54 protein-coding genes, 2 pseudogenes and 1 riboswitch (2 of these 57 only partly in view) are annotated in these 56,378 nt (G+C 71.3%); of the genes and pseudogenes, 22 read left to right on the forward strand and 34 right to left on the reverse strand.

Going from position 1 to position 56,378, the window contains the following annotated elements:
* On the forward strand, positions 1-1,187 hold the 3' portion of the coding sequence (locus H4F70_RS19065) for an NAD(P)/FAD-dependent oxidoreductase (protein WP_182358367.1). 109 nt of this gene lie to the left of the window's left edge; the window shows 1,187 of its 1,296 coding nt (coding positions 110-1,296); its start codon lies beyond the left edge, outside the window; the stop codon is at positions 1,185-1,187.
* A 31-nt stretch (positions 1,188-1,218) separates the two neighbouring features.
* Here the strand turns inward: H4F70_RS19065 and H4F70_RS19070 are convergent, their stop codons facing one another.
* On the reverse strand, positions 1,219-1,722 hold the full coding sequence (locus H4F70_RS19070; protein ID WP_182346248.1) for a MarR family winged helix-turn-helix transcriptional regulator: 504 nt from the start codon (positions 1,720-1,722) through the stop codon (positions 1,219-1,221).
* A gap of 71 nt (positions 1,723-1,793) precedes the next feature.
* On the opposite strand from H4F70_RS19070, the gene H4F70_RS19075 reads away from it, so the two are divergent.
* The 7 genes from H4F70_RS19075 to H4F70_RS19105 all read left to right on the forward strand — a co-directional run bounded on the left by H4F70_RS19075 (position 1,794) and on the right by H4F70_RS19105 (position 9,529).
* Positions 1,794-2,975 (forward strand): FUSC family protein, encoded by a 1,182-nt coding sequence (locus H4F70_RS19075; RefSeq protein ID WP_182358368.1) that lies wholly within the window; start codon positions 1,794-1,796, stop codon positions 2,973-2,975.
* Between the two features lie 301 nt (positions 2,976-3,276).
* A complete protein-coding gene (locus H4F70_RS19080) occupies positions 3,277-4,725 on the forward strand; it encodes an MFS transporter (protein ID WP_182358369.1) in 1,449 nt (482 codons plus the stop codon).
* 276 nt (positions 4,726-5,001) lie between these two features.
* A complete protein-coding gene (locus H4F70_RS19085; protein ID WP_182346609.1) occupies positions 5,002-6,666 on the forward strand; it encodes an MDR family MFS transporter in 1,665 nt (554 codons plus the stop codon).
* A gap of 6 nt (positions 6,667-6,672) precedes the next feature.
* Positions 6,673-7,143 carry a MarR family winged helix-turn-helix transcriptional regulator gene (locus H4F70_RS19090; RefSeq protein WP_182346245.1) on the forward strand — a complete coding sequence of 157 codons (471 nt, stop codon included), beginning with the start codon at positions 6,673-6,675 and terminating at the stop codon, positions 7,141-7,143.
* A gap of 27 nt (positions 7,144-7,170) precedes the next feature.
* A complete protein-coding gene (locus H4F70_RS19095) occupies positions 7,171-8,052 on the forward strand; it encodes a sulfurtransferase (RefSeq protein ID WP_182358370.1) in 882 nt (293 codons plus the stop codon).
* A 134-nt stretch (positions 8,053-8,186) separates the two neighbouring features.
* On the forward strand, positions 8,187-8,669 hold the full coding sequence (locus H4F70_RS19100; protein WP_182358371.1) for a hypothetical protein: 483 nt from the start codon (positions 8,187-8,189) through the stop codon (positions 8,667-8,669).
* A gap of 104 nt (positions 8,670-8,773) precedes the next feature.
* The gene (locus H4F70_RS19105; protein WP_182358372.1) at positions 8,774-9,529 is read left to right on the forward strand and encodes a DUF305 domain-containing protein; all 756 of its coding nucleotides are present in this window, start codon (positions 8,774-8,776) and stop codon (positions 9,527-9,529) included.
* 44 nt (positions 9,530-9,573) lie between these two features.
* On the opposite strand, the gene H4F70_RS19110 is transcribed toward H4F70_RS19105, so the two are convergent.
* Complete coding sequence (locus tag H4F70_RS19110) at positions 9,574-10,614, reverse strand: DUF4185 domain-containing protein (RefSeq protein WP_182358373.1); 1,041 nt, start codon at positions 10,612-10,614, stop codon at positions 9,574-9,576.
* 250 nt (positions 10,615-10,864) lie between these two features.
* Here H4F70_RS19110 and H4F70_RS19115 point away from each other — a divergent pair, with 250 nt between their 5' ends.
* From H4F70_RS19115 to H4F70_RS19150, 8 genes are all read left to right on the forward strand, one after another.
* A complete protein-coding gene (locus H4F70_RS19115; protein ID WP_235681222.1) occupies positions 10,865-11,653 on the forward strand; it encodes an ABC transporter ATP-binding protein in 789 nt (262 codons plus the stop codon).
* The gene (locus H4F70_RS19120; protein WP_182358374.1) at positions 11,650-12,405 is read left to right on the forward strand and encodes an ABC transporter permease; all 756 of its coding nucleotides are present in this window, start codon (positions 11,650-11,652) and stop codon (positions 12,403-12,405) included. Before H4F70_RS19115 ends, H4F70_RS19120 begins: the two co-directional genes overlap by 4 nt.
* Positions 12,366-13,007, forward strand: a complete 642-nt coding sequence (locus tag H4F70_RS19125) for a TetR/AcrR family transcriptional regulator (protein ID WP_235681223.1) — start codon at positions 12,366-12,368, stop codon at positions 13,005-13,007. The genes H4F70_RS19120 and H4F70_RS19125 overlap by 40 nt, the downstream gene beginning before the upstream one ends.
* Before the next feature lie 201 nt (positions 13,008-13,208).
* A complete protein-coding gene (locus tag H4F70_RS19130; protein WP_182358375.1) occupies positions 13,209-13,685 on the forward strand; it encodes a hypothetical protein in 477 nt (158 codons plus the stop codon).
* An 88-nt stretch (positions 13,686-13,773) separates the two neighbouring features.
* Complete coding sequence (locus H4F70_RS19135) at positions 13,774-15,243, forward strand: MFS transporter (RefSeq protein WP_182358376.1); 1,470 nt, start codon at positions 13,774-13,776, stop codon at positions 15,241-15,243.
* 109 nt (positions 15,244-15,352) lie between these two features.
* Positions 15,353-15,928 carry a sugar O-acetyltransferase gene (locus H4F70_RS19140; RefSeq protein WP_182358377.1) on the forward strand — a complete coding sequence of 192 codons (576 nt, stop codon included), beginning with the start codon at positions 15,353-15,355 and terminating at the stop codon, positions 15,926-15,928.
* A gap of 63 nt (positions 15,929-15,991) precedes the next feature.
* Complete coding sequence (locus tag H4F70_RS19145; RefSeq protein ID WP_182358378.1) at positions 15,992-16,465, forward strand: hypothetical protein; 474 nt, start codon at positions 15,992-15,994, stop codon at positions 16,463-16,465.
* A gap of 593 nt (positions 16,466-17,058) precedes the next feature.
* Positions 17,059-17,661 (forward strand): GNAT family N-acetyltransferase, encoded by a 603-nt coding sequence (locus H4F70_RS19150; RefSeq protein ID WP_235681224.1) that lies wholly within the window; start codon positions 17,059-17,061, stop codon positions 17,659-17,661.
* Between the two features lie 9 nt (positions 17,662-17,670).
* On the opposite strand, the gene H4F70_RS19155 is transcribed toward H4F70_RS19150, so the two are convergent.
* From H4F70_RS19155 to H4F70_RS19170, 4 genes are all read right to left on the reverse strand, one after another.
* Positions 17,671-18,177 carry a hypothetical protein gene (locus tag H4F70_RS19155; RefSeq protein WP_182358380.1) on the reverse strand — a complete coding sequence of 169 codons (507 nt, stop codon included), beginning with the start codon at positions 18,175-18,177 and terminating at the stop codon, positions 17,671-17,673.
* Positions 18,178-18,250: 73 nt separating this feature from the next.
* Entirely contained in the window at positions 18,251-19,951 is a 1,701-nt protein-coding gene (locus tag H4F70_RS19160; protein ID WP_372497614.1) for a flavin monoamine oxidase family protein, read from the reverse strand.
* Positions 19,948-20,889: a nitrilase-related carbon-nitrogen hydrolase gene (locus H4F70_RS19165; RefSeq protein WP_182358382.1), complete on the reverse strand. Its 942-nt coding sequence runs from the start codon at positions 20,887-20,889 to the stop codon at positions 19,948-19,950. Before H4F70_RS19165 ends, H4F70_RS19160 begins: the two co-directional genes overlap by 4 nt.
* Before the next feature lie 22 nt (positions 20,890-20,911).
* On the reverse strand, positions 20,912-21,397 hold the full coding sequence (locus H4F70_RS19170) for a hypothetical protein (RefSeq protein WP_235681225.1): 486 nt from the start codon (positions 21,395-21,397) through the stop codon (positions 20,912-20,914).
* 176 nt (positions 21,398-21,573) lie between these two features.
* Here H4F70_RS19170 and H4F70_RS19175 point away from each other — a divergent pair, with 176 nt between their 5' ends.
* Together H4F70_RS19175 and H4F70_RS19180 are read left to right on the forward strand one after the other, a co-directional pair.
* Positions 21,574-21,876, forward strand: a complete 303-nt coding sequence (locus H4F70_RS19175; protein WP_182358383.1) for a nucleotidyltransferase family protein — start codon at positions 21,574-21,576, stop codon at positions 21,874-21,876.
* The gene (locus H4F70_RS19180; protein ID WP_182358384.1) at positions 21,873-22,214 is read left to right on the forward strand and encodes a HepT-like ribonuclease domain-containing protein; all 342 of its coding nucleotides are present in this window, start codon (positions 21,873-21,875) and stop codon (positions 22,212-22,214) included. Before H4F70_RS19175 ends, H4F70_RS19180 begins: the two co-directional genes overlap by 4 nt.
* A gap of 20 nt (positions 22,215-22,234) precedes the next feature.
* On the opposite strand, the gene H4F70_RS19185 is transcribed toward H4F70_RS19180, so the two are convergent.
* From H4F70_RS19185 to H4F70_RS19195, 3 genes are all read right to left on the reverse strand, one after another.
* Complete coding sequence (locus H4F70_RS19185; RefSeq protein WP_182358385.1) at positions 22,235-24,640, reverse strand: ATP-binding cassette domain-containing protein; 2,406 nt, start codon at positions 24,638-24,640, stop codon at positions 22,235-22,237.
* A 146-nt stretch (positions 24,641-24,786) separates the two neighbouring features.
* Positions 24,787-25,128 (reverse strand): type II toxin-antitoxin system PemK/MazF family toxin, encoded by a 342-nt coding sequence (locus H4F70_RS19190; protein WP_182358386.1) that lies wholly within the window; start codon positions 25,126-25,128, stop codon positions 24,787-24,789.
* Positions 25,125-25,328 carry an antitoxin MazE-like protein gene (locus H4F70_RS19195; protein ID WP_182358387.1) on the reverse strand — a complete coding sequence of 68 codons (204 nt, stop codon included), beginning with the start codon at positions 25,326-25,328 and terminating at the stop codon, positions 25,125-25,127. Before H4F70_RS19195 ends, H4F70_RS19190 begins: the two co-directional genes overlap by 4 nt.
* A gap of 271 nt (positions 25,329-25,599) precedes the next feature.
* Between H4F70_RS19195 and speB the strand changes: the two genes are divergently transcribed.
* Positions 25,600-26,514 (forward strand): agmatinase, encoded by a 915-nt coding sequence (gene speB / locus H4F70_RS19200; RefSeq protein WP_235681606.1) that lies wholly within the window; start codon positions 25,600-25,602, stop codon positions 26,512-26,514.
* A 14-nt stretch (positions 26,515-26,528) separates the two neighbouring features.
* Here speB and H4F70_RS19205 read toward each other — a convergent pair whose 3' ends face one another.
* From H4F70_RS19205 to H4F70_RS19215, 3 genes are read right to left on the reverse strand one after another with little or no spacing between them, the layout of a single operon-like run.
* On the reverse strand, positions 26,529-27,287 hold the full coding sequence (locus tag H4F70_RS19205; RefSeq protein ID WP_182358388.1) for an alpha/beta hydrolase family protein: 759 nt from the start codon (positions 27,285-27,287) through the stop codon (positions 26,529-26,531).
* Entirely contained in the window at positions 27,284-27,625 is a 342-nt protein-coding gene (locus H4F70_RS19210; RefSeq protein ID WP_182358389.1) for a type II toxin-antitoxin system PemK/MazF family toxin, read from the reverse strand. The genes H4F70_RS19205 and H4F70_RS19210 overlap by 4 nt, the downstream gene beginning before the upstream one ends.
* Complete coding sequence (locus tag H4F70_RS19215; protein ID WP_182348485.1) at positions 27,619-27,888, reverse strand: ribbon-helix-helix protein, CopG family; 270 nt, start codon at positions 27,886-27,888, stop codon at positions 27,619-27,621. Before H4F70_RS19215 ends, H4F70_RS19210 begins: the two co-directional genes overlap by 7 nt.
* Positions 27,889-28,044: 156 nt before the next feature.
* On the opposite strand from H4F70_RS19215, the gene H4F70_RS19220 reads away from it, so the two are divergent.
* On the forward strand, positions 28,045-30,192 hold the full coding sequence (locus tag H4F70_RS19220; protein ID WP_182358390.1) for an FAD-dependent oxidoreductase: 2,148 nt from the start codon (positions 28,045-28,047) through the stop codon (positions 30,190-30,192).
* Between the two features lie 31 nt (positions 30,193-30,223).
* Positions 30,224-30,547: pseudogene (locus H4F70_RS19225) on the forward strand (transposase); the annotation flags it as partial.
* Between the two features lie 891 nt (positions 30,548-31,438).
* On the opposite strand, the gene H4F70_RS19230 reads toward H4F70_RS19225, so the two are convergent.
* The 6 genes from H4F70_RS19230 to H4F70_RS19255 all read right to left on the reverse strand — a co-directional run bounded on the left by H4F70_RS19230 (position 31,439) and on the right by H4F70_RS19255 (position 38,203).
* Positions 31,439-31,936: a hypothetical protein gene (locus tag H4F70_RS19230; protein WP_182358391.1), complete on the reverse strand. Its 498-nt coding sequence runs from the start codon at positions 31,934-31,936 to the stop codon at positions 31,439-31,441.
* Positions 31,937-32,333: 397 nt separating this feature from the next.
* Positions 32,334-33,368: an NADP-dependent oxidoreductase gene (locus tag H4F70_RS19235; protein WP_182358392.1), complete on the reverse strand. Its 1,035-nt coding sequence runs from the start codon at positions 33,366-33,368 to the stop codon at positions 32,334-32,336.
* Between the two features lie 259 nt (positions 33,369-33,627).
* Positions 33,628-33,861, reverse strand: a complete 234-nt coding sequence (locus H4F70_RS19240) for a YlcI/YnfO family protein (RefSeq protein WP_182358393.1) — start codon at positions 33,859-33,861, stop codon at positions 33,628-33,630.
* On the reverse strand, positions 33,858-34,139 hold the full coding sequence (locus H4F70_RS19245) for a hypothetical protein (protein ID WP_235681226.1): 282 nt from the start codon (positions 34,137-34,139) through the stop codon (positions 33,858-33,860). The genes H4F70_RS19240 and H4F70_RS19245 overlap by 4 nt, the downstream gene beginning before the upstream one ends.
* Before the next feature lie 131 nt (positions 34,140-34,270).
* Positions 34,271-35,878 (reverse strand): carboxylesterase/lipase family protein, encoded by a 1,608-nt coding sequence (locus H4F70_RS19250; RefSeq protein WP_182358395.1) that lies wholly within the window; start codon positions 35,876-35,878, stop codon positions 34,271-34,273.
* A gap of 180 nt (positions 35,879-36,058) precedes the next feature.
* Positions 36,059-38,203, reverse strand: coding sequence for a heavy metal translocating P-type ATPase (locus H4F70_RS19255; RefSeq protein ID WP_182358396.1), 2,145 nt, complete (start codon positions 38,201-38,203; stop codon positions 36,059-36,061).
* Between the two features lie 315 nt (positions 38,204-38,518).
* Here H4F70_RS19255 and H4F70_RS19260 point away from each other — a divergent pair, with 315 nt between their 5' ends.
* Complete coding sequence (locus tag H4F70_RS19260; protein WP_182358397.1) at positions 38,519-39,397, forward strand: DUF559 domain-containing protein; 879 nt, start codon at positions 38,519-38,521, stop codon at positions 39,395-39,397.
* Between the two features lie 82 nt (positions 39,398-39,479).
* Here H4F70_RS19260 and H4F70_RS19265 read toward each other — a convergent pair whose 3' ends face one another.
* From H4F70_RS19265 to H4F70_RS19340, 16 genes and pseudogenes are all read right to left on the reverse strand, one after another.
* Positions 39,480-39,911, reverse strand: coding sequence for a PIN domain-containing protein (locus tag H4F70_RS19265; protein ID WP_276529690.1), 432 nt, complete (start codon positions 39,909-39,911; stop codon positions 39,480-39,482).
* Between the two features lie 3 nt (positions 39,912-39,914).
* Positions 39,915-40,130: a ribbon-helix-helix domain-containing protein gene (locus H4F70_RS19270; RefSeq protein ID WP_182358398.1), complete on the reverse strand. Its 216-nt coding sequence runs from the start codon at positions 40,128-40,130 to the stop codon at positions 39,915-39,917.
* 102 nt (positions 40,131-40,232) lie between these two features.
* Positions 40,233-42,371: a 3-hydroxyacyl-CoA dehydrogenase NAD-binding domain-containing protein gene (locus H4F70_RS19275; RefSeq protein WP_235681227.1), complete on the reverse strand. Its 2,139-nt coding sequence runs from the start codon at positions 42,369-42,371 to the stop codon at positions 40,233-40,235.
* Complete coding sequence (locus H4F70_RS19280; RefSeq protein WP_182360545.1) at positions 42,368-43,366, reverse strand: NADPH:quinone oxidoreductase family protein; 999 nt, start codon at positions 43,364-43,366, stop codon at positions 42,368-42,370. Before H4F70_RS19280 ends, H4F70_RS19275 begins: the two co-directional genes overlap by 4 nt.
* An 82-nt stretch (positions 43,367-43,448) precedes the next feature.
* On the reverse strand, positions 43,449-44,474 hold the full coding sequence (locus H4F70_RS19285) for a phosphotransferase family protein (protein ID WP_182360546.1): 1,026 nt from the start codon (positions 44,472-44,474) through the stop codon (positions 43,449-43,451).
* Between the two features lie 76 nt (positions 44,475-44,550).
* Positions 44,551-45,356: pseudogene (locus tag H4F70_RS19290) on the reverse strand (SDR family oxidoreductase).
* 2 nt (positions 45,357-45,358) lie between these two features.
* The gene (locus H4F70_RS19295; RefSeq protein ID WP_276521009.1) at positions 45,359-46,588 is read right to left on the reverse strand and encodes an acyl-CoA dehydrogenase family protein; all 1,230 of its coding nucleotides are present in this window, start codon (positions 46,586-46,588) and stop codon (positions 45,359-45,361) included.
* Between the two features lie 59 nt (positions 46,589-46,647).
* Positions 46,648-47,592: an enoyl-CoA hydratase-related protein gene (locus tag H4F70_RS19300; RefSeq protein WP_182358399.1), complete on the reverse strand. Its 945-nt coding sequence runs from the start codon at positions 47,590-47,592 to the stop codon at positions 46,648-46,650.
* Positions 47,592-48,413, reverse strand: coding sequence for an SDR family NAD(P)-dependent oxidoreductase (locus H4F70_RS19305; protein ID WP_182348474.1), 822 nt, complete (start codon positions 48,411-48,413; stop codon positions 47,592-47,594). Before H4F70_RS19305 ends, H4F70_RS19300 begins: the two co-directional genes overlap by 1 nt.
* Before the next feature lie 173 nt (positions 48,414-48,586).
* Positions 48,587-49,363, reverse strand: a complete 777-nt coding sequence (locus H4F70_RS19310) for a TetR/AcrR family transcriptional regulator (protein WP_182358400.1) — start codon at positions 49,361-49,363, stop codon at positions 48,587-48,589.
* 73 nt (positions 49,364-49,436) lie between these two features.
* A complete protein-coding gene (locus H4F70_RS19315) occupies positions 49,437-50,198 on the reverse strand; it encodes an SDR family NAD(P)-dependent oxidoreductase (RefSeq protein ID WP_182358401.1) in 762 nt (253 codons plus the stop codon).
* A gap of 130 nt (positions 50,199-50,328) precedes the next feature.
* Entirely contained in the window at positions 50,329-51,132 is an 804-nt protein-coding gene (locus H4F70_RS19320; RefSeq protein WP_182358402.1) for a (2Fe-2S)-binding protein, read from the reverse strand.
* Positions 51,129-51,968, reverse strand: coding sequence for an ABC transporter ATP-binding protein (locus tag H4F70_RS19325; protein ID WP_182358403.1), 840 nt, complete (start codon positions 51,966-51,968; stop codon positions 51,129-51,131). Before H4F70_RS19325 ends, H4F70_RS19320 begins: the two co-directional genes overlap by 4 nt.
* Positions 51,965-53,059, reverse strand: coding sequence for a FecCD family ABC transporter permease (locus H4F70_RS19330; protein WP_372497616.1), 1,095 nt, complete (start codon positions 53,057-53,059; stop codon positions 51,965-51,967). Before H4F70_RS19330 ends, H4F70_RS19325 begins: the two co-directional genes overlap by 4 nt.
* A 67-nt stretch (positions 53,060-53,126) precedes the next feature.
* On the reverse strand, positions 53,127-54,107 hold the full coding sequence (locus tag H4F70_RS19335; protein WP_182358404.1) for an ABC transporter substrate-binding protein: 981 nt from the start codon (positions 54,105-54,107) through the stop codon (positions 53,127-53,129).
* A 221-nt stretch (positions 54,108-54,328) separates the two neighbouring features.
* Positions 54,329-54,442, reverse strand: a riboswitch (cobalamin riboswitch).
* A 135-nt stretch (positions 54,443-54,577) separates the two neighbouring features.
* Positions 54,578-56,378: the 3' portion of an acyl-CoA dehydrogenase gene (locus tag H4F70_RS19340; protein WP_182358405.1), read on the reverse strand. 59 nt of this gene lie beyond the right edge of the window; the window shows 1,801 of its 1,860 coding nt (coding positions 60-1,860); the start codon falls outside the window, past its right edge — the gene reads right to left on this strand; it ends in the stop codon at positions 54,578-54,580.

The following is a 56,378-nucleotide window of genomic DNA, read 5'->3' on the forward strand; positions in this document are numbered from 1 at the left end:
GCCGGGAGGGCGTCGAAGTCCTGCTCATCGACCGCAACAACTACCACCAGTTCAAGCCGCTCAACTACCAGGTGGCCACGTCCCAGCTCGGCATCAGCGAGGTCGGCTATCCGCTGCGCGGGATCTTCCGGCGGCACGACTCGGTGAAGGTCGCCGTGGGCGAGGTGGTGGCGGTCGATCCGGAAGCCCGGTCGGTCACCCTCGCCGACGGCACCGTGTGCACCTCCCGCATCCTGGTGCTGGGGGTGGGCGTGGACGCGAACTTCTTCGGCGTCCCGGGCGCCGAGGAGCACTGCTATCCGATGTACACGCTCGAGGACGCGGAGCGGCTCAGCCGGCGCCTCATCGGCGAGCTCGACCGCGTCGACTCGCCCCTGGGCATCACCTCCGACATCGACGTCGTGATCGTGGGCGGCGGCCCGACGGGCGTCGAGCTGGCCGGCGCCATCGCCGAGAACCTCCGGGTGGTGATCGCCCCGCGCTATGACGGCGGGATCGCCGGCAAGGTGACGGTGCACCTGGTCGACCACGGCGACGCGCTGCTCAAACCGTTCTCCGACGCGTCCCACTCCTATGCACGGCGCGAGCTGGAGCAGTTGGGCGTGCAATTGCACTTCGGCACCTCGGTGACGAGCGTGTCGGCCGACGGCGTGGAACTCGGCGACGGCAGCCGCATCGGCTCGGGCACCGTGGTGTGGGCCGGCGGGCAGCGTCCGCCGAGCCTCATCGCCGATTCGTCCCTGCCCCTGGGGCACGGCGGGCGCATCAGTGTCGACGACGACCTGACGGTGCCCGGGCACGAGGGCGTCTACGCGCTGGGCGACATCGCGCTGATCCCCGACACCCACGGCCGCGGCGGCAAGACCGCGTCGCTACCGCAGCTGGGCTCGGTGGCACAGCAGTCGGGCCGACATGCCGCCCGCAACATCCTGGCGGACCTGGCGGGACGCGACCGCTCCCCATTCAAGTACCGCGACAAGGGGATCATGGCGATGATCGGCCGCGGCGCGGCGGTGGCGGAGCTCGGGCGGGGCCGCCGGCAGATCCAGGGGCACGTCGCGTTCCTCGCCTGGCTGGGTGTGCACGTGATGCTGCTGCCCAGCGCGTGGCAGCGGGTGGCCGCAGTGAGCTCGTGGGTCACCGACTACGGCACGTCGCTGCGGCCGCGGCGCGTCAACGTGGGCTGAGGGCCGCAGCCGCTCGCTCCGCGGCTGCCGCTCACTCCTGCGCCGCGCGCTCCGCGTTCGCCGTCACGCGGCGCAGCAGGTCCAGCAGGACGGCGCGTTCGTCGTCGTCGAGCCCCGCGAGCAGGCGCCGGTCGCGCTCGACGCGCGCGGGGAAGACCTTCCGCACCAGCTCGCGGCCCGCGTCGGTGATCTGCAGCAGCACCACGCGCTTGTCCTGTTCCCACGTGCCGCGCTCGACGAGCCCCTTGCGCACCAGCGCATCGACGTACTTGGTGGTGGCGGCGGGGCTGACCATCGTGGTCGTCGTGACCTCGCCGGGTCGCAGCGGATGGTCGCTGCGCACCAGGGCGCCGAGCAGCTCGTACTCCCCGCGTGAGACCGCCGTGTGCGCCAGTTCGTGCTCGAGCGCGCGGAGACTCAGCGTGCCGATGCGCGCGATGCGGACGATCACCTCGACGGGCGCGAGGCCGACGTCCGGGAACGCGGAATCCCATTCGTCGACGATCCTGTCGACCAGGTCGCCGTCGGAGTGCATGCGCACAGGCTAACGCATCCCGCATCACATTATTTTACTTGTGTTTTACTTGTGTAGTATTCTGATCGACGATGCGCACTCGGCCCCCTGCTCCCCCCTCTCCCGTTCCCACCACCACCGCACCCGGACACACGCCCCTCCGAAGCCACGCACACCGCGCCCGCACGGCTGCCCGGCATTCCGGCGCCCCCGCAACATGGCGCCGCGCATTCTCGCTCAACCCGGCGTCGCCGAGCCTCGTCCCGGCGCTGCGGGTCGGCTTCGCCACCGCCATCGTCCTCGTCGCCGGCGGCGCGCTGGGGCACACGGAGCTCGCCGCCCTCGCAGGCCTGGGCGCGATCACCGCGGCCTTCGCCCGGGGCGAGCCGTATCGGCGCCGCGCGGGCAAGACAGCGATCGCCGGGGCCACGATCATCGCGTCGATCCTGTTGGGGTCCGCCCTCACCGGCACGCCGATGCTGCTGCAGATCGTCGTCCTGTCGCTCGCCGGCGGCGCGGGGGCGTGGCTGCTCGCGTCGCTGCGCATCGTCGGCCCCGGCGCGGTGGTGATCGTGTTCGCCGGCTCGGCGGCGGCCATGACCGGCGACCTGCCCCGCGCCGCCCTCGCGACGGCGCTCGGCGTCGCCGTGGGCTGGCTCGCCGCGATGGCGCCGGTGGCCCGCGTGGCCCAGCACGGCACCGCCGAGGAGCGCCGCTGGGTCCGCTCCGGCGCCGGACGTCTGGCCTCGGGCGAGTTCCTCGGCGCTGGCGCGCGCATCGCCGTCGCGTCCCTGCTGGCCGGAGCGGCCGCGCTGGGCATCGGGCTCGAGCATGCGCTGTGGGCGTCGATGGGCGCCACCGCAGCCCTGCAATCGATCACGTTCGCCAGCACGGTGCAGCGCTCGATCCAGCGCCTCGTCGGCAACGTCACCGGTGCCGCCGTCGCGCTCGCGTTCATCGCGACCGGAATGGGCTTCTGGCCGACGGCCGCGGCCATCGTCGCCCTGCAGGTGATCACCGAGATGACGATCGCGCGCAACTATGCCCTCGCCACCACCGCCATCACACCGATGGCCCTGCTCATGATGGGGCTCAGCGGCGGGCTGACCACGTCCATGGCGCTCAGCCGCGTCGCCGACACCGCGATCGGGGTGATAGTCGGCGTCGCGATCGCGGCCCTGACCATCCACCCCGCGGACACCCAGCACCTCCCCGGGCGCACACAGGCCCCGCCCGGAGCGTCGCCGAAGCCGGATCCGGACGTCCGACAGTGATCCCGATCACGATTGTGCAACGACTCCATCCACGCGCGGAATTCCGGCGTCCGCGCCGGTGAGCCGTGTGAAACACTGCAGGTCCCGATGCACGACACGCACCGCTCCGGCGTTCGCATGATTGGCCACGGCCGATTCACATACGTAACGTCGACCACCCGACGGTGACCGCGGACCCCGCACCGGCACGCACACGACAGGACCCGCCGGTGATCGGCCCAGCCCGCTGGGCGCGGCACCTGCAACGCCGATCGAAGTCGCGCCGCGTACCCGCGCGAACGACATCGGCGGAGGAGGACCCATGCGCACAGACGCAGGCCTGCCGCCCGACGACGCGGACGCGTCCGGCGGCCAAGACGAGGCTGCCGCGACTCCACCGGGCGGCGTCACGGCGACCGGCGACGTCACCGGAACCCCCGACCCTGAGACCCCCGAGGGCCGGCGCCTGCTGCGCAGGGTGATCGCCGCATCCGCGATCGGCAACGCCACCGAGTGGTACGACTACGGCGTCTTCGCCGCCACCGCCACGTACATCGGCGACGCGTTCTTCCCCGGCGACCTCTCGACGCTGTCGACGATGCTCACGTTCGCGATCTCGTTCGTACTCCGGCCGATCGGCGGCATGGTGTGGGGACCCATCGGCGACCGGATCGGCCGCAAGGCCGTGCTGGCCGCGACGATCCTGCTCATGTCCGCGGCGACCTTCCTCATCGCATTCATTCCGTCGCACGCGACCATCGGCGTGGCCGCCCCGATCCTGCTCGTGCTCCTGCGCGTGATCCAGGGCTTCTCCACCGGCGGGGAGTACGGCGGCGCCGCGACCTTCATGGCCGAGTACTCGCCGGACAGGCACCGCGGCAAGTACGGCAGCTTCCTGGAATTCGGCACGCTCGGCGGCTTCGTCATGGGCGCCGCCGTCGTTCTGATCTGCCAGACCGCGATGAGCGAGGCGGCGATGGGCGACTGGGGCTGGCGCATCCCGTTCCTCATCGCCGCGCCGCTGGGCCTGGTGGGCTGGTATCTGCGCTCGAAGATGTCGGACACGCCCGTGTTCACCGAGGCCGAGAGCAGCGAGTCCACCGAGATGGAAGGCTCCGCGTGGCAGCGGATGGTCGATCTGGTGCGCGACTACCGCGGGCCGATCTTCACGATGTTCGGCATGGTGATCGCGCTCAACGTGGTGCAGTACACGCTGCTCACCTACCAGCCGACCTATCTCGAGAACAAGATCGGCATGAGCGAGGATTCGACCACCCTGCTCATCCTCATCGGCGAACTGGTGATGATGGCGGTGATCCCGTTCATCGGCCGATGGTCGGACTCGACGGGCCGAAAACCCATGTGGTGGGCGTCGCTGATCAGCCTGTTCGTCCTCGCGATACCCATGTACTGGCTCATGGGGCAGGGCTTCGGCTGGGCGCTGCTGGGGTTCGCCGTTCTGGGGCTGCTGTATCTGCCGCAGCTGGCGACGATCTCCGCGACGTTCCCTGCGATGTTCCCCACGCATGTGCGCTACGCCGGGTTCGCACTGAGCTACAACGTGGCGACGGCGGCCTTCGGCGGCACCGCCCCGTTCATCAACGACGCGGCGATCAGCGGCACCGGCTGGGACCTGTTCCCGGCGCTGTACATGATGATCGCGTGCGTGGTCGGCATGGTGGCGGTGTACTTCCTTCGGGAGACCGCCGGCTGCTCGATCCGCGGCACCGGCATCCCCGGCGAGGAACCGGAGCCCGTCGGCGCACGCTGACCGGACCCCGCTCGACAACACCGGAGCCCGGCGCGCTCTCCGGAGCGCGCCGGGCTCCGGTGTTGCACGGTGCGTGTCAGGCCTCACACGAGAATCATTAGTTGTACGGCGCAACCAGTTGTATGGTTGACGAAAGCAACTAATCACGCCGGGCCGTGCCCACCGCCGCCCGGCACGTGGATTCTTTCCTGATAATTCGAGGACGCGACTGCATGACCACTGCCGAAACCGCCCGCAACGCCCCGCCCGGCACACCTCCCCGCCGGCACCGCGCCGATGAGCCACCGCGAGGTGCTGCTGGCCCTGTCCGGCCTGCTCATGGCGATGTTCGTCGCCATGCTCTCGTCCACGGTGGTGTCCACGGCACTGCCGCGCATCGTCGCCGACCTGGGCGGCAGCGAGGCCGGCTACACCTGGGTGGTCACCGCGTCGCTGCTGACGATGACCGCGACAACGCCCATCTGGGGCAAGTTCGCCGACCTGTTCAGCAAGAAGGCCCTCACCCAGCTGGCGCTGCTCATCTACGTGGCGGGCTCCGTCATCGCCGGACTGGCGGACGGGATCGGCGTGCTCATCGTCGCCCGGCTCATCCAGGGCATCGGCATGGGCGGCCTGTCCGCGCTGGTGCAGATCGTCATCGCCAGCATGATCACGGCGCGCGACCGCGGCAAGTACTTCGGCTACCTCGGCGCGGTGTTCGCCGTGGCCACGGTGAGCGGCCCGCTGCTGGGCGGGCTGCTGGTGGACGCCACCGCGCTGGGCGACGCGCTCCCCGGCTACATGTCCGGCGCCGCCTGGCGCTGGTGCTTTTACGTGGGCGTGCCCTTCGCCGTCATCGCGTTCGCGGTGCTGCAGAAGACGCTGCACCTGCCCACGGTCAAGCGCGACGTGTCCATCGATTACGTGGGCGCCACCCTCATCACCGCGGGCGTGTCCGTGCTGCTCGTCTGGGTGTCGCTGGGCGGATCGCAGTTCGACTGGGGCTCGGCGCTGAGCATCGGCATGCTCGTCGGCGGGCTCGCACTGCTGGCGCTGTTCGTGTGGGCGGAGACCCGCGTGCGCGAGCCGATCATCCCCCTGCACCTGTTCAAGGACCGCACCACCAGCCTCGCCGTGTTCGCGTCGGTGATGGTGGGCGTCGCCATGTTCGCCGGCACCGTCTTCCTGGTGCAGTACTTCCAGCTCTCCCGCGGCATGAGCCCCACCAAGGCCGGCCTCATGACCCTGTTCCTGGTGTGCGGCGTGCTCGTGTCGTCGGTGGTGTCCGGGCGGATCATCGCGGCCAAGGGCAAGTGGAAGCGCTTCCTGATCTTCGGTTCTGTCCTGCTGGTCGCGGGCGCGGTCCTGCTGAGCACCATCACGGCCACCACGCCGATCATCGTCGTCGGCCTGTACATGTCGATCCTCGGCATCGGCGTCGGCTGCCTCAACCAGAACCTGGTGCTGGCCGTGCAGAACAACGCGGCGCAGAAGGACATCGGCTCGGCGAGCTCGCTGGCCGCGTTCATGCGCACGATGGGCGGCGCGATCGGCGTGTCCGCCCTGGGCACCGCGCTGGGGCACAAGGTGGCGGCCTCGATCTCCGGCGCCGCCCATTCCGACCCGGAGGTCGGCCGGGCGATGATGGATATGGACACCCACCAGATCCCCGACGTCACCACGCTCGGCGACGTGCTGCGCCCCGTCTACGAGCACGCCTACGGGTCGGGTGTGGCGCAGGTGTTCCTGTTCTCGGTGCCGTTCGCCGTCCTGGCATTCGTCGCGGTGCTGTTCATCAAGGAGGTGCCGCTGCGTGAGACCATCGAGCGCGACGACGAGCTGGCCGACCTGCAGCGGGCGGCCGCAGCACCGGATGACGGCGGCGATGCCGCGGCCCCGGAGAAGGACGACCGCACGGAGGCCGGCGCCGCACAGGACCCCTCCGGAGTGAAGGTCGGCTGAGGCGCGATGACGGCCACGGATGCGGTGATCACGCCCGCCGAGGCGCTCGAGTTCAGCGCGGTGCGCGGCATCGAGTACGAGCTGCGCACGCTGGTGCGGCGCATCCGCCTGAGCAAGGCGGAGGTGGCCCGCACGATCCACGAGGAGATGCCGCCGTCCACCTACACGGTGTTCGTGGTGGTGTCGGATCGACAGCCCACGCGCGCGGGCGAGATCGCCGAGGTGCTCGACATGGACAAGTCCGTGATCAGCCGGCACCTCGCCGCGCTCACAGAGCTGGGCCTGATCCGCCGCGACTGCGACCCGGACGACCGCCGCTCGCACACCGTCTCCCTGACGGATCTCGGCGTGGAGAAGGTGCGCGAGGCCGTCGCCATGCGGTGGGAGGACATCTCCGCGCGGCTCGACGGCTGGACCAGGGAAGATCTCGAGGCGTTCGTGGTCCAGTTGCGTCGGTTCAACGCGGCCATAGAGTGAGGGCATGAGCGGCCAGAAGAGAACAGCATGACCGGCCCCGCATCGCCGCTCGTCGACGCACGTGAGCTCCGGGACCTGCTCGCGTCGCGCACGCCGCCCGTGCTGCTCGATGTGCGGTGGGGGCTGTCGACGGGCCCCGACCGCGGCGGGTTCGACGATGGGCACATCCCCGGCGCCCGGTTCGTCGACCTGGACGCGGAACTCGCCGGCCCGCCCGGCCCCGGCGGGCGCCATCCGCTGCCGTCGGCCGCGGCGTTCGCGGAGGCGATGCGCGCGGCCGGCGTCGGCGCGGCGTCGACGGTCGTCGTCTACGACGCAGGCCCGGCCACGGCCGCCGCCCGCGCCTGGTGGCTGCTCCGGCACCACGGGCACGCGGACGTGCGAGTGCTCGACGGCGGCCTGGCGCGGTGGGTGGCGGAGGGGCTTCCCCTGGATACCTCGGACGGCGGAACCCATGACGACGTCTCCCCCGCGCGCGGCGACTTCCGTTGCGGGCCCGCGCCGTCCGAAGGTCCGGGCTCGGTCCTCGACGCGGACGACGTGCTCGGGTGCGCCGCGCGCGGGGTGCTCATCGACGCGCGGGCCCCGGAGCGGTTCCGGGGCGACGCCGAACCCGTCGATCCGGTCGCCGGGCACATCCCCGGCGCGGTGAACCGGCCGACCACCGCCAACGTGCGCGACGACGGCACCTTCCTGCCGGCGGACGCATTGCGCCGGCAGTTCGACGCCAACATCGGCGGCATCGGTGGGAGGCCGGACGAGGTGGCCGCCTATTGCGGCTCGGGCATCACCGCGGCGCACGAGGTGCTGGCACTGCGGATCGCCGGCATACCGGCGCGGCTGTACCCCGGATCGTGGTCGCACTGGATCACCGATCCGGCGCGGCCCGTCGCCACCGGGGACGGCTGAGCGACGGCCGGCATGGCGGGTCACGTCTGGCAGGCCCATCATGACTGCCAGGTCCGTCACGTCTGCGGCCGCCGACACCCCCGGTAGGTATCGTGGCGGGCGACGTGGAATCCGGTTCGGGAGGGAGTGGGCGGGTGAGGCAGGGCCGATCGGCGGTGCGCGGCCGCACGGTGCAGGTGCGCCGCGGAATGCTCGCCCTCGTCGCCGCCGCGCTCATCGTGCTCGCCGGCCCCGCGGGCATCGCCGCCGCCCAGTGCCTCGCCGGCACTGCCGCCCCCGCCGGTCACGGCGGCCACGCGGCGACCACAGACGTCGTCGTCGACGGTCACGGCGGCCCGGCGCACGCCGAACACGGGCGAACCATGGCCGGCCATGGCGATACCGCCCTGCACGACGGGTGCCTCCCGGCGCTCGACTGCTGCGATCTGCACTGCCTCGCCCCCGGTTCGCCGGTGCCGGCGGCGATGCCCCTCACCACCCCCGCCCCCGCGGCGCCGCTCACCCCCGTCGTGCAGCTGCGCGCTCCGCCGGGGGCGGCCGGCGACGACTCCCCCGTCCTCCCGGTGCCGCCGTGGACGCATCCCACCCTGGAACAGCTGACGGTCCTGCGCGTGTGATGAGCGGACACCGCCCGGGCACGCCCGGCACGGACCCTGTCACACACTTCCCCGCAGAGCGCCGTCCACGGCGCCGCGACCGCACCCGATCCAGGAGGATCCCCATGCGTACCACGACCTTCCGCCGTTCCCTGCACTCCAAGCCGGCCCTCGCCGTCTCCGCCGTCGCCGTATCCGCGCTGATCCTCGCCGGCTGCAGCTCCGGCGACTCCGGTTCCGACGCCGCCGCCACGCCCACCGCGAGTGCAAGCGCCGACGCCGAGGGCGACAACAGCGCTGACGGCGGCGATGCCGCACAGGCGCAGTTCAACGAGGCCGACGTGGCCTTCCTCAACGGCATGTACCCGCACCACGCCCAGGCCATCGAGATGACCGACATGGTGGAGGGCCGCACCGACAATCCCGAGCTCATCGCGCTCGCCCAGCAGATCGACACCGCCCAGGGCCCCGAGATGGAGCAGATGACGACGCTGCTCGCGCAGTGGGGCCAGCCCGCCCCCAGCGCGGACGGCGGCGAGGACACAGGCTCCGGCGACGACATGGGCTCCGGGCATGACATGGGCGACATGAACGGCGGCGACGGGGCGGACGACGCTGCCGACGGCGCCCAGGGCGGCCACGAGATGACCGGCATGATGACGGACGAGCAGATGGACCAGCTCATGGCCGCCTCCGGCCCGGAGTTCGACCGCATGTGGCTGGAGATGATGATCCAGCACCACGAGGGCGCCGTCGAAATGTCGCAGGAAGTGCTCGGCTCCGGGACCAACCCGCAGGTGCAGACGATGGCGCAGGCGATCATCGACGGCCAGGAGGCCGAGATCGGGCGGATGCAGGACATGCTGCAGAGCGGCTCCTGACGCCGTGCGCCGTGGCCTCCCCCGCCGCCGGGGAGGCCACGGCGCTATGCCGCGACCGTCGTCCGAAACTGCAGCACGTGATACGGCGCGCCTTCCGCCGTGTTCCACTGCGAGACCAGCAGATGCAAGTCGTCGAGAGCCGAGTCCGGATGGATGAAGCCCCCGTAGATCTGCGCGAAGGTGCCGTCGCCGGCGCCCCACTCACCGCCCGCCACCTGCACCACCGGCTCCGACCACGGGCCCGTCGGATCCGGGGCGGTGCGCGTGGTGATCGCGTACGCGGCCGGGTCGAACCCCGCCAGCACCCAGGTGCCCTCGATACGGCGCAGGCTCAGCTCGCCGACGGGCCCGGGCAGCACGGGGACCACAGGCGCGGAGCGCACCGACATCCATACGCCGCTGGGCATCTCGTCGCGCTCCGGCACCCACGCCTCGTACGCCCAGGGTTCTGCGATCCGGTGCTCGGGCACGCGACGCAGGATCACCCCGCCCGGGTTGGCGCGGTCGAACGCCGACGACATGACGTACACGTACCCGTCGGCGCGGTCCATCGTCCACATCTGGTCCAGGGCGCCGCCCGTGTTGTCCCAGCGCGCGTCGGTGCGCTGCCAGGTCACGCCCAGGTCGTCGGAGCGCGCCAGGTAGGTGAAGTTGGTGGGCGCGGCGGCGGAGTTCCACGAGTGCACACTCACCACGGACAGGTACACGCGCCGGTCGACGGTGATCGCGTCGCAGGGGATCACCGTGAACTCGCTGCCCGGGGTCTCCGGGTCGGGCCGCTGCGACGGATCGTGCGCGTTGGGCAGGATCTCCCGCGCGTAGCGCCCGCCGCATGCGCCGTCGAAGACGATCCCCTCGTCGAGCGCCGCCCTGTCGAGCCCACCCGAACGCAGCATCACCGGGCTGCGCCAACCGGGCCCGCCCGCGGCCGACGACTCGAAGGTGTCGCCGAAGAAGTACGCGACCGCACCGGAGGGCAGCCGCGCCGGGATGCCCAGGTCGGTGCCGGCCACGCCCCACCGGTCGGTGCGCAGGCGACCGGTCAGTGTGGCCACATACCGCGCGCGGCCGGGCGGTGGCGTCATCGCGCATCACCTCCCGGCGCCGCCGACGGGTGCCGACGTCCTGTTCCGCCCCCGAGGCTACTGGCCGCCGGCCTCCGGAGCCGGTATCCGCGGTGTGGGCGCGCCGCTGATCGCCTGAGCCCGTCTGAGCCCGCCGACCAAGCTTTTTCCGCACGTTCGGCGGCGCAGACGTGCACTGGATGCTTGCTCGGCGGGGTGCGCGGCGCCGCACCCCTTGACGCGGCCACCGCGCGAGCGCATAATTCATCACATGATGAGTTCATCACTCGGTGAATTACAGGACCCCGCGATCGACGTCCGCGGGCTCACGGTGCGCCGCGGCGGCAATCCGGTGCTGCACGGCGTCTCGCTCGCGGTCCGCGCGGGGACGATCACCGGACTGCTCGGCCCGTCCGGGTGCGGCAAGACCACCCTGCTGCGCAGCATCGTCGGGACGCAGATCGTGCAGTCGGGGACGGTGTCCGTGCTGGGCAGCCCCGCCGGGACGCGCCGGCTGCGCTCGCGCGTCGGCTACGTCACCCAGGCCCCGAGCATCTACGGCGACCTCACCGTGCGCCGCAACGTCGCCTACTTCGCCGCCCTCGCCGGGGCAGCACGCTCGGCGGCGGGGGAGGCCCTCGACGCGGTCGGCATGGGCGCGTACGCGAACCAACGCGCCGACGCACTGTCCGGCGGCCAGCGCACCCGCGTCTCGCTGGCCTGCGCACTGGTGGCCGACCCGGACGTACTCATCCTCGACGAGCCCACCGTCGGCCTGGACCCGGTGCTGCGCGCCGAGCTGTGGGAGCGGTTCCACCGCCTCGCCGACGACGGCCGCACCCTCGTCGTCTCCAGCCACGTGATGGACGAGGCGGACCACTGCGATGAGCTCATCCTCCTGCGCGACGGGCGCTTGCTCGCGCAGCTCACGCCGGCCGCGTTACGCGGCACCACTGGCGAAGACCGGCTCGAGGACGCGTTCCTGGCTCTCGTGCGGAGCGGACCAGGCGGACGGCACACCGCCGAGGGCACAGCAGAAGAGCAGGAGGCGGCGCGATGAGTGCACGCGCATACGGGGCGACGAGCCTGCGGGTGCTGGGGCAGCTCGGGGCGGACAGGCGCACCGTCGCCATGATCGTCGCCGTCCCGTCGCTACTGCTGGTGCTGCTGTACTTCGTCTATCAGAACCAGCCCGGCCCGCCGGGGATGCCGTCGGTGTTCGACAGGGTCGGCGTGAGCATGCTCGGCATCCTGCCGTTCGTCGCGATGTTCCTGGTCACCGCCATCGCCATGCAGCGCGAGCGCACCTCCGGCACCCTCGAGCGCCTCATGACCACGCCGCTGACCAAGCTCGACCTGCTCGGCGGCTACGGCACCGCGTTCTCGCTGGCCGCGGTGGCGCAGGCCGTGATCGCCTGCGTGATCTGCTTCTGGCTGCTGGGCCTCGACGTGGCGGGCGGCGCGGCGCTGGTGGTGCTCATCGCCGTGGTGGTCGCCGTCCTCGGCGTGGCGCTGGGCCTGCTGTGCAGCGCGTTCGCCCGCACCGAGTTCCAGGCGGTGCAGTTCATGCCGCTCATCGTCGGGCCGCAGCTGTTCCTGTGCGGGTTGCTGGCGCCGCGCGAATCCTTGCCCGGCTGGCTGGAGGCGATCAGCAACGTGCTGCCGCTGAGCTACGCGGTGAGTGCGATGAAGCAGGTGGCGGCGCATCCGTCACCGACCGGCGCGATGTGGCGGGACCTCGCGGTGGTCGCCGGGTTCGCCGTGGTGTCGCTGTGTCTGGCGGCCGCGACGATGCGGCGGCGAACCGCGTGAGCGGCGGGCCGCAGTCTCGCGGCGGGCGGCGGCCGGGCAAGTCCGGCACCCGCGAGCAGATCCTCGCCGCGGCGCGGGCGCGGTTCGCGGAGTCCGGCTTCGACAGGGTGAGCGTCCGCGCCATCGCCGCCGACGCCGCCGTCGACCCGGCCCTGGTCCACCACTACTTCGGCACCAAACGGAACCTCTTCGCCGCCGCGCTGGCCCTGCCCGTAGACCCGGAGACGGTGCTCGCGCAGGTCCGCGCAGTGCCCGTCGACCAGATAGCCCGCGCCGTCCTGCGCGCGGTGGTCGGGCTGTGGGACTCGCCGCAGGGGGCTGCGGTGGTCGGTGCGTTCCGCACCATCCTCGGTGGCGGCGATCCGCAGCTCATCCGCTCGTTCATTCTCGAAGTGGCGCTCAAGGAGGTGCGCGGGCGCGTCGATGCGCCGCCCGGGTCCGCCGATGTGCGCGTGAGCCTCGCGGCGTCGCACATGATCGGGATCCTCGTGGCCCGCCGGATCCTCGAGATCGAGCCGCTCGCCTCGATGTCCCTCGACGAGCTGGTGGAACGGTGCGCGCCGCAGATCCAGCACTACCTCACCGGGCCGTTCGAGGCGTGAGGGGCGGGGCAGGTCCTCAGCCGGCTGATCAAGCGATCCGTGCACGTTTCGGCCACTCGAACGTGCACAGATCGCTTGATCGTCGACGTCGGAGTGCCGCGAATCCCACCGACCCGCCGTGGGTGTCGGCCCCGTGCGGCAGGATGTATACCACGGTGCAGGAGCAAGGGGAGGCGGTTGCTGATGAGTCGGGGCAAGCGGATGAGTCGGGGCGTTCGGGCGTCATGGAAAACCCTGCTCGTCAGGGCGGGCGCGGCGGCGGGCGCCCTGGCGGTGGGCGCGGCCGGCACGGCGGCACTGGGCGCACCGGCCACAGCCGCACCGCCGTCCTCGCTCGACGGCGCGACACAGGTGATGGATTGTGCGCACGAACTCGTCAAGGAGCCCGCGGACATCATCCTCTTCTGCGCCGATGCGAACGGCGGCTTCACCGACATCACCTGGTACCTGTGGACGGACCAGCTGGCCGTGGGCACCGCCAACAAGTACTGGAACGACTGCGACCCCACCTGCTACCAGGGCACCTTCCACAAGGAGCCGGTGTGGATCGCCCTGCACGACGTGGCCGCCACCGACGACGGCCCCGCGTTCCGCACGCTCACGTCCGTCGACGATTCCGGTCCGCACGACGTGCCGCTGCCCGGGTTCCCCGTCACCGGCCCCATCGACTTCCCGTAGCAGCGCACCTGCGGCGGGTCACGTGATCCACCGCCCATCACACGGCACCGCCCGCCCCGCGCCGCGGACGCCCTGACACCCTGAGCGCATGACCGGCACCCCCCACGACGACACGGCGCCCCCCAACGAGACGCCCGCGCAGCAGAACGCGCGGATCGGCGCGGGCACCTGGCGCGAGCTCTTCGGCCCCGCATACCGCGCGTCGGCTGTGGTGCTCGCGGGCGGGGTGGCCGCTTACGCCACCAACATCTATCTGACCACCAGCCTGCTGCCCAACGCCGTCGAGGACATCGGCGGCGAACAGTACTACGCGTGGGCGATGACGGTGTTCCTGCTGGCGTCGGTGATCACGTCGATGTTCGTCGGCGTATCGCTGCGCAACAGCGGACCGCGCCGCAGCTACCTGATCGGGTTCGGAGTGTTCGCCGTCGGGTCTCTGGTGTGCGCGGCGGCGCCGACGATGGCGGTGATGCTCGCGGGACGGGCGGTGCAGGGGCTCGGCGGCGGTCTGCTCACCGGCCTGGCCTTCGCGGTGTTGCGGTCGGCGCTGCCGGAGCGCCTGTGGCCGCGGGCGGTCGCGCTCATCTCGGCCATGTGGGGTGTCGGCAACATCCTCGGCCCCGTCCTGGGCGGGCTGTTCGCGCAGTTGGGCGCGTGGCGCGGGGCGTTCCTCCTGCTGGCGGCGTTCGTCGCGGTGCTGTGCGTGATGTCGCAGCGGGCGCTCCCCCGCCGCCGCCCCGACGAGGGCGGCGAGCGCGCCGGGGTGCCCACCGTCGGCCTGGTCGTGCTCACCGGCGCCACCGCGGCGGTCTCCATCGCGAGCATCGCCTCGTCCACTGCCGTCATCGTGGCGCTCGCTGCGGTGGGCGTCGCAGCGCTCGCGGTGTTCGTCGCGGCCGAGCGGCGCACGCGGGTCACGGTGCTGCCCCGGTTCGCCTATTCGCTGCGCTCGCCGCTGCCGTGGGTGTATCTGGGGATCGTGGCGCTGGCCATCGGGTCGACCACCGAGACGTTCGTGCCGCTGTTCGGCCAGCACCTGGGCGGCATGGAACCCTTCGTCGCGGGCATGCTCGGCGCCGCGATCTCCTGGGGCTGGTCCATCGCGTCGATCCTGTCCACCTACGCCACCGCCGAACGCTCCACCACTGCCATCAAGATCGCCGGTCCGCTCGTGCTCGCGGCCGGCCTCCTGGGCTACGGGCTGCTGCAGGCCGACGACCCGTCCGGGCTGACGGTCACCGGCTGGTTCATCACGCTCGCCGTCGCCGGGGCGGGCATCGGGATGGCGTTCGCCCACTTCATCACCGCCGCCATTTCCAGCACCGACGACGAGGCCGACGCCGCGAAGGCCTCCGCGGGCGTGAACACGGTGCAGCTGATCTCCAACACGTTCGGGTCGGCTCTGGCCGGGCTGCTGGTGGCTGTCGGCGGGCCGTCGCTGGTGGGGTCGGCGCGGCTGCTCAACTTCGGGTTCGCCGGCGTCGCCGCGGTGGGCGTGCTGTTCGCGGTCGCGGCCGCCCGTCGGGGACGGAGCGCGGCGGGCACGGCCGTCGGGTGATCCCGCGCCTGAGAAGAATCTACATATTTCTAGTGTTGAATCTAGAGAGTGGAATATTCACCTGACTTCGCGCGAGCGGTTTCCGGCGCGGGCCGCTACCGTCGCTGTCATGGGTGAGATGAAGCGGCGCATGCTCTCCGGCGAGCCGTACCGCGACGACGACGGCACACTGCTCGCCGAGCGCCTGGCCTGCCGACGCGCGCTCGACGAGTTCAACGGCGCCCCCGCCGACGACGACGAGCACCGTGTAGCGATCCTGCGGTCGCTGCTCGGGTCGCTGGGCGAGCGCACGCGCATCATGCCGCCGCTGAGGTGCGACTACGGCGCGCAGATCCACATCGGCGATGATTCCTTCCTCAACTACGATGCGATCCTGCTCGACTGCGCGCGCATCACCATCGGCAGCAACGTCTTCATCGGCCCGCGCGCGCAGCTACTCACCGCGCTGCATCCCATGGAGGATCATGCGGCGCGGCGCGCGGGATGGGAGTCGGCGGCGCCGGTGACGGTCGGCGACGGCGTGTGGCTGGGCGCCGGGGTGATCGTGTGCCCGGGGGTGCGCATCGGGCCGGACGCGGTGATCGGTGCCGGAAGCGTGGTCACGCGCGACGTGCCCGCGCGGGTCTTCGCCGCCGGCAACCCGTGCCGCGTCATCCGCTCGCTCGAGGGCGAGGCGCCGGCATGAGGCGCGGACGTCCTCGCTCCGAGTTCGGTCGACAGCCAAAGACTTTAGAAGTACTTTGTAAGTATGCAGGTCGATGAAGTGCCGTTCTCCGAGCTCCAGTTGCATGGCAAGGCCACCGTCGCACGCCTGCAGAGCACACGTGGCCAATCGCTGCTGATCCGGCGCCGCGACGGCGACAACCTCGTGCTGACCACCGCCGAACGTGCCGATCGCGACCGCGAAGTCTCCTCGGTCGCCATGCGGGTCCTCGCTACGGTTCTTTCACGCGACAAGAATGCACAGGACTCGATCTCCGGCGCCATCACCGACGTCTTCCCGTGGGCCACCTTCCTGCCCCCGGAGGACTTGCGCACGTTCGTCGACGAGCTCGCTGCAACGTTGCGGGCCGCCGATGCTCTCGACAATCCGAATCCACTGGCCCAATTGATCGCGGCCTGGCGCAACACCGCCGAGGCCCACGCCGATCCGGCGGTCGCCGCACAGCTGAGCGCCGACACCGGCGACGACCACGGCGCTGTGCCCGCACCCGCCGCGTGAGCCCGAAGCGCGGAGATCGCGTCGCCCCGCCCCCGGACCCCGCCGGCGGTTGGGATCTGCGTTTCGCGACGGCGGAGGCCGCAAGGGGCTGGGAGGCTCTTTGCCGGCATGCACCGGGAAACACGCTCACGGCCTGGAACAACTTGCGCGACCGTGCCACTGCCCCGACGCCGACCCCTCGGCACCATCGGCTCAAAGGTTCGCTCGCCACAGCTACTCATCGGGGAACCGTCATGGAGCAATGGCAGTACGAGGTCACTGGAAGCGGGCGGATCTGGTATCTCGTAGACACCGAACGCAGCACTCTGTGGGTGAAGGCAGCGACGACCGGGCACCCGAAATCCACCGAGTAGTCAAATTCGACATGCATCTCTACCTGTTTCTAGCCTGACTCCTAGAGTTCTCTAGCGAGACTTAGGGTCGGCGCCGCCATCGGCGACGAGCACACGCTCCTGCCGCCGGACATCGACCGTCCATCCCGTTGGGGCCGATGAGCGTCCATCGCACTCTCTACTGCTATCTAGCACCTGATGCAGAGAGCGGAATACTCCCCGATCGTGTCGGCCGCGCGCGGCGGGTGTTCAATGACGCAGGTGGACTCCCCGTGGCGCATCGACCCCGTGACCCTCACCGGCAGCCTGGTGGAACTGGTGCCGCTGGCGCACGAACACCACGACGGCCTGGTCGACGCCGCACGCGACGGCGAGATGTGGGACCGCTGGTACACCTCGGTGCCCGAGCCCGACGGCATGCGCGCCGAGATCGACCGCCGCCTGGGCCTGGCCGAGCGCGGCGAGATGGTGCCGTTCACCGCCGTGCGCAGGTCCGACGGAGCGGTGCTCGGCATGACCACCTATTACGCGCTCGACCCGGTCGTGCCACGCCTGGAGGTCGGCTACACCTGGAACCGGCAGTCGGCGCACGGCACCGGCACCAACGCCGAGTCGAAGCTGCTGCTGCTCACGCACGCCTTCGACACGCTCGAATGCCAGTGCGTGGGGTTCCGCACGCAGTGGCAGAACCGGCAGTCGCAGGCGGCGATCGAGCGGCTCGGCGCCCGGCGCGACGGGGTGCTGCGCGCCTACAGCCGACACCGCAACGGCGTGCTCAAGGACGTGGTGATGTACTCGGTGCTGGCGCATGAGTGGCCCGAGGTGCGTGCGGGCCTGGAGCACCGCCTGCGGCACCGGCGCTGACGGGCTTCTTCACCCGAGGTACGGCGACGACATCCCGGCGCCGGCGAAAGGCCCGAGCGGCCCGGTCAGCACGCTCACCATCCGGAGATTGTCGCCCAGCGGAAGCCGCGCGAGGGTGACCGGATCGGCGGGCACGATGACCCCGTACGGCACGCCCGGCTGCTCCCAGGCCTCGGCCACCACGAACGCCTCCGGCAGCGCGGTGCCGACGAAGACGAACCTGGGTGCGCCCGGGATCCCGTCGCCGGCGGAGTGCACGCGCCGCAGCACCAGCTCATCGGCCGGAGGCGAGATGTTCTCCACGGCACGCACAGCCGCGACCTCGTACACCTGCAGCCCCGACCGGTAGAGGACCGCGTCGCCGAGGTGCTCGATGGAGGCCGTCACCGGATCCGGTGCCGCGGGACCCACCGAACCCGCCGCGGTCGCCGTACCGGCGCCGAGCACCACCCCGGCCGCGAGCAGCGCCGTGGAGATCACCGCCGTCGCGCCGCGCCTCAACGATGTCGCCGGCATCCCGCACCTCCCGCCACCCCCCGTGGTGCACCGACGGTCCCACGCGCGGCCGGGGGTCACGGACGATTCGCCCTCACGTCACGTCCGGCAGCCGCACGGGCACGATTGCGGCGAACCTGTCGCCGGGGCCCGGGTTCGCCGCCGCGCACGCCCCGCCCAGGTGGTGCATGACGCCCCACACCGCGTTGAGCGCCGTCTGCACCGCGCCCTCCGCCCAGCCGGCGGTCCACGAGATGTCGTCGCCGGCGAGGAACACACCGCGGTGCCGGTCGTCGAAGCCGTCCTGCATGAAGTGGGTGAACAGCCGCTCCTGGTAGCGGTAGTGCCCGGGCAGGTTGGCACGGAACGCGCCCATGAAGCTGCGTTCGACCTCCCAGGAGATGGTGAGCGGCGAGGCGATGACGTGCGAGCGGATGTCCACCTGCGGGTAGATGGCGGACAGCGAGTCCAGCATGAGGTCCATCCGCTCGGCGGCGCCCAGGGGCACGAGCTTGAGCGAGTCGTCGGTCCAGGTGTAGGACAGGCAGATCGCGGCGGGGCCCTCCCCCGGCACGCCCGCCCCGGCCAGCGGGCCGTCGAGCAGGTAGGTGCCGCGCGGCATGCGGTCGGTGAGCGTCATGCCCATCACCGGGCGGCCGGTCGCGGGGTCGGCGTCGCGCCAGAACGGCCGGTCCACCAGCACGAACACCTTGGACGAGCCCATGTAGTGGGTGCGCTCGACGGCGCTCCAGTGGAGCGGGCCGAACAGCGACTCGTCCGTCCGGATCGTGTTGAGCAGCAGCCACACCGGCGCCGTGTACACCACGGCAGGGTAGGTGGCGATGGCGCCGCCGGCGGCGGTGACGGTGATGCGGTGCGGGTGGGTACGCCGGATCCCTGTCACAGCGGGCCGGGGCAGGCCGCCCGGGTGCAGCGCGGCGAGCGACGTGCCGCCCGGCCAGTACGCCGTCCCCGCGGGCGCCAGCGACCACAACCGCAGCGGGAGTTGCTGTGCGCCGCCGTCGATCCCACGGTGCTCCTCGTCAGCCGCGGTCGCCACCACGCGCAGCACCTCGAGGATCGAGTTGGAGAAGTCGGTGTCCCAGCCGCCGGTGCCGAACCCGACCTGCCCGAACAGTTCCCGGTCCGCGAACGAGCGCAGGTGCGGCGAGTCGACGAGGAACCGGTAGAAGGTGGTGTCGTCGTAGCGGCGGACCAGGGGATGCCACAGCGCCGCGATCGCCTGCGGATCACGCGCCCGGATCGCGTCGCGCAGGGCGGACATCCCGGCCCCGTCCTCGAGGGTCGCCTCCCAGGCCCGCGCCACCCGCCGGAACACCGCGGGCAGCTCGTCCAGCGTCCGGCCGCGGACCGTGGCGCCCTTGAGGTCGATGACGGTCTCGGGGGTGGCGGGTGCGAGCGGGTTGGGGAATGGCGAGGTGCTCAGTCCCACCTCGCGCAGGTATCCGTAGAGGGTGGTCGACGACGGCGGAAACCGCATCGCGCCCAGCTCGGCCACGCTGCCCGGGTGCCCGTCGAACGCGGCCGATCGCATGCGTCCGCCGATCTGCTCCGCCTCGTACACCACGGGCCGCAGCCCCATGCGCAGCAGCTCGTAGGCGGCGACGACGCCGGACAGGCCCGCCCCGATCACCGCCACCTCGGTGCCGTGCGCTGCCGCGGGCACCGCGCCGATGCCCGCGGGGTGCCCGCGGAACGTGTCGTACGGGAAGGGGAAGTCGGGTCCGGTCATCGATAGCGGGCTGCCGGGCCCGGGTGCGACGGGGATGCTCACGCCGGCCCCTCGGCGCTGCGGGCCCCGGCCCCCTCGTCCACCTCTTCTGAGCCCGCCGGCCCTCCGCCCGCCGCCCCGTACAGGTCGGTGCGGCGGTCGCGCAGGTACGTGTTGCGTCGGCGCGAGCGGGCGAGCAACTCGGGGTCCAGGTCCACCACGAGCAATTCGGCTTCGTCTCCGGCGCGGGCGAACTCGGTGATGTCCGGCGCGACGGCGCAGGTGTGACCGCAGTAGTAGGTGACCGGCGCACCCGTGCTCGCACCCGGCTCCTGACCGATGCGGTTGACGTAGACGATGAACAGCTGGCTCTCCACGGCGCGGGCGGGCACCAGGATGCGGGCCACGTGGTCGTCCGGGTAGGCGAGGGCGGTGGGCACGAGAAGCCAGTCGGTGCCGGCCAGCGCGTGGGCGCGCACTGCCTCCGGGAACTCGACGTCGTAGCAGATCAGGATGCCGCAGGTCAGGCCGCCGAGTGGGAACTGCACGACGGGATCGTCGCCCGGGGTGAAGTGTGCGTCGTCCGGGTTGCCGCCGACCGACGGGTGGGCGTCGTCGCCCGCCGGCCGGTACAGGTGGGTCTTGCGGTAGTGGGCGAGCAGCGCACCGTCGGCCCCCACCACCGCGACGGCGTTGTAGAGGGCCCGGCCCGCACCGCCGACCGCGCTACCGCCGTCCGCGGCCTGTTCGACGTACCCGTAGGCGATGGCGATGCCGGATTCGCGCGCGGCCTGGGCCATCGTCCGGCCGATGGGCCCTGCCGCGTCATCGTCGGGCCGCGGCTCGGGGCTCAGCGACCGGCGGTACCCGGTGCAGGTGAGTTCCGAACACACCAGGATGACCGCGCCCGATTCCGCTGCGGAGCGCGCCGACGCGGCGACCTCGGCCAGGGCGCCGTCGACGTCGGTCGACTCGGGCCCCTGCAGCAGTGCCACCCGCATGTCGCGCCTCCGCCCGTACCGGCTACCCGGCGGCGTCGACGGCCGGCTCGTCCGCACCGGCCGCCGACGCACAGCAATTCCGGCGCGACAGCGCGGCGTCGATCAGCAGGCTCGCGCCGATGCCGAACAGCCACGAGTCCTTGGCGATGGCCGTGCCCTGCTGGGTGGGCCGCGGCGAGCCGTCCTCGTGCATGCCGGGCGTGCGGGCGTACATCGTCAGCAGCCCGGAGCTGAAGGCCACGAGCCCGGCGCCCGCCACGGCCGTGGGAACGAACGGCGCCAGCAGTGCCGAACCCAGCGCGATCTCCGCGCCCGCGAGCGCCTTGCCGAACGTGCCCGGACTCAGGCTCTTGACGGGCGGGACGGCGTTGGCGGCCATCGACTGCAGCCCCGCCGCGCCGTCGTCGTCCAGGGCCAGCTTGCCGACCCCCGAGTTGAGGATGAACGCGCCCGTCACCACCCGCAGCGGAAGGCGGCGGAGGCGGGCATTGCGCGGCTTCAGGTTCACTGGTGGCTCCTCGATTCAGATCGACCATGGTCTCCTGGGAGGCCTCTTCCATCCCACCAGAACACCCGCCCGCGCGGCACTATTTCCGCGAAGCCGCAGCGGACGCCGAGTTCCTACCGGTTCCTACCGCTCCGAGCACCCGTGTCCGCCGTCGGCAGTCCCGGTAGCATCGGGCCATGGCCACGGTGAGCGCGGCGCAGACCTACGACCTGCCGCACGAGGACGAGGTGCGTGCTGTACTGCGTCGCTACGGGGTGCGCCGCGCGCAGCTGTTCGGCAGCGCCGCGCGCGGAGAGCTGACGCCGACGAGTGACATCGACATGCTCATCGACCTCCCCGGGCCGCTTGACTACGCAGTGCTGTTGCGCCTCTCCGAGGAACTCGAAGCTGCAACTGGTCGTCGCGTCGATCTCCTCACTTCCATCAAGCCTGTCTTCCGCCCCTACATCGAGCCGGAACTGGTCGAGATCGTCCTATGAAGTCACCCCGTCCGTACTTGCAGATGGTGGTCGCGGCGGCAAGCCGGGTGGCAGAGCATCTTCCTGCCTCCGAGGACGAATTCCTCCGCACACAGCTCGTACAGGATGCCGTATGCATGCGCCTGCAGGAGATGGGCGAGAACCTCGGCAAGATCCGCCGCCAGTTCCCGAGCTTCTACGCGGACAACGGCTCTGAGAGATGGCAACGGTTAATCGGGCTACGCAACGTCATCTCGCGCGGTTACGGCGAACTCGACATGCACGTCGTCTGGCAGATCGCCTCAGTCCACCTGGATCCGTTGACCGAAGACCTCCGGGCCCTCCTCGACCCGCCCTGACGGGTCCATAAGTCCGCCCTCTACCCGCCCGCATACGCCGCCAGGTGTTCGCCGGTGAGCGTCGGCCGGTCCGCCACCAGCTCCCGGGGCGTCCCCTCGAACACCACGCGCCCGCCGTCGTGGCCGGCGCCGGGGCCCAGGTCGATGATCCAGTCGGCGTGCGCCATCACCGCCTGGTGGTGTTCGATGACGATCACCGACTTGCCGGAATCGACCAGCCTGTCCAGCAGCGCCAGCAGCTGTTCCACGTCGGCCAGGTGCAGCCCGGTGGTGGGCTCGTCGAGCACGTAGACGCCGCCCTTGTCGCCCATCCGCGTGGCGAGCTTGATGCGCTGGCGTTCGCCGCCGGACAGGGTCGTCAGCGGCTGGCCCACGCGTAGGTATCCGAGGCCCACGTCGGCCAGCCGGACGAGGATTTTGTGGGCGGCGGGGATGCGCGCGTCGGCGGCGCCGTCCACCTCCCCGGAGAAGAAGCGCTCGGCCTCGGCGACGGACATGTCCAGCACCTCGGCGATGGTGCGGCCGCCCAGCGTGTACTCCAGCACGGACGCCTGGAACCGCCGGCCCTCGCACTCCTCGCACACCGTGGCCACGCCGGCCATGATCGCCAGGTCCGTGTAGATGACGCCCGCGCCCTTGCACGCCGGGCAGGCGCCGTCCGAGTTGGCGCTGAACAAGCCCGGTTTGACCCCGTTGGCCTTGGCGAACGCCTTGCGCACCGGCTCGAGCAGCCCCGTGTAGGTGGCCGGGTTGCTGCGCCGCGAACCCTTGATGGCCGACTGGTCGACGACGACCACCCCGTCGCGCCCCTCGAGTGAGCCGTGCACCAGCGAGCTCTTGCCCGAACCCGCCACGCCGGTGACCACGCACAGCACGCCCAGCGGGATGTCGACGTCGACGTCGCGCAGGTTGTGGGTGCTCGCGCCCCGGATCGCCACGGCGCCGGTGGCCTCGCGCACCGACTCCTTGAGCGCCGTCCTGTCTCCCAGGTGCCGGCCGGTGACGGTGTCCGCGCCGCGCAGCTGCTCCACCGTGCCCTCGAACACGATGCGCCCGCCCTCGGTGCCCGCGCCCGGGCCCAGATCCACCACATGGTCGGCGATGGCGATGGCCTCGGGCTTGTGCTCCACCACCAGCACCGTGTTGCCCTTGTCGCGCAGCTGCAGCAGCAGGTCGTTCATGCGGGCGATGTCGTGCGGGTGCAGGCCGATGGTCGGCTCGTCGAACACGTACGTGACATCCGTGAGCGACGAGCCCAGGTGCCGGATCATCTTGGTGCGCTGCGCCTCACCGCCGGACAGCGTGCCCGACGGCCGGTTGAGGCTCAGGTAGCCGAGGCCGATGGCCACGAACGAGTCGAGCGTGTCGCCCAGCGATCCCAGCAGCGGGGCCAGCGACGCGGCCGACGCACCGGGAGCGCCCGCGGAACCATCCCCCGCAGCGAGCTCCCGCACCCACTCGGCCAGGTCGCTGATCTGCATCTCGCACACGTCGGCGATGGACTTGCCGGCGATCTTCGATGAGCGCGCGAGCTCGCTGAGCCGCGTCCCGTCGCACTCGGGGCACACCCCGAACGTGATGGCCCTGTCGACGAAGGCGCGGATGTGGGGCTGCATCGCCTCGCGGTCCTTGGCCAGGAACGACTTCTGGATGCGCGGGATCAGCCCCTCGAAGGTGACATTGACGCCGTCGACCTTGATGCGGGTGGGCTCCTTGTAGAGCAGCGCGTTCAGCTCGCGCTTGGTGAACTTGGCGATGGGCTTGTCCGGGTCGAAGAAGCCACATCCCAGGAAGATGCGCCCGTACCAGCCGCTCACGCTGTAGTTGGGGATGGTGAGCGCGCCCTCGCGGATCGACTTGGAGTCGTCGTACAGCGCGGTCAGGTCGAAGTCGCTCACCTCGCCGCGCCCCTCGCACCGCGGGCACATGCCCCCGGTGACGGAGAACTCGCGGCGCTCCTTGACCTCCCGGCCGCCCTTCTCGATGGTCACGGCGCCGGCCCCGCTGATGGAGGCGACATTGAACGAGAACGCCTGGGCGCTGCCGATGTGCGGGGTGCCGAGGCGGCTGAACAGGATCCGCAGCATCGCGTACGCGTCGGTGGCCGTGCCCACCGTGGAGCGCGGATTGGCGCCCATGCGCTCCTGGTCGACGATGATCGCGGTGGTGAGGCCGTCGAGCACGTCCACGTCGGGCCGGGCCAGCGAGGGCATGAACCCCTGGACGAAGCTGCTGTAGGTCTCGTTGATGAGGCGCTGGGATTCGGCGGCGATGGTGGCGAACACGAGCGAGCTCTTGCCGGAGCCGGAGACCCCCGTGAAGGCGGTGAGCCGGCGCTTGGGCAGCTCCACGCTGACGTCGTCGAGGTTGTTCTCGCGCGCGCCGTGCACGCGGATCAGGTCGTGGCTGTCTGCGGGGTGCGTCACGGCTCACGATGTTACCGGCGCACCGCCCCCGCGAGTGGGGTGTTCTTCGGTGCTCCACCGTCGATCGGACACCGGAGAACCGCGCACTCGGCGGATGAAGGCCCCGGGGATCGCCGCAGACGACACTCGTCGCGCGGTTTCCACCGTCAACCACCGAATCCGAGGTAAGTGGTGACGGCCTGACGCACTTCGGCCATGACCGCCGGGCTGACGAATCCGCACCGCTGGCGCAGATTGCGCCGGTGGACCGTGGCGATCTTGTCCGCCTGGATCATGGACGGTTCGGCCAGCCCGGTCTCCCGGTCCGCAGGCAGGGGGATGCGCGTGAAGGCTTCGGTCTGATCGGAGGTGACCAGCAGAATCGTCACGTAATCAAGACCCGAGAAGACGTCGCTGGTGAGTATCAGGGCCGGCCGCGGCGTGCTGGTGACGCTTCCACCGCCCCCGGCAACGGTCCACAGATCACCGCGCCGAGGCGAGACCTTCACTGCTCGCCCAGCGTCTCGGCTTGCACCTCGTCCAGAAAGTCGGCGGTGCCCTCGCTGCGGTCGGCCTCGTTGAGCGCGGGCGCTTGTTCGCTGATGCGCCGGACGAAGGCGGGATCGGTGACGTCGGGTACCCAGTACCTGACCTCTTTGTATCCGCGCGCCTTCATGCGAGCCCGATGCTCCGCCACACGATTGCCCATGCCCCGACGATACGCCGCGCAGTGCGGCGTTGCGGATAATCCATCATCGTTTCCCACTATTGATAATAGTTAAGTCACTGAGAACGTGATTGCACGTAACACCCCGTGTTCCGGCTGTCCTGAACCAGCGGCGACCCGGTGCCGCAGGACTGAGCGGCAGTACCCTGGGGCCGTGAGCACCAGCGAGGTGGCACCCGATCCGGCACAGGATTCACCGGCGGCACGGGGTCGGCGGCCCCGCACCCCGGTCGGTCCGCCGGACGCCACCCGCATCCCGCGGTTCGCGGGCCCGCCCACGTTCGCCCGCCTGCCCCGTATCGACCAGGTGGCCCCGGAATCGCTGGACGGGGGCGTCGCGATCCTCGGTGCGCCGTTCGACGCGGGCACCAGCTACCGGCCGGGCGCGAGGTTCGGGCCGGGGCACATCCGCGCGTCGTCGCGGCTGCTGCGGCCGTTCCACCCGGGGCTCGGGGTGTCTCCGTTCGCTGCGCGGCAGGTGGTGGACGCGGGCGACCTGGCGCTGAACCCGTTCGACATCCCCGCCGCACTCGGCGACGTGGAGGCGGGCGTGGGGTCGCTGCGCGCGTCGGGCATGCGGGTGGTGACTCTCGGCGGGGACCACACCCTCGCCCTGCCGATCCTGCGGGCGGTGGCCCGCGGCGCGGGCCCGGTGGCGGTGGTGCACTTCGACGCGCACCTGGACACCTGGGACACGTACTTCGGCGCCCCGTACACGCACGGCACCCCGTTCCGGCGGGCGAGCGAGGAGGGTCTGATCGACCTGTACCGCTCGGTGCACGTGGGCACCCGCGGCCCGCTGTATTCGGATTACGACCTGCGCGACGACGCGGTCCTGGGCTTCCAGGTGATCCCCGCGGACGCCTACGAGGCCGACGGCGTGGCGGGCGTGGCCGGGGCGATGCTGCGGCGCCTCGGCGACGGCCCCGTCTACGTGTCGGTGGACGTGGACGTGCTCGACCCGGCGCACGCCCCCGGCACCGGCACCCCCGAGGCGGGCGGGCTCACCTCCCGCGAACTGCTGCTGACGCTGCGGGCACTCGCGGGCCGGGAGCTGCTCGGCGCGGACGTGGTGGAGGTGGCGCCGGCCTACGACCACGCGGAGATCACCGGCGTCGCCGCGGCACACATCACCTACGAGCTGCTGGCGCTGATGGCCACCGGGTGAACGATCCGCCCCGGTCAGTCCACCCGCGACGCCCACCGCGCGATGATCCGCCCCACCCGGGCCGCCGAGCCGGGCCAGGTGAGCAGGTGGTTGGCGGTGCCGTCGAGGGTGACGAGCTCCTTGGGTTCGCGGGCCGCGGCGTAGAGGCGTTCCGCGTCGGCGAGCGGCACCTCCCTGTCGCCGAGCGCGTGCATGAACAGCACCGGCACTCCCAGGTGCGCGGCGCTGGCGGCGATGTCGTGCGTGTCCAGGTCGTGGACGAACGCGCGGGTGATCGTCAGCGGACGGCCGGCCAGCGGCACGTCGGCCTCGCCGTCGCGCTCGATCCGTGCGCGCTGCGCGGTGAAGTGCCGGTGGAGCGCGGCGACGGTGTAGGGCGCGGCGACGGTGGCCACCCCGCGCACGCCTCGGATGTGTTCGGCGGAGGCCAGCACCGCCGCCCCGCCCAGCGAGTGGCCCACCAGCAGGTCGGGCGCGAAGCCGAGGCCGGCCAGGTGTTCGGCGGCCAGCACCAGGTCTTCGATGTTCGTGCTGAACGAGGTGTCGCGGAACGCGCCGCCCGATTCGCCGAGCCCGGTGAAGTCGATGCGCGCCGCCGCAAACCCGGCGTCGACGAGGGCACGGCAGATCCGCGCGGAGGCGATAGTGTCCTTGGAGCAGGTGAAGCAGTGCGCGTAGAGCACGGTACCGCGGGGCGGGCCGTCGGGCAGGTCGAGGATGCCCGCGACGGACGCGTCGACCGCGCCGAGGAAGGCGAACCGGCGGCGGGTCACAGGCCCAGCCGGCGCAGGCCGCGGTCCACCTCATCCAGGATCGCCGCCGGCACGACGCCCGCCTGCTCGGTCAGGTCCCCCTTGTCCAGAGTGACCAGCGCAGTCACGTTGACCACCGAATCACGGGGCAGCCCGGTGACGGCTGCGGGCAGGAACACGTTGCCGGGCATCGCGGCGAGGGCGGTGTTCGAGGTGACGACGGCGGCGACCGCCGTGGCGAGGCGGCTGTCGTTGTACGGATTGGCCTGGATCACAAGCACCGGGCGGCGCTCGGCGGGCCGACTGCCGACGGCGGGGCCCACATCGGCCCAGTACAGCGCGCCGCGGCGGATCACCACTCGTCGTCCAGGGCGCCGAGCACCGCGCGACCGGCCGCGATGGCATCGCCCGAGCCCGAATCACCCTCTGCGTCCCCAGCGCCCGCCGCGGCGACGGTGTCGAGCGCCTCGTCGATCCGGGCGGTGAGCGAACGTGCGTCCAGCTCGTCGAGGTAGCGCAGCGCGGCGCGGGCGAAGAACTCCGACCGGCTCAGCCCCAGCTCGCCGGCGCGGCGGGTGGCGCGGTCGTAGGTGTCGTCGGGCAGGGAGATCGCCGTCTTCATACCACGAGTATGACTGGGTATGACCGACGGTGGACCCACGCTTCGCGGCGCCCGTCGCCTGCGCGCCGCGCTCCCGCACCACACCCCGTCCCGTCCGTGTTCCTGGTGATCGAAAACCTGCCCCTCCACGCCGGGCGGCGCGCCTACTCTTTGATCGTGGCGACGAAGACTCAGACCTACACCCACCTGCTCAGCGCCGGCCGCATCGGCCCCGTGCAGCTGAACAACCGCGTGATGATGTCCGCGATGGACATGAACCTGTCCGCGGACGGCGTGGTGGAGCAGGAGGACATCGACCACTTCGTCGCGCGCGCCGCCGGCGGCACCGGCATGATCATCACCGGCTGCTGCTCGGTGGGCTACCCGGTGGGCAGCACCAGCAAGAAGGAGCCGGGGCTGTCGGACGACAAGTTCCTCCCGGGCCTGACGGCGCTGGCAGACGCGGTGCACGAGACCGGGAACAAGCTGTGCATCCAGATGGTGCACCACGGCAAGGTCGCACGCATCGACACCATCGACGAGCGTCCCCTGCAGGTGCCGTCCACGCCGCGCCAGAAGCTGGACCTGAGCGCGCTGGCCGACAACACCCCCGGCGAGCTGGCCAAGATGGCGGCGGTGACCGGCGGAAAGCAGGAGAGCTACCACGAGGTCACCGCTGAAGACATCGCGGAGATCACCCGCCTCTACGCCGACGCGGCGCGGCGGGTGCGCACCTCCGGCGCGGATGCGGTGGAGATCCACTGCGCGCATGGCTACATCCTCAGCGGGTTCCTCAGCCGGGCCGACAACTTCCGCACCGACGAGTACGGGGGTTCGCTGGAGAACCGCGCACGGTTCGCGTGCGAGGTCATCGCCGCCGTCAAGGAGGCCGTGGGCGAGGACCTGGCGATCCTGGTGCGCGTCTCCGGCAGGGAGTTCGGCGGCCCCGACGCGCTGAGCACCGCCGAGGCCACCGCGGCGGCGCGGATGTTCGAGAAGGCGGGCGCCGACGCCATCGACGTCACCGGGTGGGGCCGCAACCCGTTCTCCAACTTCACCGACGGGCCGCTGCCGGACCAGGTGGGCGCGTACGTGGACCTGGCCGCGGCCGTCAAGCAGGCCGTCACGATCCCCGTGGTCACCGTCGGCCGGGTGCTGCCCGAGGTGGGTGAGCAGGCCATCGCCGAGGGCAAGGCCGACTACGTCGCGATGGGCCGCCAGCTCCTGGCCGACCCGGACCTGGTGAACAAGCTGCGCGCCGGCACCCCGGAGCGGGTGCGGCCGTGCATCAACTGCTACGTGTGCGTGCAGGAGAACTTCTGGGACGCGACGCCGCTGTGCGCGGTGAACCCGGCCCTGGGCAACGAAACGCTGCTGCCGTTCCCCACCGCGCAGGCGCGCAAGCACATCGTCGTTGTCGGTGCCGGGCCCGCCGGGCTGGAGACGGCGCGCGTCGCCACCGAGCGCGGGCACCGGGTAACGGTGCTGGACAAGACGGACCGGCTCGGCGGCACCCTGTGGTTCTCCTCGCTCACCACGCCCGCCAACTATCCGCTGCTGGAGTGGCTGAAGAACGAAACGGCGCGCCTGGGCGTGGACATCCGGCTCAACACCGAGGCCACCCCCGAGCTGATCGCGTCGCTGCGCCCGGACACCGTCGTGCTCGCCACCGGCGCAGTGCGCGACCGTCCGCAGATCCCCGGCGGCGACCTGCCGCACGTGCACACCGGCGACACCATGCGCGCACTGATGACCGGCGTCGGCGATACCGCCGGGCAGTCCTGGTACCTGCGGGCCGCCGGCAAGCTGGGCAAGCTCTCCGGCATCACCAAGAGCCCACGCCTCATCCGCGAGGTGACCAAGAAGTTCCTGCCGATGGGCAAGGACGCCGTCGTGATCGGCGGCTCGCTGGTGGGCCTCGAGCTGGCCGAGTTCCTCGCCGAGCGCGGACGGCGGGTCACCCTGCTGCACGACGAGCAGCAGCTGGGACTGCCGATGGCGCTGCCCCGCCGCTGGACCGCGGTACGCCACACCACCGAAGCCGGTGTGACCATCCACCGCAACGCCGAAGCCACCCGGATCACCGCGGACCGCGTGGAGTTCGACGTGGCCGTCAAGGACCGCAAGGGCAACACCACCGAGACCAAGGCGATGTCCGCACCCGCGTCGATGGTGATCTACGCGCTCGGCACCGACGCCGCCGCACCCCTCGAACAACAACTCGCGGGAGTGGTTGGTGACGTGCGCGTGGTCGGCGACGCAAGCTCCGTCGACTACATCGAAGGCGCCATCCACACCGCGTGGAAGGTGGCGGCGGGGCTGTAAACATGGCGCCGCTTCATTGACCGGGATGGAGTCCCGCTGCGAGGACCGGATCCGCTGTGCGAAAGATACTGGCCTGCAGAACCTTCCGCTGCACGGGTTCGAGCAGAACCGCATCTGGCTCCAACTCGTGCAGCTCGCGTGCGAGCTGCACGCGTGGGCACAGATGCTCGCCTTCGACGACGGTGAGGCCCGCAGGTGGGAACCCAAACGACTCCGGCTACGCCTGTTCTCCATCCCCGCCCGAATCACCCGCCATGCTCGGCGAGTCAATCTACGGCTGTCGACGACCGCGGCCTACGCCGATCTGCTCGTGACTGCGCTCGGCCGGCTGACGCAGCTGCCGGCGCCCGGCTGACCAGTAAGAATCTTCCCCTCTGAGACGAAAGGTCAAACCGGTACCGGGGCAGTGGACCCCGGCGCCACCCGACCGTGTCGGGTAGCCGGCCCACGCCCCGGTACCGGTCACCTGCCGAAACACCCCATCCGAACCGGATCAGGCCGGCACGCCAGCCTCACGAAAGATCGAGGCTAACTGAACGGTATTGAGGCTAAACCTGCGCAACTCAGGGGCGAGCAAGCGAGTGAATATGCTGACAGAGTGCAAGGCCGTGCCCTCCCTGGAGTTCTGAAACTTGGACAGTCCAGAACCTATGGGAAACACGGCCTTGCGCTCTCTCCGGGGCCTCACGCACCCACAACTACGCCAGTAGAGCCGCATCTCGACTCAACTGAACGACTCAGCGCTCGCCCATCCCCCCCCCCTGCGACGAAGCTTGATACAGACCAGACAGCGCGAGATTGACAAAACTTGATATCAACGAAAGCGAGCCTTCCCAGTATGCGGTAGACATTCTCAGATTACCTCCTTAGGACAAAGACTTGAGAAACTGCATGAGTGGATTCTGAAAACCAGACCAAGACCCCAGAACTACCGCCAAAGAGTCCGTGAATACTTCCCTAAGCGACAACGTATACCCTTTCTCAATCCACCGGGAACCCGAAAGAAAGAACCAACGGGTACTGAATCAAGAGCTGAAACAGAGTCGGAACGGACTGCTGCACTGATTGGCCAAGAGACATAGTTGAGTCTGCGATTGATTCCATTCGATCATCCACCCCCTTCTAGGAATATTCCATTTTTGACATAGCGTTCAAACCGTCAAGCGACCCCGCAACCACCGGGGTAGACCCGTTCACGAACTGGCCAAGCGCTTTCACAAACATATAAAGCAATGTCAGCCTCCGATCAGGAAACGGTGAAGTGGAACTGGTAAGCCGAATCGAGGCCCGAGTACTTATGCGCCAGGAACGTAACCGCCCCGACATGCGTTGACGAGAACAGACCGCCCGGCTCCCATGGGTTATCGCTCGTCACAGTGTACCCAGCCGGCAACGAAGTGACTTCCAGCACTACGTAGCCGCCGCTTGTCACCGTATTCACGAGCGTTTCGTCACCCTCGACACAGTAAGCTCCGTCGCTATCAGTCGTATCCGAACCCGACAGAACGAAAGCATCTCCGCTATCATACAGAGTTGCCGTCACTTCAGCACCCTTGACACCCTGCGCATCGCCTGGAGGCGGGGCGTTCTTTACCCAACCTGCGTTTTCGTATACATTCCCGCACACTTGGTAGTCCGCTGACGGCACCGAATTAACCACTGCCGCCGACGCGATCCCCGTCCCGGCAAACACCATCGCAGTTGCGAGCCCCGTAAGCAGGGCTCCACTTGCAGCCTTACGCATCGTGCATCCTCTCGTCGAATCAGACCGTGGCCACTTGCATTGAGGTCTGCGAACTCTGCATCATCACGGTCACGACAGCCGCAATGTTGCCCAAATATACCCATCAATCCGTTGTGGCGACAGTCACGCTACCTCAGATTCGCTCGTCCCGAAACCCTTCGACAAAATTGCATGAGTCTGGCACATCGCTACCACGTAGTAACACGTTCATTCTCTCCTGACGCAGTCGTGGGCGGTTGAGGCTCCTGAAAGAACGCAAGACCCGCGTCTCCCTAACGTTTCGGACTGTCCAGGTGGGCCGGTGAACGTGGCTGCCACGTGCCTCCCGGTTCGCATACTCACGACGACGGCCTCGAGGCCTGGGGCCTGAGTTCCACCCAGGCCGGCAACGACCCTGCTACTCCTCCGCCACCCGCACCACGAGCTTGCCGAAGTTCCGCCCCTCCAGCATGCCCATGAACGCGGCCGGCGCGTTCTCGACGCCGTCGACGATGTCCTCGCGGTAGCGCACCCGTTTGCTCTGCACCCAGTCGGACATGTCCATCAGGAAGCCCGGATACCAGTCGTCGACGAACTCGCTCTGAATGAACCCGCGCACGGACAGGCTCTTGGTGAGCACGTAGTTCATGAATGCGGGGAGCCGGTCCGGTCCGTCGGGGCGGCCGGGCAGATTGTACTGCGACACCAACCCGCACACCGGCACCCGCGCGTACGTGTTGAGCAGCGGCAGCACCGTGTCCGTCACCGGGCCGCCGACGTTCTCGAAGTACACGTCGATCCCGTCGGGCACCACGTAAGCCAGCTGCTCCGCGAACTCGGGCGAACGGTGGTCCACGGCCTCGTCGAACCCCAGCCTGCCGCGCACATAGTCGCACTTGTCGGGTCCGCCGGCGATACCGATGACCCGCGCCCCCTGCAGCTTGGCGATCTGCCCCACCACCGACCCGACCGGCCCGCTGGCCGCCGCCACCACCACGGTCTCGCCCGCGACCGGTTTGCCTATCGCCAGCAGACCCGCATACGCGGTGAATCCGGGCATGCCCAGCACCCCCAGCGCCGTGGACAGCGGCGCCCGCCGGGCATCGAGCTTGCGCACGCGTGCACCGTCCTCCACCGCGTGCGTCTGCCAGCCGGAATAGGAGAGCACGTAGTCGCCCGCGTCCACGCCCGGGAACCGCGATGCAAGCACCTGCGCCACGGTGCCGCCCACCATGACGTCGTCGATCTCCATCGGCTCCGCATACGACTCGGCGGTGCTCATGCGCCCCCGCATGTACGGGTCCAGCGACAGGTAGATGATCCGCAGCAGCACCTGCCCGCGCCCCACCGGCGGCAGCTGCGCCGTCTCCAGCCGGAAGTTCTCCTCGACGGGGGCGCCGTGCGGGCGGGACGCGAGAACGATGCGGGTGCTCTGGACGATCTGGTCGGTCATCGACGGGTACCTCGTGTTGGCGGCCGGGCGCGGTGCTCGGTACCACCATAGGAGCACGAGTTGGTCGTGCGCCCGAATATCGCGGACTCCGCCCACGAAATCACCGTCTCACCCCGGGAGAGTCGGCCAGGAGGCGCCCGCAACCGGGGGAACGACCAGCGTCCTGTCGGGGCAGGAAGCGATCGGCCGATAGCAGTAGCCGGCTTCATCGCACTCCAGAAGGCCGTTGCACATACTCCTGGCCCTTCTGCGTGATTGATCAGGCGGGGCGGCGCAGTTCGTGTTCGGCGGCGCGGCGCAGCCACGCTGATACTGAACGGTCGTCAGCCTCGGCGGCGCGGCGGATCTGCTCGAGCAACTTGGGCGGAAACCGCACCGGCACCGGATCCGACAGTCTGGGCCGGCGACGCACCGCCGGGCCTTGGGGCTTCTGATTCTCCGACTGCGCGTAGAAGTCGTATTCCTGTTCTGGAGTCATCGGCTTGGTGTTCATCGGTCCCTCCGATACTGCTCGGCGAGGCTGTGTGACGCTTGGTAGCACCCGATAGGGCGGCAGCGGCGGGGATCGCCCGACCGCGCCGGTGCCGGGGGCACGACGAGCACCATCCCTGCCACTTCGGCGCACATCAGCCAGTGTGCGGGCGGCTTCGCCGGATAGAACAACGGACCGGTCGCCCACACGTCGGCGATGTCGTCGACACCCAGGCGCGGGTGCTTGAACAGGTGTGCGGCGTGAACGTCGATCTCGAACGGATCCTCGTCGTCGAGCAAGTTCGGATCGAAGAGTTCACCCACACCCAAAATGTAATACAAACGAATACGAAGCGCTCAACTTTCGGAGTTCGTCGCACTCCCTCGAACTTCGGCGGGCCCGCCTCTGCGCGGACCCGCAGGCGATGCCCCTACCGCCGCCCCTCCCACAGCGCGCGGGTCGACGCCTCGGGATCGTCCACCACCGCCGGTCCGCCGTCGGCTCCCACTCCGTCGCCGGCCCCGCCGCCTGCGCTGCCATGTCCGAACATGCGCACCGTGCGCCGGGCGCCGTACTCGTCCCAGCCCGGGTGCCCGGACTCGATGAAGCGCACCCATGCCCCGTGCATCGCGTCGGCCAGGTGCTGCGGAGGATTCGGCCCGGTCATGGGACGCGCGTCGGGGTGGGCGAGGGTGTCGAAGACGAAGCCGAGCTCCATCGCGTGGGCCGCGCCCAGCAGCCCGCCGAGCTCCGGCGACCTCCAGCCGAACTCGTACACGAAGCTTCCCGCGCCGTGCACCGCGCGCGCCTCCACCACCCGGATCGCGGGGATGCGGAAGAACACGTCCCGCATCAACGCCATGAACAGCACCCCCGCCCGCTGCTCCGGCGGCAGGGCCGGCCCGGCGGCCGCGTAGGCGCCCACCGCCTCGTCGGCGTCCAGTCCCATCGACGCGGCCAGCCCCCGCACGCCGGCCTCCGTCATCGCGGCGTCCAGCCCGAACGGCACCGTGAACAGCGCGAACTCGTCGGCGTTCGTCCCGGTGAGCAGCCCGACGGACGCCCCCGCGCCGCCCGCGATCCGGTCGATGGGGCGCCCGGGCAGGACGCTCCCGTCGACGCACGGTTCGAACGCCATCCCGTCCACCGCGGCCTCGCCCCACCGGGTCGGGTCGGGCTGTGCGGCGATCCGCTCGGACAGCGCGCGCTGCGCGTCGATCAATTCCGCGATCGGCACCGTGCCCAGCCCCTCGGCGGTCGCCGCCACCCCCAGCGACTCGGCCAGCGCCGCCGTCACGGTGCGCGCCGTCTCCGGGTGCATGGCGTGATGCCCGGCGCCGCTCTGGGTGATGGCCCGCTGGAACAGCCCGTCCGCCGCGGGCATCGCCATCAGCGCGGTCACGCTCATCGCCCCGGCCGACTCGCCCGCCACCGTCACCCGGCGCGCGTCGCCGCCGAACGCGGCGATGTTGTCGCGCACCCACTCCAGCGCCGCCACCTGGTCGAGCAGCCCGCGGTTGGCCGGCGCGATGCCCGGCGCGTCCGGCAGCAGGGCGAACCCCTCCGCCCCGAGCCGGTAGTTCACCGTCACGCACACCACCCCGCTGCGTGCGAACGCCGACCCGTCATACAACGGCACCGCACCGGTGCCGTTGACGAAGGCACCGCCGTGGATCCACACGAGCACCGGCAGGCCCACCGAGCCGGTGTCCGGCGACCACACGTTGAGGTTGAGGACGTCCTCGCCCGGAATCGACGGCTCCGGCAGCAACGTGTCGATGGGCGCGCGGTACGGCGGCTTGGGCGGGGTGGGTCCGTAGTCCAGCGCGTCGCGCACGCCCTCCCAGGGCACCACCGGCTGCGGCGGCGCAAACCGGTTCTCCCCGTACGGCGGGGCCGCGAACGGGATGCCCTTGAACGCGGTGACCTGCGCGTGCCCGTTCTCGTGCCCGTGCCCGTTCTCGTGCTGGGCGTGTCCGTGCTGTGCACTGCGCACGCCGCGCACTGCGCCCGCTGCCGTCTCCACCACCACGTCCATGCGTACCTCCGCTCCGCGCCCCCTCACCGGCAGCCTAGGCAGCGCGGGCGGCGTCCGGCCCCGAATCGGCGGGGGCCCGGGCACGGGAGCATGCCGACCAAGCGAAAACTGTCACCTCGGCGCCCGAAACGTGCAGAAAACGCTTGGTTGGCGGGAAGGCGGGGGCGGCGGGGCTGCCGCTCACCCCGCGGCGACGGCCGCCGGTTCCCGCGCGGCCTCCGACTGCACCGCGCCCGCCACCGTGGCCGGGTCCAGGTCGAGCCGGCGCAGCAGCTGTGCGTTGAGCGCCACCACCACCGTGGACAACGACATGAGCACCGCGCCCACCGACATCGGCATCGTGAACCCGACCGGCGCCAGCACCCCGGCGGCCAGCGGCACGCTGATCAGGTTGTAGCCGGCCGCCCACCACAGGTTCTGCTTCATCTTGCGGTACCCGGCACGCGAGAGCGCGATCACCGACAGCACCGCGCGCGGGTCGTCGCCGGCCAGGATCACCCCGGCCGAGCCGATCGCCACGTCGGTGCCCGCGCCGATCGCGATGCCGACGTCGGCCTGCGCCAGCGCGGGTGCGTCGTTGACCCCGTCGCCCACCATGGCCACCACCCGGCCGTCGTCCTGCAGCCCCTGCACGCGGGCCGCCTTGTCCTCCGGCCGCACCCCCGCGAAGACGCCGTCGACGCCCAGGTCGTCGGCCACGCTGCGGGCCACCGACTCGGCGTCGCCGGTGATGATCATCACGACCTCCACGCCCGCCCGGTGCAAGGCGTCCACAGCCGGCTGCGACTGGGGCCGCACCGCGTCGGCCACCGCGATCGCACCGATCACTTCGCCGTCGCGCAGTACGTGCAGCACAGTGTCGCCGTGGTCGCGCCACCGCCGGGTGCCGTCGAGCGGGTCGCGCCCGGCCTCGCCCAGCAGGTGCGGACCGCCCACGCGCACCTCGGCGCCGTCGACCAGAGCCGTCACGCCCACCGCGGGCGACGACGAGAACTCCGCCGCGCCGGGCACCGCGAGGCCGTCCGCCTCGGCGCGGCGCACGATCGCCCGGGCCAGCGGGTGCTCGCTGGGTGCCTCGGCGGCGGCGGCCAGCGCCAGCACCCGCTCCTCGCCGCCCGGTTCGACGGCGAGGAGGCCGGTGACCTCCGGCTCGCCCTCGGTGAGCGTGCCCGTCTTGTCGAACACCACCACGTCCACCGACCGCATACGCTCGAGCGCCAGCCGGTCCTTCACCAGCACCCCGGCGCGCGCCGCCCGCTCGGTGGCGATGGCCACCACCAGCGGGATCGCCAGCCCCAGGGCATGCGGGCAGGCGATGACGAGCACCGTGATCACCCGGACCACCGCGTCGTCCCCCGACCCGGCCAGTGCCCACGCGATCGCCGTGATCACCGCCGCGCCCAGGGCGAACCAGAACAGCAGCGCCGCCGCCCGGTCCGCGATGCGCTGGGCCCGCGACGACGACGCCTGCGCCTCCTCGACCAGCCGCCGGATGCCGGAGAGCGCCGTGTCGTCGCCCGTGGCCGTGACCCGCAGGCGCAGGCCCGAGTCGGTGGCCACCGTGCCCGCCACCACCGTGTCGCCCACGCCGCGGCGCACGGGGCGCGATTCGCCGGTGATCATCGACTCGTCCACGTGCGCGGAGCCGTCGGTCACCTCACCGTCGACGGGGACGCTGCCGCCGGGGCGCACCAGGACGACGTCGCCCACGCGCAGGTCGGCGGGTTCGACGGCGGTGGTCTCGCCGGTGTCGGGGTCCAGGCGCTCGGCCTCGTCGGGCAGTAGCGTCGCCAGCGATTCGAGCGCCGAGGTGGTGCCGGCGAGCGAGCGCATCTCGATCCAGTGCCCCAGCAGCATGATCACTACGAGTAGGGCCAGCTCCCACCAGAACTCCAGGCCCGAGTCGAGGATCGACAGCGTCGCACCCCACGACGACAGGAACGCAACGGTGATGCCCAGCGAGATGAGCAGCATCATGCCCGGCTGCCGCTTGCGCAGCTCGTCCCAGCCGCCGGTGAGGAACGGGCGCCCGCCCCAGACGTACATGACGGTGCCGAGCACCGGCGAGATCCAGCCGACGCCGCCCGGCAGGTGGTAGCCGATCAGGTGCGCGAAGCCCCCGGAGAACGCCACCACCGGCACCGCCAGCAGCAGGTTGAACCAGAACAGGCGGCGGAACTGGGCGACGTGGCCCGCGTGGCCTCCCGCGCCGTGGGATCCGTGGCCGGCATGCGCATCGTGACCGACATGCGCATCGTGGCCGGAGTGGTCCCCGTGTTCCGCAGTGCCGGCGGGGCCGTGGTGCCCCGCCTCATGTCCGTTCATCGTGCTCCACCTCGTCCGTGTCGCGCCCCGCCCGATCTTATACCCCCCTAGGGTATATCTCACCGCCTCTATTGATAACCCATGCGCGGAGACTCGTCAAGAGGTCCGCAGCCGGCGCCGAGCAAGCGGATTCTGCACACCGGGCCGCCGAAACCGGCAGAAATCACTTGGTCGGCGAGGCAGCCTCACCGGCACGCCCGCGTCACCGGAGCAGTCGTCCACAGCCCGCACCGCTCTCCACAGGTTTCTACATCTCCCCAGGTCGCGGGTCCGCGCACGCGGGGGCGCCGGCACCGGAGCCGTCATGCTCGGCCCATGGACATCGACAACGCACCATTCCGGGGTGCCGAGGCGCTGGCATCCGGGGCCGTCTCGCGGCGGCGGCTGGCCTCGCAGTACCGGCGCATCCTCCCCGGCGTGTACCTGCGCGCCACGGCAGCGCTGAGCCCGCTCCGGCGCGCCCGGGCGGTGTGGCTGTGGTCCCGGGGACGCGCGGTGCTGGCCGGGGTGTCGGCGGCTGCGGTGCTGGGCGCGCAGTACCTGGGCGACCACACGCACGCCTGCTGCATCCGCGCCACGCCCCACCGCCTGGCGCCGCGGTATCGCTGGCTGCACGTGCATCAGGACTTGCTCGACGCCGGCGACGTGCGGCGGGTGCGGGGCATGGCCGTCACCTCGCCCGCCCGCACCGCCTTCGACGTGGCCTGCCGCATGCCGTACCCCGCGAACGTCGAGGTCATCGATCAGATTTACCAGGCGACGACACTCACCCGCCGCCGGCTCGCCGAGTACGTCGCCCGGCACCCCGGCTTCCCCGGCATCACGCAGGCCGCCGCGGCCGTCGAGGCCTCCGACGAGGGCGCCGAGTCGGTGTGGGAGACCCGGGCGCGGATGGCCGTCGTCGCCTCCGGACTACCCCGCCCCGAGACGCAGGTCTACATCTACGACGCGGACGGCCGTTTCCTCGCGCGCGTCGACATGTGCTGGCCGCAGTACCGGGTGATCTTCGAGTACGACGGCGACGACCCGCACTCCACCACCAGGCAGCGCGACCGCGACATCACCCGCTGGAACGACCTCACAGACGCGGGGTATGCCGTCATCCGGGTGCGCGCGCCGCACCTGCAGGGCACCATGCCGCGGGTGCTGGGCCAGCTGCGGGCCGCACTCCGAAAGGCCGGCGCGGATGTGTGAGAGGGCCCGAGCAAGCGGATTCGGCACGTTCTGCAGCCGAAACGTGCCGAATCCGCTTGCTCGGCCGAGTATCAGGTCAGGACTACCGGCCCGCGTCGCCGGGCACCAGCGTGAACGCGCCGCCGCGGTCCGTGTGCAGAACCGAGAAGTGCCGATGGTCGAGCGTGGCGATGCGGTCGGTGCCGTACCGCCCCGCGAGAACGACGTTGGATGCGTCCGCCACGCCGATGTCCTGGTCGCGGTAGCGCTGCACCACCGCGCGGGCCTCGGCCAACTCCGCCGCGCCGAACTCCGGCAGGTCCCATGCGCCCTGCGCCAGCTCGTCCAGCACCGCGAGTTCCGCGTCGACGCCGATCCTGGCGGCGACGAGATAGTCCAGCTCGGCGACGACGAACGGAGACACCACCAGCGCACCGGCCTCCGCGGTGAGCGCCGCACTCACCGCGGCATGGTCGGGTTCGGAGGCGTCGAAGAATGCGAGCAGCGCGCTCGTGTCCACGATCAGCGCGGACACGCCCTACCTCTCCCCGAAGCCGGCCAGGTGGGCGTCCGCCTCACGCGCGATCGGGCTGCCGCTGCGGAACAGGCCGCCACGTGGTCGCGGACGCTCGCCCCCGACGCTGCGGGCGATGGACCGGCGGATCACTTCCGCCTCCGACACGCCCTCCCGCGCCGCGCTGCGGGCTACGGCGGCCTTCAGCTCGTCAGGAAGGTACAGCGTCGTCTTCTTCATGCCACATATGGTACCACCGGTGGCATAACGGCCTGAGCAAGCGGATTTGGCACGTTCCGCAGCCGAAACGTGCCGAATCCGCTTGGTGGGCCATCAAGACACTCAGGTCAGGCTCGCGCCCTCCTCCGCGCGCCGCACCAGCAGCGGAGCCGGCTCCCAGGGCTTGCCGTCCACGATGTCGCCCGCATGGAACCCGCGCAGCTTCTCCACCACCTCGGGCAATCCCACCCGGTCGGCGTAGAACATGGGCCCGCCGCGGTACCGGGGGAACCCGTACCCGGCCAGGTAGACCAGGTCGATGTCGGAGGCCCGCAGCGCGATGCCCTCGTCGAGGATCCGCGCCCCCTCGTCGGTGAGCGCGAACACCAGCCGCTGGGCGATCTCCTCGTCGGAGAACTCCTGCCTGTCGGTGCCGTGCCGGTGGTGGAAGCGCTCGAGCAGCTCGTGCACCACGGTGCTGACCTTCGGGGCACGACTGCCGGACTCGTAGTCGTACCACCCGGCGCCGGTCTTCTGCCCGTAGCGGCCCATTTCGCACAGCTCGTCGGCGATCTCGTCGCGCGGCATGTCCGGGTTCTCCGCGTACTGGCGCTTGCGCACGGCCCAGCCGATGTCGCCGCCGGCGAGGTCCTGCATGCGGAACGGCCCCATGGCGAAGCCGAACCCCTCGATGGCCTTGTCCACCTGGTGCGGGGTGGCGCCCGCGCGCAGCAGCGCCATCGCGGCGTCGCGGTACTTGTGCAGCATGCGGTTGCCGATGAACCCGTCGCACACCCCCGACACCACGGGCGTCTTGCCCACGCGCTTGCCCAGGTCCAGCGCGGTGACCAGCACGTCGTCGGCCGTCTTCGCGCCGCGCACCACCTCGAGCAGCGCCATCACGTTGGCGGGGCTGAAGAAGTGCATGCCCAGCACGTCGGCCGGGCGGTCGGTGAACTCCGCGATCTTGTCGACGTCGAGCGTGGACGTGTTCGACGCGAGCACCGCGCCCGGCTTCGCCACCTCGTCGAGGCGGGTGAACACCTGCTTCTTCACCTCCATGTCCTCGAACACGGCCTCGATGATGAGGTCGGCCGTGGCCAGGTCGGAGTACTGCATGCTCGGTGTGAGCAGGCCCATGCGCTGCTCGAGCTTCTCGGCGGAGAGCTTGCCCTTGTCCACCTGCGCCTGGTAGTTGCTCCGGATGGTGGCCAGCCCGCGGTCCAGCGCGTCCTGCGCCATCTCCAGGATCGTCACCGGGATGCCCGCGTTGAGGAAATTCATGGCGATGCCGCCGCCCATGGTGCCCGCGCCCACCACGCCCACGCGCTCCACCACACGCGGCTGCACCGCCGCGTCGATGCCGGGGATCTTGCGGGCCGCACGCTCGGCGAAGAACGCGTAGCGCAGCGCCGCCGACTGCCCGCCGGTGACGAGCTTCGCGAATGCCGCGGACTCGGCCGCCTTGCCCTCGTCGAAGCCGGTGGTGAGCGCAGTGCGCACCAGGTCCAGACCGACGGCAGGGGCCTCCTGCCCGCGCGCCCGACGGAGCACTTTGTCCGCCACCGCGTCGAGGTCGCCGCCGGCGAGCGGTGCGCGGTCGCGGGTGCGCACCGGCGCGGTGCCGGCCACCGACCGGGCAAGCGCGACGGCCGCCTGCACAACGTCGGCGGAATCGTCGACGACCTCGTCGAACAGCTGCTGCCCGTCAATCCGGGCGACGGCGGCAGCTGTGCGCGGCGCACCGGTGGCGACGATCTCGGCGACGACGGCCGGGTCGAGCAGCCGCGGCAGGCGCTGGGTGCCGCCGGCGCCGGGGATGAGGCCCAGCTTCACCTCCGGCAGCCCGATCTTCGACGACGCGGAGGCCACCCGGTAGTGCGTGCCCAGCGACAGCTCCAACCCGCCGCCGAACGCGGTGCCGTCGACGGCGGCCACCACGGGCTTCGGCGAGTCCTCGACGCGCTTGATCAGCTCGGACAGATTCGGCGACGCCGTGGCCTTGTCGCTGCCGAACTCGGTGATGTCGGCGCCGGCGGAGAAGAATCCGTCGGACCCGGTGATGACCACGGCGCGGACGGAGTCGTCGGCCGCCGCCCGGTCCAGGCCGTCGGCGATGCCCACGCGCAACGCGTGGCCCAGTCCGTTGACGGGCGGCTTGGCCATGCGGATGACGGCGACGTCCCCGTCGGTGGAGTATTCGGTGCTCATGTGCGTGCCTTCCTGCGGGGTGGTCCGCTGCGGGTGCGGGGTGCCGGTCACGGCTGGAACACCAGGCGTCCCACCGTGGTGCCCTCGCCGAGCCTGCCGATGCCGTCGGCCACGTCGGCGAGTCCCAGCCGCTCGCTGATCAACGGCGCGATGGCGCCGGTGTCGGCGAGCCGGGTGAGTGCATCGTGGCACTCGGCGATCACCCCGCGGTTCCGATTCTTGTACAGACCCCAGTGCAATCCCACTATCGAATAATTCTTGATCAGCGCGTGGTTGAGGGCGGGCTGCGGAATGGTGCCGCCGGCGAAGCCGATCACCACGATCCGGCCCTCGAACGCGATGCACTTGGTGGACCCGGCGTAGGCGTCGCCGCCGACCGGGTCGAACACGACGTCCGCGCCGCGTCCGCCCGTGTGCTCCTTGACGACGGCGACGAAGTCCTCGCGGTGCCGGTCCACCACCACGTCGGCCCCCAGGTTCCGGCAGTACTCGGCCTTGCGCGGCCCGCCGACCACGCCGATCACCGTGGCCCCGGCCGCCTTGCCCAACTGCACCGCGGCGCTGCCCACGCCGCCGGCGGCCGCGTGCACCAGAAGCACGTCGCCCTCGGCGATGGTGGTGCGACGGTGCAACGCGAACCAGGCCGTCTGGTAGCCGATGCACAGCGCCGACGCGGCCGCGTCGTCGAGCGACTCCGGCGCGGCGAACGCGTCCCCGGCGTCCATGATCGCCTGCTCGGCGAACCCCCCGTGCGGCAGCGACGGCGTACCGAGCACCCGGTCGCCCACCGCGATGGGCCGCCCGCCGGGGCCCACCGCGTCCGCGCCGGCCTCGAGCACCTCGCCGCACAGCTCCACGCCCGGGGTGAACGGCAGCTCCGGCTTGATCTGGTACTCGCCCCGGCACATCAGCACGTCCGGGAAGTTGGCGGGCGCCGCGCGCACCCGCACCCGCACCTGCTGCGCGGACGGCGCCGGCACGGCCACCTCCACCTGCTCCAACGCGTCCCGGGGCTCGCCGAGCCGCGTCACCTGCCACGCCTTCATCAGGCCCCTCTCCGTCACTGCTCCCGCTCCGTCACTGCTCCGTCTCCATCACTGTCCCGTTCTCTTCACTGTGCTCATCCCGTCAGATCCCCGCCTGGTCGGCCAGCTCCGTCGCCTTGTCCACCAGCGCGTCGATGCGCGCCGGCGTGGGCGTGCCGGCGGCCGCCTTGTTGCGCGGCTCGTCCAGCGCCCGGCGCATCACACCCTCTGCGATGGACGCGACCTTCCACAGCCCCAGCACGTGCCAGTACCGCAGCGCCGACTCGTCGCGGCCGGTGAGCCGCAGGTACTCGGCGGCCACCTCCTCGCGGGTGGGCGAGCCCGCCAGCGCGGTGGCGGTGAAATCGCCGCCGAAGTCCTCACCGGCCTCCGGCCAGTAGGCGAGCATGCTGCCGATGTCGGCCAGCGGCTCGCCGAGCGTGGACAGCTCCCAGTCCAGTGCTGCCACCACCTCGCCGCACGCGCGCGGGCCGCCCTCGCCAGGGGTGCCCGCGACGAGCACGTTGCGCAGGTGGAAGTCGCCGTGCACCAGCGTCACCTCCGTCTGCTCGGGGGCCGCGGCGATGAGCCGGCGGGTGAGCGCGTCGAACGCCGGCAGCTCGCGGGTCTTCGACTGCTCCCACTGGCCGGCCCACCGCTTGAGCTGCCGCGCCGCGTACGGCTTGCGGCCGGCGAGGTCGGCCAGGCCGGCCTCGTCCAGGTCGACGGCGTGGATGCGGGCGAGCACCGCCGGCATCGACAGCCCGATGGCGCGGCGGCGCTCCGGGGTGAGCCCCTCTGCCACGGACATCCGGTCCACCGCCAACCCGTCGACGTGCTCCATGAGCACCAGCGGGGCGTCGGCGACGGGGGTGCCGTCGACGACGGTGTCCGGACCGGCCACCCCGTGGATGACCGGCACCGGCACGTCGGTGTGCTCGAGTGCGCGGATGATCCGCGCCTCGCGGCCCACGTCGTGCGCCGACGCCAGCAGGTGCCCGAGCGGCGGACGGCGCAGCACCCAACGGCTCCCGGCATCGTCCTCGGCGAGGTAGGTGAGGTTGGACTGGCCCAGCCCGATCCGCGTGAGCCGCAGCGCGCCGTCCACCGGCTGCCCCAGGCTCCGCATCCAGGCCGCCACCGCCGCGATGTCGATCCCCGGCACACCCGCCGCGGCTTCCCGTTCCGTCGCCGACCGTGCGCTGTCAGTCACGGGCGCGCGCCTCCTCCCGGAATCCTGCGGGCGAACCCAGCCGCTGCCCGCCGTCGATCACGAGTTCCTCGCCGGTGATCCACTGCGCGGCATCGGATGCCAGGAACGTCACGGCTCCAGCCACGTCATCCGGTTCGCCGATGCGGTCCAGCGCCGTCGCCGCGGACACCGCCTGCTCGTGCTCCTTCCACAGCGCCTCGGCGAGCCGCGTGCGCACCACGCCGGGGCACACGCAGTTCACGCGCACCCGCGGCGAGAGCTCCAACGCCAGCTGCTTGGTCACGTGGATCAGCGCCGCCTTGGACGCGTTGTACATCCCGATGCCGGCCTCGTGGCCCATGCCGCCGATCGACGCCGTGTTGATCACCGACCCGCCGCGCTCGCGCATCGACGCGTCCATCACCAGCGACGTCCACAGGATCGGGGCCCACAGGTTGATGTCGAAGGTCTTGGCGAACCGGCCGTGGTCCTGCGCGATGAGCGGGCCGTAGGAGGGGTTGGTGCCCGCGTTGTTGACCAGGATGTCGATGCCGCCGAACATCTCCGCGGTGCGCTGCACGCACGCGCGCGCCTCGTCCTCGTGCGCCACGTGCGCGGCGATGCCGATGCGGCCGTGCCGGGGCCGGCGACCTGCGCCGCCGCCGCGTCGGCCGCGTCCTGGGTGCGCGCCGTGAGCACCACGTTCGCCCCCGCGGCGGCCAGATGCTGCGCCGTCGCGAGCCCGATGCCCCGCGAGGCGCCGGTGACCACCGCGGTGCGGCCGGAAAGATCCACTCCGGGGTGCGCCGTGCCCGCCATGATCAGCGGCCCCCGGCGTTGCGGTGCTTGCGCAGCTCCTGGCGGGCGATGGCCCGCTTGTGCACCTCGTCGGGGCCGTCGGCCAGCCGCAGCGTGCGCACGCCGGCCCAGGTGCGTGCCAGTGGGAAGTCGTCGGTGACGCCGCCCGCTCCGTGCACCTGCACCGCGCGGTCGAGCACCTTGAGCGCCATCTGCGGCGCCGCCACCTTGATGGCCGCGATCTCGGTGCGGGCCTCCTTGTTGCCCACCGTGTCCATCATGTCGGCGGCCTTGAGGGTGAGCAGGCGGACCATGTCGATCTCGATGCGGGCCTCGGCGATCCAGTCCTGGATGTTGGCGTTCTCGGCCACCGGCTTGCCGAAGGTGACGCGGCTGAGCGCCCGCTCGCACAGCAGATCCAGGGCACGCTCGGCCATGCCGACGACGCGCATGCAGTGGTGGATGCGGCCGGGCCCCAAGCGCGCCTGACTGATCGCGAAGCCCTCGCCCTCGCCCTTGAGGACGTCCTTGGCGGGCACGCGCACGTCCTGGAAGTCGATCTCGGCATGCCCCTCGCGGTCCTGGTACCCGTAGACGGGCAGCCCGCGCATGACGGTGACGCCGGGCGCGTCGATGGGGACCACCATCATCGACTGCTGACGGTGCGTCTCCGCCGACGGGTCGGTCTTGCCCATGACGATCATGACCTTGCAGTTCTTGTGCAGGGCGTTGGACGCGAACCACTTGCGGCCGTTGAGGACGTAGACCGCGTCGTCGCCCTCGCCCTCGCGCACCATCGACAGCGCGATGTTGGTGGCGTCCGAGCTGGCCACCGCCGGCTCGGTCATGGCGAACGCCGACGCCATGGTCCCCTCGAGCAGCGGCTTCAGGTACTTCTCTTTGTGCTCCTCGGTGCCGAAGAGCTCGAGCACCTCCATGTTGCCGGTGTCGGGGGCGTTGCAGTTGCAGGCTTCGGGGGCGATGTGCGGGCTGCGGCCCATGATCTCGGCGAGCGGCGCGTACTCGAGGTTGGTCAGCGCCACGCCGGACGACGGATGCGGGTGGAAGAGGTTCCACAGGCCCCGCCGGCGGGCCTCGGCCTTGAGCTCCTCCATGACCGGCGGCTGGAAGTGCGGGTCGCCGGATTCGCGCATCTGCTGCTCGTAGACGGACTCGGCCGGGTAGACGTGAGCGTCCATGAAGTCGAGCAGATCCTTGCGGAGCTGCTCGGTGCGTTCGGAGTATTCGAACATCGGGATCAGTGCTCCTGACTGGGTTGCGTTCTGGCTGTTGGGGGCCCGGCGGGGGATCCTCAGTACGGCAGCGGCGGCAGGGAGATCGCGCCGGCCGCGCGGGCGCCGCGCCCGGCCTCCGTGGCCGGGGTCTCGCCCTCGGGCCGCGGCGGCAGCGGCGGGAACCGGGGCGCGCGGCGCTCCAGGTGACTCGCCACCCCCTCCGTCGAATCGGTCGAGTGGAATGCCTGCAGCATCAGCGGTTCCGCGCGTGCGGCGGCCCCCGGGTAGGCGCCGTCGACATCGCGGCGCAGCTGCCGCTTGATCGCCGCCATCGAGCGCGGCGAGCAGTGCGCGGCGAGGTCGGCGGCATAGGCGACGGCGGCGTCGACCACTTCGGCTCCGGACTCGCCCGCCAGGTGGTCGACCAGCCCGATCCGCCAGGCCTCCTCGGCCTCCACCATGCGGGCCGAGAGCAGCAGGTCGGCCGCCCGGCTGCGCCCCACGAGGTCTGCGAGCATGACTGTGGTGCCGTACTCGGCGATGAGCCCGCGCCGCGCGAACGCCGTGGTGAACCGCGCCGTGCGCGCCGCGAACCGCACGTCGAAGTACAGCGCCTGCGCCAGCCCGAATCCGGCGACCGCACCGTTGATGGCGCCGATCAGCGGCTTGCGCAGGTGCCGGGCGGTGTCCCGCGCCCGCGGTGTGACGATGTCGTCGGCCGTGCGCTCGCCCGCGTTGCGGAGCCCGCCCAGGTCCGCACCGGAGCAGAAGCCGCGGCCGGCGCCCGTCACCACCACCGCCGCCACCGCAGGGTCCGCATCGGCGGCCTCGAGGAGGTCCAGGTAGCGGTCCTCCATCGCGTCGTTCCACGCGTTGAGCTTGTCGGGGCGGTTGAGGGTGAGGAGCAGGACGGCGCCGCGCTGCTCGGCGAGGACCGGAGCGTCCGGGGCCGACGCGTACACGTTCGCAAAACCGTCCAGACCCGTATCACCCTGGTCCGCCTGCGTTTTCGACGTCGCCATCACGCATCCACCTCCAGCAGCGAGCGCTGGTACCGCCGCATGCCGCGCAGCCATCGGTCGTAGTCGGCGCCCTTCTGCCGGTACATGTCCAGCACACCCGGGTGCGGCAGGATGAGGAACCGTTCGTCCTCGACGGCCGCCATGACGTCGGCGGCCACCACCTCCGGGGCGAGGACGTCGCCGGCGCTCGTCACGGCGCGCGTCGCGGCCTCGCCCAGGCGGTCACCGGAACGTTCGCCCGCACGCAGCAGCGGCGTTTCGACTCCCATAGGACACAGGCAGCTCACGCGGATGCCGCTGTCCCCATACGTGACCGAGAGCCATTCGGCGAAGGCCACTGCGGCGTGCTTGGTCACCGAGTATCCGGCCGAGCCGATCTGCGTGAGCAGGCCGGCCGCCGAGGCGGTGGACACGAAGCAGCCCTCGCCGCGCTCGGCCCACCCGGGCACCAACAGCTGCGCCGCGCGGATGTGCGCACGCAGGTTGACGTCCAGCACCGTGTCCCACTGCTGCTCGGTGAGGCCCAGGCCCGGGCCGCCGGTGATGCCCGCGTTGGCGAAGTACATGTCCACCGGGCCGAACTCGGCCTGCGCCCGGGCGATGAGGCGTTCGATCACCTCGGTGCGGGCGACATCGCCGCCCTCGGCCACGGCGGCGCCGGGGTGGTCCCCGTTGATCGCCGCGGCCGCACGCTCGGCCGCCGCCCCGTCGAGGTCCGCGACGACGACGCGCGCGCCGCGTGCCGCCAGCGCCTGCGCGACCGCGGAGCCGATGCCCCCGCCGCCGCCGGTGACGATCGCCGTCTTTCCAGGGATCTGCACGTTGCCCTTCCCTCCTCGGTCTCAACGATGCGCTCGCTGCGATCTGTCGCACGGTCGCTCGCCTGTCGTGATCGGCATTACATCGAAGTTTAGTTGAAGTCGACGTCAACTTCAATACTGCGATGCTGCGAGGTTGCGGTCACGAGCGCGCGAACCGGCGGCCGGACCGCGGATCAGGCCCGGCGCGGCTCCAGTCGCAGCGCATTCGCCCACACGCGCGTGAGCGTGTCGACCAGCATCGCGAAGTTGGCGTCCTCGGCAGCCTCACCGATTCCGGCCTCCCCGGCCGCGGTCGCCCCGTTCTCCCCGACGCCGGCGCCGTCGACCGATTCGAGCCCCTCGCCGAACCCGATGACGCTGTAGGCGACGCGGCTGACCATGCTCGACAGCGCCCGGGAGGTGAGCATGGGGTCGAGGGCCGCGTCAGCGAGCCCGCGGCGCTGCAGGTCGGCGATGTTGCGGGCGTTGCGGGCGATGAACACCTCGGCCCGCTGGCGCCGGTGCTCCCGGAAGTCGGCGTCGATGTTGGCGACCTGCTCCATGAGCACCATCAGCTCGGCGTTGCGCCGGTACGACTCGAGGTAGGCGCGGTTGCTCGCCTCGAGCACCGCGTACGGATCGTCGGGGTCCGCCACGCGCGCCATACCCGGGTGCAGCATGTCCTCCTGCGCCTCGTCGAGGACCGCCGTGAGGATCTCCTCCTTGCCGGCGAAGTAGGTGTAGAAGGTGCCCGTGGAGCACCGCGCCTCGCGGGTGATGTCGGTGAGCCGGGTATCCAGGTAGCCGGCCCGCTCGAAGACCACCCGCGCCGCCGTCACCAAGGCAGCCCGGGTGCGGGCGCCACGTTCGGTGACCGGTTTCCGGGCGCCCGCCGACGAGGGCCCGGCGGCGGTGCCGGTGCCCTTTCCCTGGGCCGGGCGGTCTGCGTGCAGCGAGCGATTGCCTACCATGCCCCGTTTATACTTGAACATGACGTCAATTCCAAGAACCGGCGGCGCGACGGGGGTCGGCCCTGGGCCCCGGTCAGGTGATGGTCACGCCGCCGTCGACGGGGATCGTCTGCCCCACCACGTATCCGGCCGCGTCCGACGCCAGCCACACCGCCGTGGCAGCGAGTTCCGCGGGATCGCCGATGCGGCCCAGGACGATCCGCTGATGCATCGCGTCGAGATAGCCGGGTGGATAGGTGTCGGTCATCTCGGATGCGAAGAACCCGGGGGCGATGGCGTTGACGCGGATGCCCTTGCGCCCGCCCCACTGTTGGGCCAGGTCGCGGGTGAGTCCGATGACGCCGGCCTTGCTCGCCGAGTACGCGGCCTGCGGCAGCCCTGCGGTGGTGAGGCCGAGCACGCTGGAAATGTTGACGATGGCGCTGCCCGGCTCCATCACCCGACCGCACGCCTGCGCCGCCCAGTACGAGCCGGACAGGTTGATGTCGACGACGCGCCGGAACTCCTCGGGCGTCTCCCGCGTCGCCGGGACGGCCGTGCCGACGCCCGCGTTGTTCACCAGCACGTCGACGCGGCCGAATTCCGCCATCGCCGCGTCCACCATCGCCCGGCAGGCGGCCGGGTCGGCGACGTCGGTGCCGACGCACAGCGCCGTGCGCCCCGCGGCGCGGACCAGTGCGGCGGTGTCCTCGAGCCGGTCGGCACGCCGGGCGGCGAGCACCACGTCGGCGCCCGCCTCGGCGAAGCCGCGCGCGAACGCGACGCCGAGGCCCGACGACGCGCCGGTGACGATGGCGACGCGCCCGTCGAGGCGGAACAGGTCCGGAACGGTCATGATCAGTGCTCCTCCGATGCGTACACGGGTGCGATTGTTGCCGAGCTCACAGTATCCGCTGCGGGAGCGTCACCAGCCTGCGGTCCCCGGCCGGACGACGCACCCGTGGCCGCTTTCACGCAGTCCCCCGTCACTGCCGGGAGAGCCACTCGGCCAGCGACTGCGCACGGTCGTCGGGCCGCCTGCGCGGACAGCTCACGCACTTGCCCTCGCCGGGCGCCTGGTAGATCAGGCAGCACGAGCAGCGCCGCACCACCCGTCGGGCACCGCCGGGCTCTTCGGACGCGGGAGCAGCGGAAAGCAGGGTGACGTCCCCTGCGGTGTTCGGCCCTTCCGCGCCCGGCCCCGGCGCGAGATCGACGTAGCGCGGCACCGGCATCGGCGTGGAGTCCGCCAGCTGAACCGCCAGCGTCCCGGCCTCGGCGATGCGCCCTGCCTCGCGTCCCGCGGCCAGCGCCTGGTTGGCCAGCGCGTCCGCGGCGATCGCCCACAGCGCGCGCTCAGAGGCCCCCGAGACGCGCGCGAGCGGAACGATCACCTGCTCCAGGGCCGGGCCCAACGCCCGCGCGTACGCATCGCCCCCCACCAGCAGGCGTCCGGCCCGCATCGAGGCGAGGTAGCCGTAGTCGGTGAGCGTGCAGGTCGCCCGGCGCGGGTCCGGGTCGGGCGCGACGCCCGACGCCAGCAGCATCGCCGGCGCCGCGGCGGTCATCGTCACGCTCGTCGAGTACCACCAGAGCGTGCCGGCCGTCCGATCGTCGGGACAGTCCCAGCGGCGCACCGTGTCGGTGACCCGGCGCGCCAGCCAGTCCGTGTCGCACAGCACCGCGCCGGGCAGCGCGTCGACATTCGCGGGGTCGCCGGCCCGCGGCGCGAAGCGGCCCATCAGCGAGGCGGCCGCGGCGTAGGCGGCGTCGAGCTCGGTGCCGGTCACAGCGAAGCCTCCTCGGGTGCATCCGCCAGCCCCCGCAGGTCGAGCAGCCGTCGCCCGCCACCGGCGCGCACGGCGCCGTCGACGCCGAACACTTCGGCGAGCAGCGCGGGCGTCAGCACGTCACCGGGCCGGCCGGACGCCCGCACCGTGCCGATGTCCAGCACCGTCAGCACGTCGCAGTACTCGACGGCCCAGCGCAGGTCGTGCAGCGTCACCACCACGGCCATGCCGTCGGCGGCACGTGCGCGCAACAGCTCGAGCACTGTGAGCTGATGGCGCAGGTCCAGGTGGTTGGTGGGCTCGTCGAGCAGCAGCACCCGCGGACGTTGGGCCAGGGCGCGCGCGATCGACACGCGCTGGCGCTCACCGCCGGAAAGGGCCGTGACGTCGCGGTCGGCGAATCCGGTCAGGCCCACCTGAGCGACCGCGTCGTCGACGATCCGCTCGTCCTCGCCATCCATTGGCTCGAGCCAGCCGCGAAGCGCGGTGCGCCCCAATCGCACCGATTCGCGCACCGTCAGCCCGCCCAGCGCGGGCGGCTCCTGGGTGCTCGCTCCGACGAGTCCGGCCAGCGCACGCCGGCGCATCCGCCGCACGTCCTCGCCTCCCACCAGCACCGCGCCCGCCGAGGGCTCGAGGGCCCGATAGCAGCAGCGCAGCAGCGTCGTCTTGCCACTGCCATTGGGCCCCACCAGGCCGTGCACCTCGCCCGGCGCCACCGTGATGCCCACACCGCGGAGCACGTCGGCGCCGCCGAGGCGGGCCGTCACTCCGAGCGCCGTGAGCAGCACGGGAGCGGTACCGTCCGCCGTCGCAGGAATCTCCGCTGAAGTCATCGCGCCCCTTCCCGCCGGCTGTATTGCCGCCACAGCATCGCCAGGAACACGGGTCCGCCGGCCATCGCCGTCACGACGCCTACCGGCAACTCGGTGGTGGGACTGACGGTGCGGGCCACCACGTCGGCGAGCACCAGAACCAGCGCCCCGCCCAACGCCGCCACGGGGACGAGGCGGACGGCGTTGCGCCCCACCAGGAACCCGGCGGCATGCGGCACGAGCAGCCCGACGAATCCGATCGCCCCCGACACCGACACGGCCGCCGCGGTGAGCAGCGACACCGCCAGCAGCACCAGCAACCGGAACCGCCGCACGTTCATGCCCAGCGCCGCCGCCCCGTCGTCGCCGGCATGCAGCAGGTTGAGCCACCGTCCGCTCGCCATCACGCCGCCGCCCACCAGGAGCACGGCCGCGGCAGGAACGGCGAGGGTGGCCCAGCGCGCGTCGCCGAACCCGCCCGCGAGCCAGCGCATGACACTGCCCAGCGTGTGATCGTCGCCCACCACCAGCACGAAGAACGTGATCAGCGCCGAGAACACCATCGACATCGCCACGCCCGCGAGGATCACCGCGGTGACATCGCGAGCCTTGGCGCTCACCGCGATCGTGCCGGCCAGCGGGAGCAGCGCCCCGGCGAACGCGGCGGCCGGCAGAGTGAAGGCGCCCAGCGCTCCCGCCCCCAATCCGGTGACGATCACCAGCACCACCCCGAATCCGGCGCCCGATGAGATGCCCAGCAGGTAGGGGTCGGCGAGCGCGTTGCGGGTGACCGCCTGCGCCACCACACCCGCCACGGCCAGTGCGGCCCCCACGCACGCGGCGGTGAGCGCGCGAGGCAGGCGCGAGTCGACGACGATCACCTCGCGCGCGGGCGTCCACCACGGCGCCCACGAGCCCGTCCACCAGGTCGACGGGGTGACGGCGTGCGCGACGATCGCCCACACGTCGCCGAACGGGATCGTCACCGAGCCCAGCGACACCGACGCGCCGAGCGCAGCCAGCAGCGCGGCGGCCAGCGCGAACCCGATCATCACGGCGCGGCGCGAGGCGCGGCGCCCAGGGCCGGGCACGTCGCGCGCGGAGACGACCACGGACTCCCGGTTCCGCCGCGGTCCGGCGGCCCGGCCTGTTGCGGCGGGTGCGGTCATGACGGCCCCCTCACCCGGCGTCCTTGAACGCCTCGGGGTGCAGGCCGCGGGCGATGGTGTCGGCGGCACGCACCATGCGGGGGCTCTCGAACATGTCGGCGAGGGGCACCACGACGAACCGGTCGTTCTGCACGGCCGGGGTGGTGGCCATGATCGGCTGGTTCTTGAGGAAGTCGATCTTCTGCTGCGCCGTCTGATCGCCGTAGTCGAAGACGACGATGGCCTCGGGCGCGCGCTCGCCCACCGTCTCCCAGCTGGTGGGGAAGTACGGCTTGGGGCTGTCGGGGGTGATGTTGCGGGCGCCCGCGTACTCTGCGATGACGCTGCCGACGCCGCGGGTTCCGATGGTCGTGGGTTGATCGGTGCCCGAGTCGTAGAAGAAGGTGCTCACCGGCGCCGCACCGCTCGCGTCGATGCGGTCGCGGATGCTGTCGAGGCCGGAGACGATGCCGTCGACCGTCTCCTTCGCCTGCTCGGGGGTACCGAGCACCTGGCCGAGCTGCGTGAAGTCGTTCCGCAGCACCTCGAGCCCGGTGAACCCGTCGCCACAGTACTCGGAGAACAGGAAGGTGGCGATGCCGGCGGCTTCCAGTGCGTCGCGGCCGCGCCCGTCCTTGTCGGCGAAGGCGCTTGTCATGCCACCCACCACCAGGTCGGGGTTCTGGTCGAGCACCTGCTCGGCGGTGGGGAACCGCCCGGAGAGCTGCGGGATGGCGTTATAGGCGTCGGCGATCTCGGGCGCAGGGGGCGAGTCGGGGTAGGCGGAGCCGACGATGCGGTCGCCGGGGCCCAGGGCGATGAGCGTCTCGGTGACGTGCCCGTTGAGCGTGATGATCCGCTGCGGCGGCGCATCGAACGTCTCCGTGCGGCCGCAGTTCTGCACGGACACCGGCTGCGCGAACGCGGTGGTGGCTGATCCAGAGGCAGGCGCGGCAGAGGTGTCGGCCATGCCGGAGCCGCGGGAGCAGCCGGCCAGCGGTGCCACGAGCATGAGTGCGGCCGCGGAGGCGGCGAGCAGGCTCCGGATGGAAGAACCGGTACGAGCTCCGGACCGGGTGCGAGGGAATCCTGGGCGGGCCAACCTCGGGCCTTTCGACGGGTGGCCCTGGGAGCGGTCGCGGCGCGACGCGGCGGCGCCGGGCGTGCGGGACGATCCCGGACGCGGCGCGACGTGCCCACCGGACCCCTGCCCGCAGACCACGGCGGCACATGGGATCGCAGCACGCAGGCGCGGGTGATCGGGCTCGCCGCCGGATGGCGGCCTACCGTTGCGGGTCAGCGCCGGACTCTCACCGGACTTCCCCCACGCAAGCGTGGATGATGCTGCCCGACATTATGCACAGGCATGGCGCGCGCGCCGGAGGCGGGACCGCTGCTTCCACGGCCACCTCGGCACGGATTCCGGTGACTGACATCGTCAGGTCTCCGCCCGGTCTCCCCGGCACGCTGAAGCTCGGTCGGTCACAACCACGCCGGGTCGAGGTCCACCGTGGTGCGGTCGCGACTGGCGAGCAGGTCGAACTGCGGGCCGGTGCGCGGCAGCTCGTAGCGGTAGAAGTAGCGGGCGGCCGCGCGTTTGCCCTCGTAGAAGGCGCCGTCCTTCCCGCCGGTCGCCAGCAGCTGTTCCAGCCACATCCACGCGATCACCACGTGCCCGGCCGCCTCCAGGTAGACCGACGAGTTCGCCAGCGCCACCTGCGCGGTGTCCTCGGCGCCGTCGCCGGCCCACAGCGTGCCGGTGACCTCGGTGAGCCGTCGCACTGCCGCCGACAGCTGCTCGGCGTGCCCGGCCGCAGCGCCGCCGGCCTCCCGGGCCCGCTCCGCGGTGGCCTCGATGGTCTGCGCCAGCAGCACCAGCCCGGCGCCGCCCTGCATGATCATCTTGCGCCCCAGCAGGTCCAGGCCCTGGATGCCGTGGGTGCCCTCGTGGATGGGGTTGAGCCGGTTGTCGCGGTAGTACTGCTCCACGTCGTAGTCGCGGGTGTACCCGTAGCCGCCGTGCACCTGAATGGCCAGGCTGTTCGCGTGCAGGCACCACTGGCTGGGCCAGCTCTTGGCGATGGGCGTGAGCACGTCCAGCAGCAGCGTGATGCGGGCGCGGGCCGCGTCGTCGTCCGCCGTCGTCTCCTCGTCGACGAGCTTCGAGCAGTACAGCCCCAGCGCCAGCGCGCCCTCGGCGTACGCCTTCTGCGCCAGCAGCATCCGGCGCACATCGGCGTGCTCCACCAGCGCCACCGGCGGCGTGGCCGGGTCCTTCTCGCCGGGCCGGCGGCCCTGGGTGCGGGTGCGCGCGTACTCCAGCGACGCCTGATAGCCGGCGTAGCCGAGGGAGATGGCGCCGAAGCCGACGCCGATGCGCGCCTCGTTCATCATGTGGAACATGCAGGCGAGGCCCTTGTTCTCCTCGCCCACCAGGTAGCCCACGGCGCCGGCCTTCCCGTCCACCGGATGCGTCCCGTCGCCGAAGGCCAGCAGCGTGTTGGTGGTGCCACGGTTGCCCATCTTGTGGTTGAGCCCCACCAGGGTGACGTCGTTGCGCCCGCCGAGTGCGGCCTCGCCGCCGCGCTCGGCCGCCGTGCGCACGCCGCCGTCCGGCACGTGCTTGGGCACGATGAACAGCGAGATCCCCTTGACGCCCGCGGGCGCACCCGGCACCTTGGCCAGCACCAAGTGCACGATGTTCTCGGTCAACTCGTGGTCGCCGCCGGAGATCCACATCTTGGTGCCGGTGATCCGGTATCGCCCCGGCTCCCCGCCGTCGTCCTTGACCGCCTTGGTGGTGACGTCGGCCAGCGACGAGCCGGCCTGCGGCTCCGACAGGCACATGGTGCCGAACCACCGCCCGGCGAGCATGGGCTGCACGAAGGTGTCCACCTGCGCCGGCGAGCCGTGCGCCGCAAGGAGGTTCGCGTTGGCAATGGTGAGGAACGGGTAGCCGGCCGTGGAGATGTTCGCCGCCTGGAACCACGCCATCGCCGCGCGGGCCACGACAACCGGCAGCTGCATCCCGCCCAGTTCCCCGTCGAAGGTCCCGGCGATGAGCCCGGCCTCGGAGAACGCGTCGAGCGCCTTCTTCACCTCGGGGATCATCTCGACGGTGCCGTCGGGCAGCATGTGCGGCTCATTCGCGTCGGACGCCTTGTTGTGGGGCGCGAACAGGCTCATCGCCAGGTCCTCGGACAGGTCCATGACGGCGTCGAACGTCTCGCGCGAATGTTCGGCGAAACGACTCCGGGCAGTGAGGGATTCGACGTCCAGCCAC

The organism is Tomitella gaofuii (genome assembly GCF_014126825.1).
Lineage (GTDB): Bacteria > Actinomycetota > Actinomycetes > Mycobacteriales > Mycobacteriaceae > Tomitella > Tomitella gaofuii.

What these genes read in the sequence shown, in the direction of transcription:
- H4F70_RS19070 (WP_182346248.1), bottom strand. Translation starts at nt 1,722, where the DNA reads ATGCACTCCGACGGCGACCTGGTCGACAGGATCGTCGACGAATGGGAT.
- H4F70_RS19075 (WP_182358368.1), top strand. Translation starts at nt 1,794, where the DNA reads ATGCGCACTCGGCCCCCTGCTCCCCCCTCTCCCGTTCCCACCACCACC.
- H4F70_RS19080 (WP_182358369.1), top strand. Translation starts at nt 3,277, where the DNA reads ATGCGCACAGACGCAGGCCTGCCGCCCGACGACGCGGACGCGTCCGGC.
- H4F70_RS19085 (WP_182346609.1), top strand. Translation starts at nt 5,002, where the DNA reads ATGAGCCACCGCGAGGTGCTGCTGGCCCTGTCCGGCCTGCTCATGGCG.
- H4F70_RS19090 (WP_182346245.1), top strand. Translation starts at nt 6,673, where the DNA reads ATGACGGCCACGGATGCGGTGATCACGCCCGCCGAGGCGCTCGAGTTC.
- H4F70_RS19095 (WP_182358370.1), top strand. Translation starts at nt 7,171, where the DNA reads ATGACCGGCCCCGCATCGCCGCTCGTCGACGCACGTGAGCTCCGGGAC.
- H4F70_RS19105 (WP_182358372.1), top strand. Translation starts at nt 8,774, where the DNA reads ATGCGTACCACGACCTTCCGCCGTTCCCTGCACTCCAAGCCGGCCCTC.
- H4F70_RS19110 (WP_182358373.1), bottom strand. Translation starts at nt 10,614, where the DNA reads ATGACGCCACCGCCCGGCCGCGCGCGGTATGTGGCCACACTGACCGGT.
- H4F70_RS19115 (WP_235681222.1), top strand. Translation starts at nt 10,865, where the DNA reads ATGATGAGTTCATCACTCGGTGAATTACAGGACCCCGCGATCGACGTC.
- H4F70_RS19120 (WP_182358374.1), top strand. Translation starts at nt 11,650, where the DNA reads ATGAGTGCACGCGCATACGGGGCGACGAGCCTGCGGGTGCTGGGGCAG.
- H4F70_RS19130 (WP_182358375.1), top strand. Translation starts at nt 13,209, where the DNA reads ATGAGTCGGGGCGTTCGGGCGTCATGGAAAACCCTGCTCGTCAGGGCG.
- H4F70_RS19135 (WP_182358376.1), top strand. Translation starts at nt 13,774, where the DNA reads ATGACCGGCACCCCCCACGACGACACGGCGCCCCCCAACGAGACGCCC.
- H4F70_RS19140 (WP_182358377.1), top strand. Translation starts at nt 15,353, where the DNA reads ATGGGTGAGATGAAGCGGCGCATGCTCTCCGGCGAGCCGTACCGCGAC.
- H4F70_RS19145 (WP_182358378.1), top strand. Translation starts at nt 15,992, where the DNA reads ATGCAGGTCGATGAAGTGCCGTTCTCCGAGCTCCAGTTGCATGGCAAG.
- H4F70_RS19155 (WP_182358380.1), bottom strand. Translation starts at nt 18,177, where the DNA reads ATGCCGGCGACATCGTTGAGGCGCGGCGCGACGGCGGTGATCTCCACG.
- H4F70_RS19165 (WP_182358382.1), bottom strand. Translation starts at nt 20,889, where the DNA reads ATGCGGGTGGCACTGCTGCAGGGGCCCGAGTCGACCGACGTCGACGGC.
- H4F70_RS19175 (WP_182358383.1), top strand. Translation starts at nt 21,574, where the DNA reads ATGGCCACGGTGAGCGCGGCGCAGACCTACGACCTGCCGCACGAGGAC.
- H4F70_RS19180 (WP_182358384.1), top strand. Translation starts at nt 21,873, where the DNA reads ATGAAGTCACCCCGTCCGTACTTGCAGATGGTGGTCGCGGCGGCAAGC.
- H4F70_RS19195 (WP_182358387.1), bottom strand. Translation starts at nt 25,328, where the DNA reads ATGGGCAATCGTGTGGCGGAGCATCGGGCTCGCATGAAGGCGCGCGGA.
- H4F70_RS19215 (WP_182348485.1), bottom strand. Translation starts at nt 27,888, where the DNA reads ATGAAGACGGCGATCTCCCTGCCCGACGACACCTACGACCGCGCCACC.
- H4F70_RS19230 (WP_182358391.1), bottom strand. Translation starts at nt 31,936, where the DNA reads ATGCGTAAGGCTGCAAGTGGAGCCCTGCTTACGGGGCTCGCAACTGCG.
- H4F70_RS19235 (WP_182358392.1), bottom strand. Translation starts at nt 33,368, where the DNA reads ATGACCGACCAGATCGTCCAGAGCACCCGCATCGTTCTCGCGTCCCGC.
- H4F70_RS19240 (WP_182358393.1), bottom strand. Translation starts at nt 33,861, where the DNA reads ATGAACACCAAGCCGATGACTCCAGAACAGGAATACGACTTCTACGCG.
- H4F70_RS19250 (WP_182358395.1), bottom strand. Translation starts at nt 35,878, where the DNA reads ATGGACGTGGTGGTGGAGACGGCAGCGGGCGCAGTGCGCGGCGTGCGC.
- H4F70_RS19255 (WP_182358396.1), bottom strand. Translation starts at nt 38,203, where the DNA reads ATGAACGGACATGAGGCGGGGCACCACGGCCCCGCCGGCACTGCGGAA.
- H4F70_RS19260 (WP_182358397.1), top strand. Translation starts at nt 38,519, where the DNA reads ATGGACATCGACAACGCACCATTCCGGGGTGCCGAGGCGCTGGCATCC.
- H4F70_RS19270 (WP_182358398.1), bottom strand. Translation starts at nt 40,130, where the DNA reads ATGAAGAAGACGACGCTGTACCTTCCTGACGAGCTGAAGGCCGCCGTA.
- H4F70_RS19280 (WP_182360545.1), bottom strand. Translation starts at nt 43,366, where the DNA reads ATGAAGGCGTGGCAGGTGACGCGGCTCGGCGAGCCCCGGGACGCGTTG.
- H4F70_RS19285 (WP_182360546.1), bottom strand. Translation starts at nt 44,474, where the DNA reads ATGCGGAGCCTGGGGCAGCCGGTGGACGGCGCGCTGCGGCTCACGCGG.
- H4F70_RS19295 (WP_276521009.1), bottom strand. Translation starts at nt 46,588, where the DNA reads ATGTTCGAATACTCCGAACGCACCGAGCAGCTCCGCAAGGATCTGCTC.
- H4F70_RS19300 (WP_182358399.1), bottom strand. Translation starts at nt 47,592, where the DNA reads ATGGCGACGTCGAAAACGCAGGCGGACCAGGGTGATACGGGTCTGGAC.
- H4F70_RS19310 (WP_182358400.1), bottom strand. Translation starts at nt 49,363, where the DNA reads ATGGTAGGCAATCGCTCGCTGCACGCAGACCGCCCGGCCCAGGGAAAG.
- H4F70_RS19315 (WP_182358401.1), bottom strand. Translation starts at nt 50,198, where the DNA reads ATGACCGTTCCGGACCTGTTCCGCCTCGACGGGCGCGTCGCCATCGTC.
- H4F70_RS19325 (WP_182358403.1), bottom strand. Translation starts at nt 51,968, where the DNA reads ATGACTTCAGCGGAGATTCCTGCGACGGCGGACGGTACCGCTCCCGTG.
- H4F70_RS19335 (WP_182358404.1), bottom strand. Translation starts at nt 54,107, where the DNA reads ATGCTCGTGGCACCGCTGGCCGGCTGCTCCCGCGGCTCCGGCATGGCC.